The following is a 57,671-nucleotide window of genomic DNA, read 5'->3' as shown; positions in this document are numbered from 1 at the left end:
GGTTACCCGGTGTATCCGCTTGTCCATAGCGTAAGTACCAGCCTGCACACCATGGCTCCTCTGCCGAAATGCATCGCGCTCTGGTATGCGGCTGCGAATATCATCTTTTAATATTTAAAATTATTCTCCGATATCGCGAATCGGCGATGCTTTGATGGAATGCACATGAACAGACTTTTTATAGGGAGCCCGGTCATGCGATAATGTGCAAAATTGTTACTTAAATGATATTATTACTCAATACGGCACTATTGGCAGAATCCTGTCATACCGATAGTAAAAGGTTGCCAATTCTCACGCACGACTGCGAATCCCCCTCCCCCTGCGGAACGGATGCAACGCCTCCGATCCTGACCCCGCGCACGGCGGCCGAGGCGGAGGCGCCAAACTCTTGAGACCTCCGCAGAACGCAGCCTTTGACCGTATCGCCCGCCGCTATCCGCATTCCCGACCACAATCCGCCTCCCTCTGCTGCCCGCGATCCCGCTGCCTGTCCACCTCCTTTACCAGCTCCACGAGAACGGCGAACAGGGCGGCTTCCAGCGGGTCGTCGAATGCGCAGAAACCTTCCCTTGAGTGCCGCTGCATCATCTCCACCAGCCTGACTGCATAGATCTGATCCTCTTTCCGCATCGCCCGCCGCACCCGCATCCACCGCTCCGCCGTCGTACTCACGCCCAGTTGCAGGGTCTCCCTCTGCATCGTCGACCTCCTCTTCCCGCACCACGGGTTCCTCCGAACCCCGGGGGAGTACCACGCATACGGGTGCAAGGAGAATAAAGAGACAGGCAGACGGGGTGAAAGTGGCGAGTATCCATCCCCGTCGCAGATACGACGCTCACGCCGGTGCCATAAGATTATACGGTGAACCCCCCACCTCTGTACCGGTATGGAAGATCGGGAGATCCTCTCGGTACTGAAGTACGTCGCGTCCATGAAGTGCGGATTCCGCCTCTCCGAGATCCGCCCGTACCTCTCCGAAGAGATCCCAACAGAAGCCCTCCACCGACGGATAGCCCCCCACCTCGCCGAGCTCCGCCTCACTTCGGAAAAGATCGGCGACGACTACTCGCTGGAGCGCATCGGGATCGCCGACACCCTGCGGCTCTCGGAAGAGGAGCACCGCCGCATCCGGGCAGCCCTGGGAGCCAGACGGTTTCCCGATGAGCTCCAGGATCGGATCCAGCAGTACATCGAGAAGAAGGTGGGGAAACCCCTTACGGATCCCGTGGTGCTGGAGCGGATCCGCCGGGCGATCGTGGCGCAGAAGTCGGAGTACTGGAAGGAGGACAAGGGGATCACCTACCGCAAGGGCTACAGCGTCTTCGGCTATCTGGTCTACCACGCCCCGGTCTACTACACGCAGTTCCAGCATATACTCCTCCAGATGGCCGAAGAAGGCCTGTTAAAAACCCGGATGCGAATCCTGGACGTCGGGACGGGGGCGGGCGTTGTGCCCCTCGCCATCGCAGGTTTCCTGAAAACCCTCGGCAGGGGAGAGGCGCACATATTCGCGATCGACAGATTCGAGGAGAATCTCGAAGCCTACCGCTACCTGGTGCCGGAGTTCGGGAAGGACGTCCCCGGGCTCCGCATCGAACCGCCGCAGCATGCGGACATGGTCACCCTCCAGGAGATACCCGGGCGCCCGGACATGCTGGTCTTCTCGATGGTGCTGAACGAGCTGAAGGCCTCACCCGAACAGCGTGCGGAGGTCGTGATGCGGTATTCGGAGAATCTGGCGCACGACGGCACGGTCGTGATCGTCGAACCGGCGGATCTGGTGAACGCCACGGAGATGCGAAGGATGGTTGCCGCTCTTCTGGATCGCGGGCTGTTCATGTACGCGCCCTGCACGTTCCTGTGGGGCACCCGCTGCCATCCCATCACCTGCTGGTCCTTCGCGGAGAAAGAGAGCATTCGCCCCACGCGGCTGATGCTCGCAGTCGCAGGAACCGACGAGCCCCACCGCTACATCAACACCGACATCAAGTACTCCTATGCCCTTCTCCGGAAGGATCGCCTTACGCGGGAGGTGTATCGCGCACCGCCCGACGCCAGATTTACCCGGCTCTCGAAGCTCTCGCAGCACCTGAGACGCCGCATCAGCGTGGTCGTCGCAGTCATGTCCTCCGACCTCGGAGATGCAGAGCACCACGTCTACAAGGTCTGCGACGGGACAGTCGGGAAATCCGTGTACGCAATCCTTCCGCGATACCACGAGACAGGGGAGAATGCCGCACTGCGGGAAAGCCGCTACGGGGAGATCGTCGAGATCCACAACGTGCTCGTCCGCTACAATCCCCGGCACGATGCCTACAACCTGCTCGTGGATCGGAATACAAGGGTGCTCTCGGCATCCGGGTGATGCCCTCCCGGTCGTGCCTGAACCGCAGAAGAGACCATATCCGGCGGAGGCGCAACCCCTCATACCGGAGGCGCCGATCGACACAGACTCCACGGCATCTGCTCGAACCCGCAAGGGCATCCCCCGGTCAGGGAGATTCCCGCCCGTACCGGATGTTCGCGAATGCGATGACCGCGCCGATGAGGGTTATGATGACCCCGATCAGCAGCACCACCGCATCCAGCTGGACAAGCAGGAGGATGCTCGAGAGGATGCCAAAGAGCGGGACCAGGGGGAAGGCACCGACGCTCAGCGGAACCCGGAAGGGGCGGATCATGAGGGGCCTTGTGAAGCGGAGCACGATTACAGCGCCGTTGATCGCGATGAACGCGACGAACAGCGTATAGTTGGTAAGATTTGCGATGAACCCGATATCCCCCGCAAAGACGAACAGGATGGTGAAGACCGCGATGACGAGGATTGCCACCCACGGAGTTCTGCGCACCGGGTGCACCCGTGCGAGCACCCGCGGCAGGGAGAACGACTCCGCCATGCCGTAGATGATCCGGGACGCGGCATACATCATGAGAAGAACAGTGTTTGCCGTCGCAAAGAGAGCAATCGCGGAGAGCAGCACGGATCCCAGATCCCCGACCGCCACCTGCGCCACCACCGAGAAGGGCGCCGCGGTGGCGGAGAGCATCTGCCAGCCGGTCACGCTCACGGCACTGATGGAGGCCGCGATGTAGAGAACGATGCTGGTGAGCAGGGCGAGCATCAGCCCGCGCGGAATGGTCTTCTCCGGCTCCCGCGCCTCCTCGGACATCTTGACGATCTCCTCGAAACCCAGGTAGGCGAAGAAGAGCAGTGCGGACGCCTGGAGAAGTCCGTCCACGCCGGACGGCATCTCGAAGTAGTCGACCCTCCCGAGATAGGGGATGCCGACAACGGCGATGAATATCAATCCCCCCGCCTCGATCAGCGTGAATACGACTGCCACGGACGCGGATTCGCGAACACCGATGCACAGCAGGAGGGATAGGGCAGCGATGAGAAGGATGGCGGAGGGGATTGGACTCACAGAGAAGAGATCGGCTACGTACCCGCCGAATCCGACCGCCACCGTGGCGGATGCGATCACGCCGGAGAGGATGATGAGCCATCCGACGATGAACGCGATCTTCCTGCCGAAACTCTGAGCCGTGTATTCGTACTCCGCGCTCGCCCGGGGGAACATGGAGGAGAGCTCGGCGTAACTCAGGCCCGTGAAGAGTGCGATGCCGGCGGAGATCAGGAAAGCAAGCCAGACGGCGTTTCCGGCCAGAGCCGCCCCCTCTCCCAAGAGCGCGTAGATGCCGGCTCCCAGGATGATGCCCGTCCCTGCAAATGTCACCTCGAAGAGTCCGAGTTCCCTCTTCAGCTCCGTGTCGCGGGGCATCGCACATCCACTCGATCTATTGCTGTCCCGATTGCTCCAGCATTTTCCAGTCTGCTTCCGGATTGAAAGGTCTTGCGTCGCGTCCGCTGCCGCCGTGAAGACCATCTTCGCCTACTCTGCCTGCAAGGCATCTACGTGCACCCATAAATACTGTTCCGGTTCTCCGGCATTTATGCGAATGCTCCTCGCGGTCGATTCCGGCAGGACCCTTCCGTACGATCCCCGGAGAGGAACGGTGGACGCCTCTTCAGCCGGAATGACATCAGAGCCGTAAGGGGGACGGATTCATACCGGGCAATCCGGCAGCGATGGACTCTCCCGAAGCGACGCTCAGGAGGGAGTCGCCACAGGGGAGAGAGAGCCCCGGCGGGTGTGTTCACTGCCGAAGCACCGATGCCCCAGGAGCGGGGTGCACAGCCCCGGTGCCCTGCGAGCAGAGGTGCGGTCGGATTGCGAATCCGCCGGTTCCGCTCTCGCGGGTGGACGGCGGCGTGGCACTGCAGAGGTTCGATCGCCGGGGGAGTTTCGGTAGCGGGGACGAACGGCAGAGGGCGGACGGCAGTGCCGCCCGATCGGAGGCGAGGTGAACGGCTCCAGGAGTCGGGGTGGACATACTTCATCGCCCTTCGATCGAACCGGGGTCGACATAAAAGATTTATCATAACATTCCCTATTCTCATGAGGAGGACGCAGAGAAGCGATCTCTATGGCTGTTGGAGGAATCGTAGAGCGGCAGGGCTGGTACGGGAGGATCACCCGCACATTCGTATTCGACAAGGGCGGCATCTTCGAGCGGTCGGGCGACTGGCACGGGGGCATTCTCCGAACGTTCGTCTACGAGGAGGACGGGGACACCATGACGGAACGCGAAGGGTTTGAGAAGGGCGGCGATGTTCTCCGCACGTTCCGGTTCGATCCGACGGGGATGGTGGAAACCGAAGGCCGCATCTACGGCAAGATCAAGAGAACGTATTCGTTTGAGGACGGCGGAAGAACGATTCTGGAACGCGATGGAGGCAGGTACGGCCGGGTCGTCCGGGTGTTCCAGTACGAGAAGAGGGGCATATCCGAGATCGAGGGCAGAGGGCATGGCGAACCCGTTCGGACGTTCGTGTTCGAGAAGGATGGCAAGGCAATGACCGAACGGGAGGGGGGGTGGTTTGGAGCCGCGAAGCGGACGTTCATCTTCGAAGGCGTCAATCCCGACATGCTTGAGAATCCCGAGATATTTCTGCAGTTCATGCTGCTGATCTCCTGACATGCGGTGTCCGGAGGACGGGTGTACGCCTCCATCCTCCCCGATCGCGATGGCCTCTCCCATGCCTTTTCATAGATCTTTCCACGGGGTTTTCGCCCTCCGGCAGGACACCCTCCGAGCGGATACCGTGATCGGCACGAAACAGTGCCCGGATGCAATGGGCAGGTTCCTGCCAGTGAACGTTTATCCCGCCCGGGAGACGCGGACGCAATCGCCACACCCCCACGTCAAGAATCCTTTACCGGGAATGCCGGTGACGTCCCGGAATGACTGCCGTTCGGTCCCCGTGCGATCTCGCCGGATGACAAACGCCGAGAGATCGAGCAGGCAGATAGTGACGAACCGCCAGTTTCGATAAGTAGAAAAACGACAATAAAAACGACGAATTCCCGTCTTCAAGGCATAGCAGCGAACCATGCTTCCCGAGGACTCGCGTACCTCAGTACAACATGGTACGTGGGCGGGCTTAACTGCTGGGTTCGGGATGAGTCCAGGTGTTTCCCCGCCGCTATGGCCGCTATGACCCCCGGAAGATTCTATCTCCCGGGGACGACCAGACGTCCATTCGGATGCCTGGCCGCAAGCCAAGGCCCGGATTTGAACCGGGGTGTAGTTGATCTGCAGTCAACCGCGTGGCCGCTCCGCCACCTTGGCAGCCGTGTCCTCCTATGATTGGGCTCCATGGATAATAAATATCCCTATCGTCCGCGAGGCGGTGTGCACTCTGAAATTCGTCTGGGTTCAGGGTATGGCATTCGGGCGTTAGTACCCGCGGACTGAACACGTCGTTGCCTTCGTGCGTACATCCCGGGCCTATCAAACCGGTCTTCTACCGATGCCCTCAACGGAGTCTCTTTTCAGGGCGGGTTTCAAGCTTAGATGCATTCAGCTTTTATCCCTTATCGCGTAGCTGCTCGGCGATGCCCTGTCGGACAACCGATCGACCAGAGGCGACGAAGGAAAGTTCCTCTCGTACTATTTCCTTCTTACCCTCAGACTCCGAACACTCCTAAAAGATAGTAACCGACCTGTCTCACGACGGTCTAAACCCAGCTCACGATCCCCTTTAATAGGCGAACAACCTCACCCTTGGCCGCTGCTGCACGGCCAGGATGGAAAGAACCGACATCGAGGTAGCAAGCCGCCGGGTCGATATGTGCTCTTGCCGGCGACGACTCTGTTATCCCCGGGGTAGCTTTTCTGTCGTCGATAGCCCTCACCAACAGGGCATATCGGTTCGTTAGATCCGACTTTCGTCTCGCGAACCTTTGCTGTGTGGATTCGCGTCAGGCCGACTTTTGCTCTTGACACTCTCCGGCGAGTTTCCGACTCACCTGAGTCGACCTTAGAGCACCCTTGATATTTTTTCGAGGGTGTGGCGCCCCACCCAAACTGCCCACCTATCAGTGTCCTCTCGTCGAGTTAGGGTTACAGCATAGCAAGGATGGTGTCTCATCGGTGGCTCCCCGCCCCCCGGAAGGAACGGTTCGACGCCTCCCATCTACTCTGCGCAAGCTACACCGTAACCCAATGACAGGCTGCAGTAAAGCTCCACGGGGTCTTCACTTCCCTTTAGGAGTCCCTGGTCTCTGCACCAGGACAAAAAGTTCAACGGATTCGTGTTAGGGACAGTAGAGCTCTCATTATTCCATTCATGCAAGTCGCCAATTAAGCGACAAGGTACTACGCTACCTTAAGAGGGTCATAGTTACCCCCGCCGTTTACGAGTCCTTCGTCCGATTGAGCTCGGTTTTCAGATACTCGCACTGGGCAGGAATCAGTGACTATACTAGTCCTTTCGGAGTTGCAGTCACCTATGTTGTTATTAGACAGTTAGAGCTCCCTTGTCACTGCGACCTGCCTGCTCTCCAGGCAGGCACCCCTTATTCCAAAGGTACAGGGCTAATTTGCCGAGTTCCCTTAACACGATTACTCCGACACGCCTTCGCCTTTTCAGCGAGGGGCACCTGTGTCAGTTCTCGGTACGGACGTCCAGCTCCTTTTTCACGGGCTCCAGGAATTTACCGGATTGCTCCATCACATATTCGCCCGTTTCTCACCATTACGGTACTCCACGGGCTTCGATGCTTGGACGGGGCGACGACCCCGCCCGGCATATCCCGAAGCGTCAGGGCTGTTACGCTTCAGCTGGACGGTACAGGAATATTAACCTGTTTCCCTTTCGCTGTGCTCGAGTTACGGCACAGCTTAGGACCGACTAACCCTTGGCCGACGAACGTTGCCGAGGAAACCTGGCCCCTGCGGCGGTTGGGATTCTCACCCAACTATGCTTCTACTGTTGCCAGAATTCTCATTCCCACACGGTCCACTGGAACTTACGCCCCAGCTTCCGCCCATGCAGGACGCCTCCCTACGCCATCACCTTGCGGTGGTCTGTGGTCTCTGTAGTAGGCTTGAGCCCCGTCCATTTTCAGTGCCCTAAACCTCGACTGGTAAGCTGTTACGCACTTTTTGAAGGATAGCTGCTTCTAAGCTCACCTCCCAGTTGTCTTTGGCTTAGGACGCCTTTCTTGTGTTTACACTGAGCCTACATTCGGGGACATTAACCACAGTCTGGGTTGTCTCCCTTACGGACTGCAAGCTTACCCCGTAGTCCGGACTGCCGGCCTTCTTCGACGATGGGGAGTTTGGAGTTTGACAGGGGGGTGAGGGATTTCTCCCCCAGCTCCCCCAATCAGTGCTCTACCTCACCATCTATCTCCAGCCAGGTCATGCTGCGGCATGTTTCGGGAGGAACCAGCTGTTTCCCAGTTCGATTAATCTTTCACTCCTATACGCAGGTCACGCGAGTGATTTGCATATCAACACCGTTTGCGGTCCTCCACGCAACTTTCGTTACGCTTCGACCTGCCCACGCATAGATCACTAGGTTCCGGGTCTTGCTCTGCTGACTCCGCGCACTTTTCGTACGCCGTCCCATGCCCGAAGGCTACGGACCTGTTGGTTTCCCTTCGGCTCCCCCTTGACAGGTTAACCTTGCCAACAGAACAAACTCTCTGGCCCGTTCTTCAAAACGTACGTTGCGACGTCGGCAACCGCGCTCGTACTGCCGCCTCGCGGCGGTTTCCTTCGCGCGGAAGATCCTTTCACGCCGCAACACGCGATCACCTGCCAATTTCAGGCTCTTTTGACATCCTTTTCAGGGATTCTTTTCAGCTTTCGCTCACGCTACTAGTGCGCTATCGGTTTCGAGGAGTATTTAGTTTTGGAAGTTGATGTCTCCCAGATTCCCGCGAGAATTCCAACCCGCGGTACTCAAGACACCGCCCGATCCTCTCCGCTTACGCGTACGGGACTATCACCCTCTCTGGTGCTCCGTTCCAGAAGACTTCTGCTTCGCGGAAGGGGATCGTTACGGCGGGCTTGCAACACCACATCTCCCTTTCGGGATTCGGTTTGAACTGTGTCGCTTTCGATCGCCTTTACTCACGACATCTCGGAAGTGATTTCTTCTCCTGCCCCTACTAAGATGTTTCAATTCGGGGCGTTCCCGATCCTGCACGGATCAACACCGAAGTGCTGGGATGTCCCATTGGGGAATCCCCGGATCAAAGGCTCCTTGCGCCTCCCCGGGGCATATCGCTGCTTGGCACGCCCTTCTTCGGCTCTCGAACCCAGCCATCCCCTGGCAGGCATACGTGCCACTACCGCTGAACCCATTTAACGTCCAGAGTGCACACCTATACACGGCGTCGTAAGGTCCATGACCTTCAGCCCTTCGCTGGAGATTTGCATCTCCAGGTGCATCGAACGCATTGCCCTATACCCTAGGGCATGCATTCCCATGAAGGTTTGCCCCTCCATGGGAAGTGGACTCAGGGGGATTTGAACCCCCGGCCTCGGCCTCGCAAAGGCCGCGCTCTTCCAGCTGAGCTATAAGCCCAATCCTCCTGCTGGCACCGGCAATTATACGTTCTATCTGACAACCGCTTCTTCCCTTGCTTCGTTAGGAGGTGATCCAGCCGCAGATTCCCCTACGGCTACCTTGTTACGACTTAACCCCCCTTGCGGAACCTGGATTCGACTGCGGCGAGTACCGCAGCCTCATCCAGACCCCACTCGGGTGGTTTGACGGGCGGTGTGTGCAAGGAGCAGGGACATATTCACCGCGCCATTTTGAGACGCGATTACTACGGATTCCAGCTTCATGTGGGCGAGTTGCAGCCCACAATCCGAACTACGGACAGGTTTAGGAGATTGCCTTCACCTCTCGGTGTCGATGCCCATTGTCCTGCCCATTGTAGCCCGCGTGTAGCCCGGGTAATTCGGGGCATGCTGACCTACCGTTGCCCATTCCTTCCTCCTCTTTAGCAGAGGCGGTCCCAACAGTGTCCCCATCATCCCGGAGGACATGCTGGCAACTGTTGGCGTGGGTCTCGCTCGTTGCCTGACTTAACAGGATGCTTCACAGTACGAACTGACGACGGCCATGCACCTCCTCTCAGCTGGTCAAGTAGAGTCTTCAGCCCGACCATCATCCCGCTGTCTTACCCGGTGAGCTTCCCGGCGTTGAGTCCAATTAAACCGCAGGCTCCACCCGTTGTGGTGCTCCCCCGCCAATTCCTTTAAGTTTCAGCCTTGCGACCGTACTTCCCAGGCGGCACGTTTCACGGTTTCCCTTCGGCACCTCGGTAACTCGTGGTCACCGAGACACCTAACGCGCATCGTTTACAGCTGGGACTACCCGGGTATCTAATCCGGTTTGCTCCCCCAGCTTTCGTCCCTCACTGTCGGAGCCGTTATGGTGAGGCGCCTTCGCCACCGGTGGTCCCCCGAGGATTACAGGATTTCACTCCTACCCCCGGAGTACCCCTCACCTCTCCCGGTCCCTAGGTTGCCAGTATCCCTTAGACGCCCAACGGTTGAGCCGTTGGATTTCCCAAGAGACTTAACAACCCAGCTACGAACGCTTTAAGCCCAGTAATAGTGGCCACCACTCGAGCCGCCGGTATTACCGCGGCGGCTGGCACCGGTCTTGCCCGGCCCTTTCTCCAGGTGCGTTTTGGACACCTGAACAGCCTGTATGTACAGGCACTCGGGGTTCCCTTATCACGGTTTCCCGCATTGTAAAGTTTTCGCGCCTGCTGCGCCCCGTAGGGCCTGGATTCATGTCTCAGAATCCATCTCCGGGCTCTTGCTCTCACAACCCGTACTGATTACTGGCTTGTTGGGCCGTTACCCCAACAACAACCTAATCAGCCGCAGACCCATCCTAAGGCGCCGGAGCTTTGGACTAGGGAGCATTCCAGCTTCCCTAGACTATGGAGTATTATCCCCAGTTTCCCGGGATTATCCTCCTCCTTAGGGCAGGTTGTCCACGTGTTACTGAGCAGTTCGCCGAGGGCTTTCCCCTCTCGACTTGCATGGCTTAGTCGAACCCCGATAGCAGTGACCTCTGGCAGGATCAACCAGAATTGAAGTAGGCACACTATCCATCTGTCAACTTGTGAAAGGAACTAGCGGTTGTCAAATAGATTTCCGCATTGCCAGTACCAACGTCAGAACCAACACCGGTCCCGCCGGGATCGTTGGTTCTCCATCTGAGCATAGGGAACATACATGTTGATCTTCATCATATATAACCTTTTGCATGTTCCCGTCACGGAAAAAATTTCCGTTGCGGCGAATATTTCCGGAACCCGAGTGTTCCATCGGATCTCCTCGGGTTCCGCATATGTCAGAACGACTCATTATTATGGGCTCGCCCTGCATATATAGTTTTGCAGAATGCACCGGAGACGGTGCATCGCCATCACGCCATCATGGAGACGCCCGGCGAACGGCAGATACGAAGGAATCTGCCGTTCGGAGAACATCCCGATTGTGCACATGATGCGCAAAGTGCCTATATTTTTCAGTCGGGACACCAGATAAGCATTGCTATCGGTCCGCGTCAACCCTTCGGATGGTCAGATCCGAGTAGAAGGCATCCTGGCAGAGCGCGAGTTTTCCCTCCAGGTTAAGGAAAAGAAGAGGGATGTATACGTCGGTGATGCTCCATCCGAGGTTCTCCGAGAGCCCCGAAAGAGTGAGATCCCCCTCGCGGCGAAAGAGTGTCTCGCAGGTCTGCATCACGCGCGCGGAAGACTCGCGGTAGTCTTCGCTGTGAGCGGTCGCAACGACATCCTCCGTCGTAACCAAGCTCTCTCTCGGGATCGCCCGGGCACGGTGTCTCCTCCGCTCCTCCTTCTCGGCGGTCTTCAGCAGCTTGATCAGTTCGTACAGCGTGACCGGTCGCTTGCGGTAGCTCTTCCGCGAGAGTCTCCGCCTGATCTCCTGCTCGAGCCTTTCGATCGGAGTATGGTAACCGCCGGGCTCGTACGAGAACTCCTCCACCTCCCCGCCGCACACCTCCTCGGCCTCGATGGGAGTATCCGGCTCCTCCGGGACATCCAGGTACTCCGACTTGAGGCGGAGCAGCGTGGCAGCAAAGAACAGCGTCCTTCCGGAGATCCGAAGATCCAACTGGCGGCGCCGCTCGAGTTCGGTGAGAAACCGATCCGTCACCTCGACGATATCGATATTCCAGGGATCGATCTCGCCGCGCTCGGCCATCCCGACCAGGATCTCAATCGGCTCCTCATCCATGCCTGATTCCTGTCACGAGCGTGCTCTTGTCCGGATTGAGGGTCACACCCACGATCCTCTCCGCGTGCTCGATCATGGGCTTGCGGAGAGAGACGACGACAGACTGGGCATGCGCCGAGAGCTCCTTGAGCATGCTCGCGATGCGTTCCACGTTGGAGCCGTCAAGGAACATGTCCACCTCGTCGAGCGCGTAGAAGGGGGCCGGCATGTACTTCTGGATGGAGAAGATGAATGCGAGGGTTGTCAGCGACTTCTCTCCGCCGGAGAGGGCCGACAGCAGATGGACCTTCTTGTCCCTCGGCTGGACGGCAAAGGTGAGCCCCCCGGCGAAGGGATCCTCCTCGTTCTCCAGGACCAGATGGCCGCTGCCGCTCGTGAGCCGCGCGAATATCTCGCGGAAGTTCGCGTCGATCGCGCGATATGCCGTCATGAAGGCATCGAACTTCAGCCGCTCGAACTTCTCGATGCGCTCCATGAGCATGGTCCTCTCGCGGGACAGCACCTCCTTCTTCTCCGAACGCTCGTCGATTCGGGCACTGATTCTGTCGTACTCCTCCACAGCGAGCATGTTGACCGCGCCGATGGCCTGGATCGCCTGCTCCGTCTTCCGGATGGCTTCGGTGATCTCGGCGAGGGAGAGGTCGGTGGCAACCTCCCCGCACTGCATCCTGAGCATCTCCGCCTCGGCCTCCGCCGTGCGCTCCCTCTCCCGCAGGGCGGCGATCTGGATGCGGGTTCGCTCCATGGCGGCATTCTGCTCTGCAATCTCCTGTTCGCATGCATGGATGGCATGCAGGGTCTCATCCCTGATCCGTCGGAGATCGTCCAGCTCGCGGGAGAACGATCTCTGCCGTTCCTCGAGATCCCGGATCCCGCTCCTGTGCGAAGCGATCTCAGCCGCTATGGCAGCGATCTCCCCCTCGATCGCGCGGTTTCTCTCCTGCAGCCGCTCACGGTCCGCGTTGAGCTCCTCCATCCTCTTCGCGAAGTACTGCCGCTCCCGCTGCATGTCGGCGATATCGGAATCCTTGTTGCGCAGGCGCCTCTCCATCTCCTCGATGCTCTTCTTAAGCTTCTCCAGCCTCTCCACGAGCTCGGGGAGATGGGTATCGTCCAGCTTCGCCTTCAGGGCGTCGATATCTGCGGTGAGCCGGGCGATCGCTGCGCCGATCCCTTCGAGAACCCCCTCGATCTCCGCGAGCCTCCCGGGACCCCCGCTGCGCTCGCTGTCCAGCGTCCGGATCGCCGTGCCGAGCTCCTCCTCCTCCCGTCTCAGGGCCGCGGCGATCCGCCGGTACTCCTCCTCGAGAATGCGGTGGCGCGCAATCTGCTCATCAACGGCGGTCCGTTTCGTCCTGCCATCCTCCACCTCCGCAGTCAGGCGGGAGATCGCCTGCTCGCACTCCAGGAGCTCCTGGCTGGATGCGGCGAGCGCCGCCCTCAGGCGGTTCATCTCCTCGTCCACGGCGACCCCGAACCCCCGGCGCTGTTTATAGTAGCCGCCGCTCATGGAACCGCTCCTCTCCAGGAGCTCCCCTTCCAGGGTAACCATCCGGTACTTCCCGATCCGCGCGCGGGCATGGTCCAGGGTGTCCATCACCACCGTGGCGCCGAACACCAGCCGGAACGCCGGATCGTATCTTTTATCATACTCCAGGAGGTTCACCGCATAGTCGATCGCGCCCCTCTCCTGCAGAGGAGGGAGCGGGACCGCCTTCAGCTTCGACAGGGGCAGGAACGTGACGCGCCCGAGCTTGCTCTCCTTCAGGAAGCGGATCGCCGATGCGGCAACCTCGTCATCATCGACGACCACGTTGGAGAGACGCCCACCGGCCGCGACGTCGAGCGCCAGGGCATACTCCGGAGGAGCGCGACCCAGCTGGGCGATGGTTCCGTGCACGCCCTCCATCCCCAGGACCGCCTCGATGGCTCGATTCTCCCCCTCGCCGCGGGCTTGCGCCTGGGCCTCCAGCCGCATCAGATCCTGCTCACGGGCCTTGATCTCCTTTCGTAGCCTCTCCTGGCTGGCCCTCTGGCCGAACAGGGCGCGCTCCGAAGCGGAGATGTCCCGCTCGATCCTCTCCTTCTGCGCCGCGCACTCTGCGAGAACCCGTACGGCCTCCTGGATCTGGCGCTCTTTCTCCTCGATCTCGGAGGCGATCTGGCGGAGCCGGGCGGTCAGACGCTCCGATTCGGAAGTTCTCAGTCGGCTCCGCTCGATCAGTGCATCCTGCTCGTGGAGGAGGTCCGCCCTCCTCGACTTCTGCTGCTCTATCTCCTCCATCCAGCGGAAGAGCTGATCCCGGGCGTCCTCCTGCTCTTTCGTGCTCCGGTCCATCTCCTCCGCGCACTTCTCCGCCTGAGCCCGCAGGGTGGCAAGCTCCATCGCCAGATTCGCGCGGTCGATGCCCAGGTTGCGGATCGCTTCGGTGCACTCCTTCACCCGCGCCTCCGCCCGTTTGCTGTCCAGGTAGGTTCGGTCCAGGGCTTCCTGGTTCCGCACCTTCTCCTCCGCGAGACGCGCGGTGGTCTGCTCGCCCAGCTTGATGGCGCTCTTCGCACCCTCCAGCCGTTCCAGCAGGGCCAGGTACTCCTGTCCGCTCTTCTCCTGAATCTGTTCGTCGATCTGCTGCAACCGCCCACGCTGATCTGCGAGCTCGCTCTCCTTTGTATCCCGCCAGCGCTCCGCCTCGCCGAGCGCCTTCGACTGCTCGGCGAGCAGAGCTCCGATGGTGCCGAGCTCCTGCGTCTTCTCGCGGAGCCGGGCGGCACCCCGGCAGCTCTCGTAATGACGCAGCTGGTCCTGCAGGGAGCGGTACTCGATCGCCCTCTCCCGCTCCCGTTCGAGATCTGCCAGCCTGTCCGTCAGTTCCCGCAGCAGCAGTTCCTCGCGCTCGATCCGCTCTCTCACCACCTCGAGCTCCGATATCGCCTGATCCCGTTTTGCGTCGAACTCTGCCACACCGGCGATCTCATCCAGAATCTTCCGCCTCTCGAGATCGCTCATCTCCATGATGCGGGTGATATCCCCCTGCATCACCACGTTGTAGCCTTCCGGCTTGATCCCGATCCGGGCGAGGAACTCCGTGACGTCCGACTGCTTGCAGAGCCGGTCGTTCAGGTAATGGTAGCTGTAGTAGCCGCTCGCCGTCCGCCTGATCCTGCGGCGAACCGAGCTGCCGTCCGAGAACTGGATCGCAACCTCCGCTGTGTTCCTCCCGCTGTTCAGGTTGATCAGGTCCGTCAGTTTCTCCGCCCGGAGACCGCGGGAGCTCGCCAGGCCCAGGCAGAAGAGCACGCTGTCGATGATATTGCTCTTGCCGGACCCATTGGGGCCCGATATTACGGTGAAGCCCTCGAAAAACGGAATTTTCGTCTTCTTACCGAAAGACTTGAAATTATCAATTTCAAGCTGGGTAATATGCAAAGACGTGAACTCCCTACTCGTTCTTTCCCTTTTCTTCTTCTATGGCGTAGATCAGATCGCCGCCCTTCTTTCTGTCGTCGCTGACGAGTCGCCCTTTGTTCTTCCCTTTCGCTCCCGGAGTCGCACCGAAGCGGGAGCTTGCGACGATAAGCCCTTCCCTCTGCTTACCTTCGGGTTTCAGGGTGCCGTCCATCTGGATGATCAGCGACTGTTCGCCCGCCGGAGCGGAGGTCTTCTCGGCGGATGCCGTCGGCATGGCCCTCTGACGAGCCGGAGGCGCGGCGGATCGCGGGATCGCAGTGCGCCGCTCCTCTTCCTTTGCGTGCAGCTTCATGACGATGGTCTTCAGATCCAAGAGCTCTTCTGTCAGACCCTTCATCAGTGCCTCCATCTCGCGGACCTTTCCCTCAAGATCGGATAGTCTCCCCTCTGCATCGCCCGGACCCTTGGACCCTTCCATTAGCATTTGTATCTCCCTCTCCCGTACCTCGAGTTCGTGTTTCAGGTAAGCAATCTGTGCATCTTTGGCTGCCATTCTACCCTTACGAATAATCATCATACTGGTAACCTATAAGATTTGTGATATCGCCCCATTTGTGCACTAATTATTACCGAACACAGCAGAATACCTGCAGCAATTTTTCGAAAATTTCATAATGAGGACCGAAATCCTGGAGGAGGGATCCCGGGGGGTCCCGTCCCTGCCCGTCTGTCGCCCGGAGGCGCCAAAAGAAACAATATTACCTTGCCGATGCATCTTTATATGTATGTCCTATCTTGCCGAAACGGATCCAGAGGTAGCAGATCTCCTCGAAAAGGAGCATTTGCGTCAACTCAACGGACTGGAACTCATCGCTTCGGAGAACATCACCAGCAGGGCGGTGCTCGAGGCGATGGGATCCATCATGACCAACAAATACGCTGAAGGCTACCCGGGCAAGAGATACTATGGGGGCTGCCAATACTACGATGTCGTGGAGAATCTTGCACGGGATCGCATGAAGAAGCTTTTCAACGCCGAACACGCCAATGTACAGCCCCATTCCGGCACGCAGGCGAATATGGCCATCTATTTTGCAGTCATGGAATGCGGCGTGGACCGGCTGATGAGCATGAGTCTCACGCAGGGGGGGCACCTCTCGCACGGCTCGCCGGTCAGTTTCTCCGGCAAGATGTACCACGTGACCCAGTACGGAGTGGATCTCGAGACAGAACGCCTCGACTACGGTATGGTGGAGGAGATCGCACGCAAGGTGAAACCGAAGGTGATCGTCTGCGGCGCCAGCGCCTATCCCCGGGAGATCGACTTCAAGGCGTTCGCGGAGATCGCGGAGGGCGTCGATGCCTACTGCATGGCGGATATCGCGCATATCGCCGGCCTGGTTGCTGCCGGCATCCACAACACCCCCGTCGGTGTCGTCGACTTCATCACCACGACCACCCACAAGACGCTCCGGGGCCCGAGGGGCGGCGCCATCCTCTGCGACCAGGAGTATGCCACGCTGGTCGATCGAGCCGTCTTCCCCGGGATGCAGGGAGGACCTCTCATGAACACCATCGCGGCAAAAGCGGTCTGCCTGAAGGAGGCTCTCCAGCCTTCGTTCAAGGAGTACAACCGCCAGATCGTGAAGAATGCCAGGGCAATGGCAGAGACTCTGATGGATGCCGGGCTCCGCCTCGTATCCGGCGGGACGGATAACCACCTGATTCTGATCGATCTCACCGAGTACGGGATCACCGGTCTGGAAGCGGAGACCGCTCTCGGCAGGGCAGGGATCACCGTGAACAAGAACACGATCCCCCGGGAGACCAAGAGCCCGTTCGTCACGAGCGGTCTCCGTGTCGGCACACCGGCCGTAACTTCGAGAGGGATGAAAGAGGGGGAGATGCGGCAGATAGGCGAGCTGATCGCCCGGGTCGTGAAACATATCCGGGATCCGAAGGTGATAGAGGAGACGCATGCCGAGGTGACCGACCTCTCCGCGAGGTTCCCCATATTCCCAGAGCTGGCATGATACTCGATGGAAAAGCAGTCTCGGAAAGAAGACTCGATCGGCTCTCTCGGGAGATCGAAGCATCCGGGATCCGCCCCCGCCTCGCCACGATCATCGTGGGCGACGATCCGGCGAGCCGACTCTACGTGCGGATGAAGCACCGCGCCTGCGAGCGGGTCGGAATCGGCTCGATCGGCGTGGAGCTTCCCGAAACCGCGGAGCCCGCCGATCTGTTCGCGAGCATCGACCGCCTGAACCGGGACCCGGATATCGACGGCATCCTGGTGCAGCTGCCGCTCCCTGCCAGAATCGACATGGAAGCGGTCCTCTCGAAGGTCGACCCGGAGAAGGACGTGGACGGGTTCCATCCCTGCAACCTGGGCGCCCTCTTCGCCGGCCACCCCACGTTCGCACCCGCGACTCCGCTCGGGATCATGACGCTCCTCTCCGAGTACGGCATCTCTCCTGCCGGGATGGATGCCGTCGTGATCGGGCGGAGCGTCGAGGTGGGAAGACCGCTTGCAGCTCTGCTGCTGAGTGCCGACGCGACGGTGACCGTCTGCCACAGCAGGACGCGGGATCTCCCCGCAAAGACCCGCGAGGCGGACCTCCTCGTCAGCGCCGCGGGGCGGGCGCGGTTCGTCACGGCGGATATGGTGCGGGAGGGGGCGGTGGTGGTCGATGTGGGGACCAACCATGTGAACGGGAAGCTCTGCGGTGATGTGGCGTTCGACGAGGTGCGCGAGAAGGTCTCCTGGATAACGCCCGTCCCGGGAGGGGTCGGTCCGATGACCATCTCCTCCCTGATGGAGAATACGGTTCGGGCGGCACGGTCGAGACGATGCATACCTGTACGATAAACCGTATCCGCATCGGCGGCGGCGAACCGGTACGTCTCATGGGTGTGATCAACTGCAGCCCCGAGTCCTTCTTCTCCGGATCCTACACGCCGATCGGCCGGGTGTACGAGCGGGCTGTGGATATGATATCCGGCGGGGCCGATATGGTCGATATCGGCGGCAGGAGCACCGCTCCGGGCGTCCCCCCGGTGAGCGTCCGGGAGGAGGGGGAGCGGATCGATGCCGCCCTCGCCGAGCTCGACGGGAGCGGAATAACCGTTTCGGTGGATACCATGCACCCGGAAGTGCTCGAGATCGCCCTCGCCCACGAGATCCATGCGGTGAACGACATCTGCGGACTCGCGAATCCATCCCTGGCCCGGCAGGTGGCGGACCACGGTCTCCCGGCCATCGCCATGGCCTCGCGGCAGCAGCCGGGGGATGCCGTCGGGCTCCAGGATACACTGGCGGCGCTCGCGCTGGTGCTGGATCGATGCGATGCATACGGCATCGACGAGGTCGTCCTCGATCCCGGGATCGGAAAGTGGACGCGTGAGCGGAGGAGCGAGGACGACTGGGAGCTCTGCCGCCACTTCTCTCTCTTCGAAGGCTACGGGCGCCCTCTCCTTGCGGCGATCTCCCGCAAAACGTTCATCGGGGAGCTGCTCCACAAAGGGCCGGAGAGGAGGCTGCACGGTTCCCTGGCGCTCACGGCGCTGCTCGTCGAACGGGGCGCCAGCATCGTGCGGAGCCACGACGTGGCGGAGACGGCGGATGCGCTGCGGATCGCCGAGAAGATGCGGGAGCGGGTATGACGGAATCGTTCACCGTGTTCGGGTTGAAGACCGGGATCATACGACCGGGGCAGGACCTGGCAGGCATCATCTCGGAGGCAGCCGTCCGCAGCGGTGCCCGCGGCATCCAGGAGGGCGATATCCTGGTCGTCGCGGAGTCGGCGGTGGCGACGGCAGAGAACCGTCTGGCGCGGCTCTCCGATGTCAGACCTTCGCCCCGTGCCCTCGAGCTGGGCGGAAGGTACCGCATGGATCCGCGCCTGGTCGAGGTGATCATCGCGGAGAGCGATGCGATCGTGGGCGGCATCGAGGGGTTTCTGCTCACCATGAAGGGGGGTACGCTGCTGCCGAACGCCGGAGTGGACGAGTCGAACGCTCCGGCGGAATACGTGGTGCTGCTTCCCGCCGATCCGGACGCCAGCGCCGAATCGCTCCGCAGACGGATCGAGGCGCGCTTCAACGTGCGGGCCGCGGTGATCGTCGCGGATTCCCGAACGCATGCGATGCGCCTCGGTTGCAGCGGGATCGCCATCGGCGTCGCCGGGATCCGGTCTGTCGTGGACGAGCGCGGTCGGCGGGATCTCTTCGGGCGCGAACTTCACGTGACGCAGCGGGCCGTGGCCGACTGCATCGCATCTGCTGCCGAGCTGGTCATGGGGGAGGCGGATGAGTGCATCCCGGCGGCGATCGTACGGAACGCCGGCCTGCCGATCGTCGAGGAGAAGGGTGTGGCCGCGATCGAGGCTTCGGGCTGCCTATTCATGGGGATTGCGCTGCACGCCGACCCGTCCGTTCTCGATGCGAAGCGAGAATCCTGAATCCTCCAGGAATCTCCTCGCCATTCCCCCGCCGTGGATGAGCACCTCCACCAGATCCTCCTCCTCGTCCACGTCGGTATGCAGCCGGAACGAGTCCACCACGTCGTACGTGGCGCCGGTGTCTTCTGCGATCTTGCGATGTTTCATGAAACTGGCACCGTAGAAGTCGGCACGGAACCGCTGCGGACGCCTGACGAAGATGGCATTCGTTCCCCCGCCCCGCCCGGGGACGAATGCGATATCGGCGGGAGAAGCGATCAGGCGCCGCACCGACTCCGCGGTGGCGAGCGGCAGATCGGACATGATGACCAGGAGCGGTGCGGTTGCCGTCTGGAACAGGCGGTTCAGGGCTTCGTTCAGGTCCCCGGGATCGACGATAACCGGCACCCCGGCATACCCCCGGAACGGGTGCGTGACCAGGAGCGTCGGTTCGCACCCCCCGTCCAGAACGGCCTGAATCACATCCTGCAGCATGGCCTCGGCAAACCTCTCCCGCTCCGAACGGTTCAGCACGGAGGAGAGTCGTGTTTTGGGATTCTGCGGTTTGAATGGGATGACTGCGTGCACCGGCATTCATGTACGGTATCACTCCCGTCCATAAAATGGCATCGGCGTGGATTTGTGTATCGGGCTGCAAGGTCCGGTTTTCTGGCAGCCCGGAGCACGATAGCGACCCGGGCGGGGATGGATACGGGGGAGAAGCAGGGAAGGGGCGCGGATGGAGCAGGAGAGGGCGGAGCAATCCCGCCGGGGATCCTGCACCGAAGGGGCACAGGGGGGCATCGGTGCTCGAAGTCCGCCCGCCGTCGGTCCCGACAGCGGGTGGAGACGATCGCGGTCCTGCCCCCAAACTCGAGGATGGTGCGCAGCGGGAGGATACCGTCCCGCATCCCTGCCCGATTCCCGTCGCCTCCGCATCGGCGTTAGCCTCGCCCCGGGGGGAAGATCCCGCTGTGCTCCCCGGCTCCCTGCTCATTCCGCCCGCGGTGCATCTCCGATCCGGTCGCCGTGCAGCTCACCCCCGCATCCGCTCTTCGGCAGGGGGAGCAGCGCGGTTCTCCAGGATGCCGCAGGAGAACCGGGCAGAACCGCTCCAGCGCATCCCGGAGTTGTAAAGTTTGAAGTGACGGCGGGACGAAAGGTACCTGTATGCAGGGGCGCACCATCACCTTCTCGCGCAACGTCTTCCTCCCCCTGACCACGGCGTGCAGGAACCGCTGCAGCTACTGCTGCTTCCGCACTCCGGTCCGGGAGGGCTGCATCCTCTCCCCCGAGGCCGTGGAGAGGACGCTCCGCCTGGGAGCGGAGACGGGCTGCACGGAGGCCCTGTTCACCTTCGGCGAGCGCCCCGAGCAGGAACCGGGATTTGCGGAACTGCTCTCCGCATCCTCGGGATATTCGAGCATCCTGGATTACTGCTTCGCGATGAGCGAACGCGCCCTCCAGCATGGGCTCCTTCCCCACACGAACGCCGGCATTCTCACGTCCGAGGAGATGGAGAGGCTCCGCGAGGTGAATGCGAGCATGGGTCTCATGCTGGAGACGACCGCCCGCGTTCCCGCCCACAGGCACTCCCCCGGGAAGGTCCCCGAGGTCCGCATCCAGATGCTCGAGGACGCCGGCAGGCTTCGCATACCCTTTACCACCGGGATCCTCGTGGGGATAGGCGAATCGGAGAGCGACAGGGAGGAGTCCCTTACCGTGATCCGGGATCTGCACAGACGGTACGGTCACATACAGGAGGTCATCGTCCAGAACTTCTGCGCCAAGGAGAACACGCCGATGGCAGCCGCCGCCTCACCCACCTCCGGAGAGATCTGCAGGGCGATAGCGCTGGCGCGGGAGATCCTTCCCCGCGACGTTGCCGTCCAGATCGCACCAAACCTCGTCGATGCGGCCCGGTTTATCCGATGCGGCGCGAACGATCTCGGCGGCATATCGCCCTGCACGATCGACTACGTAAATCCCGAGCATCCCTGGCCCCAGATCCCGGACCTGAAGATCCTCGCAGGGAGTGCGGCTCTGCAGGAGCGGCTCTGCATCTATCCGCAGTACATCGAGAAGGGCTGGTTCCACCCCCGAATCGAAGCGCTTATCAGAGCGCTGGCGCAACAGATTCAGGAGAGACGATGGTGAAGATGGGCAAACTGCTCCGTGCAGGCAAGGCGAAGTCGGTATACCGCTCCGACAGCGACGACCGGCTGATCATGGAGTTCCGCGACGATATCACGGCATTCGATGGCACAAAAAAGGATGTGCTCCCCCGCAAGGGGGAGCTCAACGCCGCCGTCTCTGCCTACGTGTTCGAGTACCTGGAGGCCCGGGGCATCCCGACGCATTATATCCGCATGCTGGACGAACGCCGGATGCTCGTGCGGAACCTGGAGATGATTCCCCTCGAGGTGATCGTCCGGAACATCGCTGCCGGTTCCCTGGTGAAGAGGTATCCGATCGCGGAAGGCACCCCCCTCGATCCGCCCGTGATCATCATCGACTACAAGGATGATTCCCGCCACGATCCGATGCTGAACGACGACCTGATCCTGGCGCTGAGGATCCTCGACAGGAGGGCGCTCGACCGGGTGCGGGAGCTCTCCCTGGAGATCAACCGCCTGCTGTCCGAGCACTTCAAAGATAAGGGATTGACCCTCGTCGATTTCAAGATGGAGTTCGGTCGGTGGAGGGGCGAGATCGTGCTGGGCGACGAGATCTCCATGGACTCGATGCGCCTCTGGGATACGGTGAGCGGGGAGTCCATGGACAAGGACGTGTACCGGTTCGGGAAGGGAGACGTGATCTCGGCCTATGCTGCGGTGGCAGGGAGAATCGTGCCCGGTACGAGCGGAGGAGGGAAATGAAGTACCATGTGGAGATCATGATAACGCTCCGGGAGGGAATTCTCGACCCCGAGGCGCGGGCGATCCAGCATGCCCTGAAGAGTCTGGGATTCGAAACGGAGAGTCTGCGAACGGCGCGTATCTTCTGCGTCACCCTGGAAGCGGCAGACAAGAGAGCGGCACGGGAGGAGGCGGCGCGGATGTGCGAGCGCCTTCTCGCCAATCCGGTGATTCACCGCTACGAGATTGAGGTCAGGGAATGAGGTTCGCAGTCCTGCAGTTCGGTGGCAGCAACTGCGATCTCGACACCTTCCACACCCTCCAGGATGTTTGCGGCGTAGACACCGACCTGATCTGGTACAAGGAGGGGCTTCAGCGCGCCTACGATGCTATCGTGGTCCCGGGGGGATTCTCCTACGGAGATTACCTGCGGGCCGGGGCCATCGCTGCACGGACGGCGATCATGGACGCGGTGGAGAGGCACGTACGTGAGGGGGGGCTCTTCCTGGGCATCTGCAACGGGGCCCAGATAGGGGCGGAACGAGGATTTGCCCCGGGCACGTTCGCGATTAACGCCTATCCCAAGTTCATCTGCAGGTGGGTTCACGTGCGGGTGGAGAATGCCACCTCACCGTTCACGTGCAGGTTCCGGGAGGGTGAAGTGGTGAGAATCCCCATCGCCCATAAAGAGGGTCGTTACGTGGCAGCGGAAGATGTCCTCGAGCGGCTCAATCGCCGGCGCCAGGTGGTGTTCCGCTTCTGCGATGCGGCAGGGAGGGTCACCCCCGAGAGCAACGTGAACGGATCGGCCGGAAACATCACCGGCGTCCTGAACGATCACGGCAACGTGCTCCTGATGATGCCGCACCCGGAGCGGTCGTCGGAGGAGATCCTCGGCTCTTCCGACGGGCGGCGGGTATTCGAATCGATGATCGCTTACCTTGAGGCTCCCGGGCGATCAGTTTTTAAAAGAGCATAGCGATTTACCATCGGAGTTCGGCGGTTGAGGAACGGCGCATGGCAGGCGAAGGCGAATCTGAACCGGAACTTGAGTTCGAGTCCAAGGTGGAGCAGAACATCTACGAGTGGGCAAAGGGCTACGCCCGGGAGAGAGGCTGGATTCTGAATCCCAACAAGAGGCAGCTGGCGGCAGTGATACGGGGACTCGCCCGGAACAAACTGAAATGGGGGGAGCAGTACTGCCCCTGCCGGATCCGCACGCGGGATCTGGAAAAGGACAAAGAGATCATCTGCCCGTGCGTGTACCACGGAGAGGAGATCGAGCAGGAGGAGCACTGCCACTGCCAGCTCTTCTTCAAGGTCGTGGATCGGAAGGATCCGCAATAGGGCCGATCCTCCGAGGCGGCAGAAAGAGGTGTCTCCTTCGGCGATCGGAATCGTGCCAGCGCGTTCCGTTCGCGGCAGCAGCCACCTGAGCGGTCGCAGGGATGGCGTGCGGCCTTCGCTGCCGCATCGAGGCGATGCAGTCATGAGGACTGTCAGAACAGCACGGGGGTTCCGATCCACGGACCTCCCTGCCGGCACAATGCGGCAGGCGGGGCAGCAGGGAGATCGCGGATCCGGGTATCGAGGCCATCCGAACCTCGAAGACCCGGATCCCTACGCCGTGGCTGCCCGGGGAAGGCGGGGTGCCGCCACCTCACCCGAATCCCCCTCATGCGATACCCTGAACGGAAAATGGGTCTGCACCATCACTGTGCCGAGACCCTCCCCTCTCGGACGAGTGCCCCCTGTCCCAGGATAAGGGCGGCGCGCCCCGGGCCATCGGTACCGGCCGCACATCACCCGCTCGTTACCGCACCCGCCGGAGGGTTAGAAGGTTCTCCCCCCCTGCCTGCACCACCCCCGCGTGCGCTAGGCGCTCGTCCGCTCTCCCGCGCGGATCGGTCCCCCTCCCTATCGAGGAGGCGGAATCGATTCAGGATCGCTCAGGCTTCCCTCAGACGGCTTCTCTTCCGCCTTCGTGTACCTGTCCCGCCACCGCATACGGGTGAAGCCGCGCGGCCGTGGGGTCTGCGCGGTTCTTCCATGCCCGCGCGGCCTCTGCGGACCGTAACGCGGAGGGGAGGTGGTGCCCCGGGCGCCGACGACCCTCCGCAGAATCCCACCCGATGCGTCCGCCCTATCGACGTCCCGCCGGGCGGTACGAGCCGGGGGGAATATGCATCTCGAAACGCGCCCCCTCTCCCGGTTCTCCGCACTCCCGTATCTGGATGTTCGTTATCGCGAGGATGTTGCGGATGAGGAAGAGCCCGAACCCGTGATCTCCCCCCTTACTCCGCCGGAAGATCTTCTCCTTCTCTCCTGCCGGCACGCCGATCCCGTCATCCTCGTACACAATCCGCATGCCGTCTTCGGATTCCCGGGCGTGCATGCGTATGGCCGTAACACGGCCGCCGTGCCTCAGGGAGTTGTCGATCAGATTGTAGAAGACCTTCTCGAGCATGGGATCTGCGAACACCTCGATCTCCGGCAGATCGATGGAGAGTGCGGTATCCCCGATATCGAGATCGTTCAGGGCGCTGTATACCGAGGGGCGGATGCGCTGCCACTGCGGCGACTGCACTCCGATGTTCTGGTACTCCCGGCTGAACTCGATCTGGCGGTGAATCGCGGCAGCCGCCTTTGCGATGCGGTTCAGGTACTCCCGCTGCTCGGGATCCGTCGCCAGATCCTGCGCCACCGGGAGGTATCCCAGGATGATGGTCAGCTGGTTCAGGATATCGTGGCGCGTGATGCTGTTCATCAGGCTGAGGTTGCGGTTAACCTGCTTGAGCGCCTGCTCCACCTGCTTGCGCTCCACCGCATACCGCATTGCCCTCGACAGGAGCGGACTCTCCGCCTCGCCCTTGAAGAGGTAGTCCTGGGCGCCTGCCTGGACGGCCTCGAGGCCGGTCTGCTCATCGTGGAGCGTGGTCAGGACGACGATGGGAACCTGCGGGAACTGCTCGACGACCGCCCGCACCGTATCCAGGCGCATGCTGTCGGGGAGCATGAGATCGAGGAGCACGACATCCACCGCACCCTCCTTCAGAATCGCGATCCCCTCCGAGAGCCGGTGGGCATGCTGCATTCGAAAGGGCGCACCCGGCATTTCTCCGAGGATCTCCCGGATGTACCGGGCGTAGCTGGGATCGTCCTCGATCAGGAGAACCCGGAGTTGCTTCCATCCCGCTGCAGTGTCAACCCTGCCTGCGATCTCCACGCGGCTCATGCTGCGGCTCCCGTCCACTGCACCCGACGGGAGTGCCGGAATTCCTCCTCCTCTCCCCGGCGGGCATCGGATGAGGTCTCTTTGGGCTGACATGATAAAAAAATCTTTCCACGCTCCGGCTGGGCATGCATCTTGTGAATTGGTACAATCGAGTCATGCACCGGGCTTCTTCAGGGACTTCCAGGGATAGGGGAGGACGATGAAGAGGAGGAGAGATGCGGCGATCGGGACTGCCAGCAGGGCAAGCGCGGTATCCAGTGCGACCAGATCGGCGAGGGAGCCGGTGACGGCAACCCCGATCCCGCCTCCGCCAACGGCAAGCCCCAGCGTGAGGCCCGAGGCGAGCCCGATGTTCCCCGGCAGGAGCTCCTGTCCCATCGCGACGGTCACGGCGAACGTGGACCAGAGGAGAAATCCGAATGTCAGCATGAAGACGACGGACACAATGCCATCCGTGGCGATGAAGAGCAGGAACGCGGGTATTGCCAGTGCGAGCCCGAGAACGGAGAACTCCTTTCGTCCGTAGCGATCCGAGAGGGTGCCTCCCAGGATCTGCCCCCCAACGCCGGCGACGAGCATCAGGGTGACCAGGGTATTCGCTGCGACGAGATCAAACCCCTGCAGGACGAGGTACGTCGGGAGGTAGGCGACCGCACCGAAGATCGCCCAGGCACGGAGACCTGCCGCGAAGAGGAGCGTGACGATCGGGACGGGGCGGATCGGTGCAGTCGGCGCATCGGGGATCGGGTGCAATGGAGCGGGCCGATCGGAGAGCGGGGCGGGCAGGATGTAGTGGAGCAGGATCGCCATCGCATAACCGGGCACGAGCAGGGCGAGGAGCCCCTGCAGTCCCATCGCCGCAACGACCACGCCGGCAAGAAGGGGGCCGATGGCGTAGCCGAGGTTTCCGCCCACGACGAAGTAGGACATCAGGCGCCCGCGGTTCACGTCGCTTGCCACGGTGCCCACGCTGGCAAGCGCCGAGGGGTGAAATGTCGCATGGCCGAGCGCCGCGAGCATGGCAAAGAGGGCTAGGACGGAGAACTCCGGGGCGATGCCGATCAGGGATATGAATGTGGCGGAGAGGATCAGGCTGTAGCCGATATGGATGCCCTTTCCGCGGCGATCGAAGAGCCAGCCGATGGGCGGCTGCGCCATCGAGGACGTGAGGTTGTAGGCCGTCACGAGGAGCCCGCCCATGAGGAAGGAGTATCCCTGATCCGCGATGAGCAGCGGGAGCACCGCCGGCAGCACGGGGGAGTAGAGATCGATGACGAGGTGTGCCGCGGACAATCCCATCACGCCCCGCATATCACGGTTCATCGTCGATTCGCCTCATAACGATGATCTCGACGGGGATCTCGATCCGCTCTCGGCGGTGATGGAGAAATGTGCGTTTCATGGGCAGGGAAGACCCGATGATCTCCGCGATCTCCGCCCTCCCCCGCACGTAGTCGGCGATGAACCGCCGTGAACCCGCATTGAAGATGCCGTACACCGCCTTCCCGAGGGCGAGCGCCCGGTCGATGAAGGGCCGATCCGCGTGCCGCCTCTGCGCCCCGAACGGCGGGTTCATCACCACCGTGTCGAATCTGCCGCAACGAGCCCGGTCCAGCGCTGCGACGTCGGACACATGGAACTCCACCTCCACCCCCAGGCGCCCGGCATTCCTTCGGGCAGCCTCGATCGCCCGCGGGTCGATGTCCACGCCCACCACCGCGTTCGCGGAGAGCAGGGCTGCACCGCAGGCGAGGATGCCCGTGCCGCATCCCAGGTCGAGGACGCGCTTTCCTTCGATGTCGCCGTTGATCCGGGCGTGATAGAGGAGGCGAGCGGCAAGGGGCGGCGGTGTTCCGTACTGCTCCAGCTCCGTGCGGGGATCGGCGATGGGCTCGATCGTCTCGAGGATCATCTCCAGGTGCTTCAGCTTCATGATGGGCGCATCCGCCGAAGGCCGGGCGGCACCGGCAGGCCAGTACAGGTTCGCCCCGCGAGCCCATTAACGTTCCATCACGCCCTCGAAAGGCTGGGGCATCCGAATCGCGTCTGCCACCACCCTGCAGGCGACCACGGCGCCCCACCCCCTGGAGAGAATCGGCCCCCTCCGGGCATCCATACGATAACTGCGCCACTCACTGCCGATCCCACCCCGCACCAGGTTGTCCGGGGGAGGGCAGGGGACTCTCACCCCTGCGTTCCGCGACACAGCGAACGGTTGCGGAGCGCCTCATCCTGAAAGGCGGCGGTTCCCTCCTCCTGCAGCCCGCCCCCTTGCGAACAGGAGCGGAAGGGTGTGCACCCCCGGGTGCGATCGGGGGGACTCTCGGCCCGCCGCCTGCAGAGCCCGGGCCGCCGCGATCGAGGGGGAAAGCCGGCCCGGAACAGCAGCACGATTCGAACCCCCCGATGCCGCCGGATCCATTCCGATCGCGGGATCTGCATCGCATTCTTCCCGTTTCGCGTCGCAGAACGGCGTCAGGGGTGGCGCATCCGCGGCCTGCGCGGCATCCCCCGCTTCCCGATCGGAACACCTGTCCGCACCACGCCACCCCGGCGCGTTCCGCAGAGTGCACGCGCGGGCGCCGCCGGGCCGCGGGCCGAGGAATCTCCGAAAATGCGGGTATGCGACAGGGATCCACCCTCCTCCGTCCGTTGAACGAGGGGGCGCGTCCGTGAGAGAGAGTACCGGGCGGATCCCGCAACCCATGCGTCCGGCGAACTCTCCGGTGATTCAGCGCGATGAAATCGGCCTGTTTGCAATTGTATTGGAGTAGAAATATTTTGATAATGTTATAATGATGGCCATCATATATACGGACATGTACAGGGATCTCCTCCGGCATGTTCCCGGCTTCGATCCGATCGCCGTCGCGGCGTTCCTTCCGGCCTTCGCGATCACCTACCTGACGGGGACCGCCTATCGCCTCGACATCAACCTGCTCCTGATCGGCGGGGCTTTGCTCTTCTTCGCCCTGATCTGCCTCTTCGGTACGGTTAAAAACTACCTGCGGGTCGGGAAATGGAAGACAGCCTTCAAGATCGTCTTTCATCCCCTGCTCGGGGGTGCGGACGTTCGGGAAGCCCTGGAGAAGGATGCGGAGCGCTTCTCCTGAACCCCTCCCTCTCCCGGTTCCAGCAGTATCGCACGCCAGCGGGAAGAGACAATATTCCCGCAGCACAGCCGTCTTTCCGGCTTGCATCAGCAGAACGCGTCTATCTCGTACTCGTCGAACGATCGGACTCCGCAGAGGATCTCGAACTCCTGCGGGCTCAGGACCGGCACCCCCCAGCGGATCTGGTCGTCGTAGGCGATGCGGGGGCAGGCGGTGTTCACGTAGGCGTCGAACCCGAGGTTGAGCAGTTCGTCCGGCGTGACCTCCCCCATGGCCACGATCACCGCCTTATCCGATAGATCCGCGAGATGCCGGGCCAGTTCGGTCCGCTGCTGTCCGCTCTTCGTGGAGAGGATCACGCCGAAGCTCTCCGCCGACTTCGCCTTCTCCAGGACGGCGAACCGCTTCCGCAGGAGCCCGGAAGCATCCACGATCCGGGCCTCGCCGCTGTAGGGATCCAGGGCGACCACCCGCGCCCCCGTGGCCAGCTGGATACCCGTCGGGTGAAAGAGACCGGTTCCGACGAAGAGAATCTCGGTCGCGCCCGTCGCCCGCGCTGCCTCGAACGAACATCCCAGCACCTGCCCCGGCATCGGTGTGCGGTCCCCCCCCGGGGCGACCACGGCCTCGATCCCGCCCCGCGCGAGGACCGCTGCCATCGCCTCCAGAAGATGGATATGCTGGACTGTTGTCACCAGACCCACCCTTTCCTGGGAGAGCAGGGGTATCGCGGACTCGAGCACCGCCACGTCGAAATCGCAGGGGTAGACCTCGTAGATCACGCCTTCTTCGCCTTTCCCGAGGGGCGCGTGGCCGAAGTGGACCAGGACATCTGCCAGCCCTGCCGCGCCTTCGGCCAGATCGCAGGCCCCGTAACAGGGATCACCGCTCACGATCACCTCGAAGCCCGCCAGCTTCAGGGCCCGGGCGATCGGGAATGCCTTCCGTTTCAGGCCGGCCGGGAACTGCAGCGCCACTCTCCGGGCCTTCCGTGCCTTCAGACGCGAGACGAGATCAGAAGTATCGATCAAGCACACGCACCCGATCCTTCAGGACCTCGATCGTCAGAAGAGATTTGTAGGGCCTCCCGATATCGGGTGCACCCCGCTGGAACACCACGCAGATGTCCTGGAGCTCGGCACCGGATCTCTCCACCGCCTGCACCAGTGCGCGGAGCGTCCCCCCTGTGCTGATCACGTCGTCCACGATCACCACGCGATCCCCCGCGCCGACCCCGTTCAGGTAGAGTTCCCCCTTCGAATATCCCGTGGTCTGGTGAACGGCGATCTCGCCCGGCAGCTCGTACTTTCGTTTGCGAACGATGGTGAAGGGAATATCCGTCATCATCGAAAGCGCGGTTCCCAGATGAATTCCCATCGCCTCGGCAACGACGATCAGGTTCACCCCCTCCAGATCGAGCGCTCGGATCATGCCGCAGGCGACATCGCGGAGGAGGGCGGCATCCACGCAGGGGACGCCATCCGTGATAGGATGGATGAAGTAGTTGTAGTCTCCCCGCAGGACCATCGGACACTGTTCGAGGGATTCTATTAGCCTCTCAAGCATACATCTCTCCGATATCTTTCAGGAACGCCTCGACGATGCCCCTGTGGACGTGGGGCATGCAGACGATCCGCAGATGCCCCCGCCGGGTCCAGGAGACCTTCCAGTCCTCTGGGACGCGGTTGCAGACGAACGTCGCCACGTTCACATCCGGCTTCACCACGGCGGGAAGTCCGAACGTCTCCATCCCCTCGATGAGGCGGCGGGTGTTCTTCATGCAGCCTTCGACGATCGCCTGCATCCCTTCCACGCCCAGGTGGTCCAGTACGGCGAGCGCTCCGGCAACCGCCCCTCCGGGACGGGTTCCGGTGAGGGTATACTCCTGCTTCACCGAGAGGTAGGGGGTGCGGATGTTGAGCGTCTCGAGCATGGACGCGTCCCGCACCAGCAGGCATCCGGCGGGTATGGTGCTCATCCCCATCTTGTGGGGATCCACCGAGATGCTCGATACCCCGGGGAGCGCGAAATCGAACGGGATGGGCGGGGACAGGAACGGGAGCACGAGTCCGCCGAACGCGGCGTCCACGTGCAGATGTATCTCCTCGTCCTGTGCGATCTCCGAGAGCGCGCGGATCGGATCCACCATCCCGTATTCCGTGGAGCCGGCAACTCCGACCATGGCGACCGTGTTGACGTCGATCTTCTCCAGCACGGCGTCGGTATTCATGCAGAACTTCCTGGTGAGGGGCACGGTCCTCACCTCCATGCAGAGCATGTCGCACGCCTTCTCGAAGGAGAAATGCACCGACTCCGGAACGACCACGTTGGGGCGCGGCACGTTCTTCTGCTTCCTGGCGATGCGCAGCGCCTGGATGTTGGACTCGGTCCCGCCCGAGGTGGCATAGCCTCCGGCGTCCGGGTGGTGGAGGAGAGAGCCAAGCCTCTCCACCAGCAGCCGTTCGACCTCCGCGCTACCCCGGTAGAGACCCGGGTCGCCCAGGTTGGCGCCCATGAAGAGGTCGTGCGCCTTCACGGCGATCGGGTGCGGGCGGGTGCACATGGATGAGAGGATCCGCTCCAGCGGAGTATCCTCCCCCCTTCTGCATGCGAGAAAAGAGAGGATCTCCTCCTCCGAACAGCCTTTCTTATGCATTCCGTCTCGCACTGTCCAGGATGATGCGCCTCTCGGTTCGGGCGACCCGCTCCCGGATCTTCGGGATGGCATCGATGTTGGCGGATATGCTGGTGATGCCGTGCTCCACCAGCCACTGCGCCATCTCTGGATCCGAGCCGGCCTGCCCGCAGATGGAGCACTCCACCCCGTACTTGCGGCAGGTCTGGATGGCGTCGTGGATCAGGGTCAGCACGGCGGGATGCTTGGGGTTGTACATGTCCGCCACGTTCTCGTTGTTGCGGTCGATCGCGAGCGTATACTGGATCAGATCGTTCGTGCCAAAGGATGCGAAGTCGATGCCGGCCTTGATGAACTCCTCGATCAGGATGGCGCAGCTCGGAATCTCGACCATGATCCCGAGCGTCGCCGTATCCGTATCGACACCGAACTCACGCATGTACTCCCGTGCCCGCACGAACTCGTCGGGATGGCTCACCATGGGGAACATGATCCCCAGATTGGAGTAGCCCTCCTTCCAGAGGCGTTTGAACGCCTCCACCTGGAGGCGGAACTGGTCTTTGGTGCGGATATCCCGGCGGATCCCCCTCCAGCCGAGCATGGGATTGTGTTCATGGGGCTCGTCCTCCCCGCCCAGCATGTTCCGGAACTCGTCGGTCGGCGCATCCAGGGTGCGGACCCATACAGGCTTCCCCGCGAATGCGTCCAGCACGATCTTGATACCTTTGTAAAGCTCCCCGATGAACTCCTCCTCCTTCTTGTGCCGGATATACCAGCTCGGTGTTTTGTTCAGACCCAGGATGAGGTGCTCGATCCGGAGGAGCCCGACGCCATCCGCGCCGGTGGCAGCAGCCCTCTTCGCCGCTTCGGGGAGAGATACGTTCACCTTGACGAGCGTTGCCGTGATGATCGGCGCGGACGCGACAGCGGTTTGCACCTCTGCAGGCTTCTCCCGGGCGCTCTCCAGCAGCCCCTCGTACACCAGGCCCTTCTCTCCATCCACCGTCACGATCTGGCCCGGAGCGAGGGCGGACGTCGCAGTTCGGGTGCCGACGACCGCCGGAGTCCCCAGCTCCCGCGAGACGATCGCCGCGTGACAGGTCATCCCCCCCTCATCCGTGACGATTGCCGCCACTTTCCGCATGGCAGGGACCATATCCGGGTTGGTCATGCGGGCAACCAGGATATCCCCCTCCTTCACCTTTCCCGAGTCCCGGGCATCCTGCACGATGACGACACTGCCGCTGCCGATTCCCGGAGACGCTCCCTGTCCCTCGACCAGGATCTTCCCCGATGAGGACTCCCGTCCCACCGTGACCGCAGTCTCGCCGCGGATAGTCGTGATCGGGCGGGACTGGAGGATGTAGATCGTATCCCCGACGATGCTCCACTCGACGTCCTGCGGCACTCCGTAGTGATCCTCGGCGATCTTGCCGTACATGGCGAGCCGTGCGATCTCGTCCTCTGAGAGCACCGGCACATTCCTGCGATCTGCGGGGACGTCCACGATCTTCGTCCCCTTCCTGCCATCCGGGACGATTTCGACCGTTTTATCTGCGATCAGCCGATCCACGACGCGCTGGGTCCTCTGGTCGAAGACGTACTTGTCCGGTGAGACCGTCCCGGAGACCACCGCCTCCCCCAGACCCCAGGACCCCTCGATGATGGTCAGGGGCTCTCCGGTGATGGGATGCGAGGTGAACATCACCCCGGACTTCTCCGAGTTCACCAGCTCCTGTACGACGACGGCGATGTTTACGCTCCGATCATCGAATCCCTGCCGGGCGCGGTAGTAGATGGCGCGCCCGCCGTAGAGGGAGGCCCAGCACTTCTGGACAGCCTTCAGGAGTTCCTCGTCCCCGACGACGTTCAGGTAGGTCTCCTGCTGGCCGGCGAAACTGGCGCCGGGGAGATCTTCCGCCGTAGCGCTCGACCGTACCGCCACCACGGCGTTCTTCCCGAGTTTCTTATACGCTTTCAGGATCTCCTGCTGCAGTTTCTGGGGAATCCCGACGCTGTGGATGAGATCCTTCGCCTCCTCCGAGGCCTTCTCGAGCGCGGCGCTGTCCTCCACATCGAGGTTGTCCAGCTCCAGAAAGAGCCGCTCTTCGATGCCTGTCTCGACCAGAAAGTTCCGGAAGGCGGACGCCGTGATCACGAACGCCTTCGGCACCGGAAGATCGATGGAGGCCATCTCCCCGAGGGATGCACCTTTGCCCCCTACCGCGGGGATATCTTCCTTTTTTATATCCTCGAGCCAGAGGATATCCGGAAAAGCCCTCATGTGAAAACCCTTTGCCATCCCATACGCTTTAATGATTTGTTCGTGAGAGCGATCGGGCGCGGCTCCGGCGGTCCAATCGTCCCATCCATCGAGCATTGCGCTATCTCGACGTATTCTATATCCCCAATGCTATATGAATGTCATGCTCCCGAAGCGCAGTTTGAGGGAAGAAACGGCGCTGGTCCCTGGAAGGGGCGCCTGTGCGGGCATCGGTCGCCGTCCGCGCCGCCACCGAAGGGCGGCAGAAGGGGCCATGCCATCCGGCGGATGGGGTCAGGGCGGGGCGTCTTGCCCCGATTCGGAGGGTTCCGGCAGTTCCGGCTGCGGTTTCCTGCCGCGTTGCGGCTGCCTGCAGCGCCCAGTGCGCCCGCTCCCGCGGATCGCCCTGCGGTGCCGGGCAGGCACTTCTCCCGTTCTCCCTGCGGCATCCCCATGGCAGCACTGCGAAGGGGGCTGTCAGACACGGATCGCGTGCTGCAGAGGTCGGGTGAGATCGGCGACCGGATCCACCGCGGAGAACTGCGGGCGAGGGACCGCACCGGAAGGGGTGGCCGGCATCTCTCTTCCGTTCGGGGTCGCGGAAGGCGGCACGGGATCTCCTCCGCGTGGCAGGGAAGCGTGTGCGGTTCTTGCGATCGGTTCCCTCCCGGATCATCGCAGACTAGATCTTCTGCGGCGCTCCATCAGAAACCGGCTTCCTCCGCGCCCGTGAGGGGCGATGCGGCAAATCCGGGCAGCGGGAGTACCGCAGGAGCCCTCACTGCGTCGGTGGGTCTGCATGAGTAAAAAGCCTGATTAGGTGAGGAGCAGAATGATTATGGGGTTTTGACTTTGAGGTACAAAGTTCTGGTCTGCGACCCGCTGGCTGATGAGGGGTTGGCGATCCTGCAGGAAGAGGCGGATGTAGACGTCAGGACCGATCAGACGGAGGAGCAGCTGGCGGAGATCGTAAAGGATTACGATGCCCTGGTTGTCAGGAGCGGCACCACGGTGACTGGTAGGATCATCGATGCCGGGACCCGCCTCCGGATCATCGGGCGGGCCGGGGCCGGGGTGGACAATATCGACGTGGAGGCCGCAACCCGCCGCGGCATCCCCGTGGTCAATGCACCGGAAGGGAACACGCTCGCCGCCACGGAGCATACGATGGCGATGATGCTGGCGCTCGCCAGGAACATTCCGCAGGCGAATGCCTCCCTGAAGCAGAGGCAATGGAAGCGCTCCAAGTTCATGGGGATCGAGCTGAACGAGAAGACGCTCGGCATCGTGGGGCTGGGAAGGATCGGGCGGGAGATCGCCCAGAGGGCGAACGCCATGCGGATGAAGGTGGTCGCCTACGACCCCTTTATCAGCGAGGAGCGTGCGGCCCAGCTCGGGGTGAAGCTGATGCCGCTCGACGAACTGATCCGCGTCTCCGACTTCATCACCGTGCATACCCCGCTGACCAAGGACACGCACCACCTCATCGATGCCGAGAAGATCGCCATGATGAAGGACGGCGTGCGGATCATCAACTGCGCCAGGGGCGGGATCATCGACGAGAAAGCGCTCTACGAGGCTGTGAAGAGCAACAAGGTCGCAGGAGCGGCGCTCGATGTCTTCGAGGACGAACCGCCCCTGAAGTCCCCCCTGCTGGATCTCCAGCAGGTGATCGTGACGCCGCACCTGGGCGCCAGCACCGTCGAGGCGCAGCAGAATGTTGCCGTCACCGTGGCGAAGGAGATCATCGCCGTCCTGCAGGGAGCGCCCGCGAAGTACGCCGTGAACGCCCCCATGGTCCCTCCCGAGCAGCAGGAGCGGATCGAGCCCTTCGCGCAGCTTGCAGAGAAGATGGGAAGATTCCTGATCCAGATCGTCGAGGGGAGACTGCAGTCCGTGGAGGTGGAGTTCGGCGGAGAACTCTCCCAGCCCTCGGTGAACACCCGGTATATCACGCGGCGCGCGCTGAAGGGGCTCATGGATCCCATCCTCCAGTCGCCCTCCAATATCATCAACGCCGAGTACATTGCCAAAGAACGCGGGATCGCCATCAAGGAGGCGGTCACGGAAGAGTCCCTCGGGTTCAAGAACCTGATCACCATCCGCGTGAAGACCGATGCGATGGAGGAGACGATGAGCGGTACGATCTTCATGAAAGGCCGCAGCCGGATCGTGGCGATCGGGGGGTATACGATGGACATGATTCCGGAAGGCTACGTCGTCGTCTCGCGCCACCTGGACCAGCCGGGCGTGATCGGCAGGGCGTCCACGATCCTGGGCGCAAACAAAATCAATATCGCCGGCATGCAGGTGGGGCGGATCAAGCCCGGCGAGGAGGCGATCATGGTCCTGAACGTGGATTCGCCGGTCCCGCCCGAGGTGATGGAACAGATCCGCAGCAAGGAGGGGATCTTCTCGGCGAAGTTTGCGAAGATCTGATCCAACCCCGCCCTGTCCTCACCCTTCTCGGGAGGATGGCAAAACCATTTTATGATCCAGTAACCTAATATTTAAGGCTGCAATCTCAGACGGGCTCGTGGTCTAGCCGGTTATGACGTCGCCTTGACATGGCGGAGGTCCTGAGTTCGAATCTCAGCGAGCCCATTCCGATCGGGAGACCGTCACGATTGATGAGTCTAGATGTACCGACCGCCTGATTCATAAGAAATTCTTGCGTCCCATCCGACAGCGTGAACGCATACCACTTCCGTTTCTGCGAATTCTGCGAATATTGTTCTCCTTTTAACAATGGATATCTTCTCCCTTCTACAGGTTCGCACACTTTCGGGAAATGTATCAATTGGTGCGGCTATCCGGCTATCCATCATTTCTGGGGCAGAGGGCCAACCCTCTGGTGCGATCCCGGCACACCTGTGCATGAGATTATTTGTGATCGAAGGAATCACGGATCGAGGGATCGAGAATTGATGTTACCGATTATTTATCCGTTCGCCGCTCTCATAGGCCATATCATACCATTGCTCTGCGGGTCGTAATACTGCGGACATCCCAACATTCTGCAGAGTCGAGCAGATGATCGATGGCCATGCTTTTTACTCGCATTTATCAGGCTGAAAATAGTTTTAGGGAGACCTCTATGTCCTTTACACCGTACATCCAGGGGGCTGTCCTCCACCGAAGTCTCCCAAGAATTGTACTTCTGTTCCATTATGCCCCATCGGGGTCGCACCCATCTCTCGTTGGGTTGGCAGTTGTGTTTCAGGGTCTCCCCCGTTATACCTTCCTCAATTGTTTGGCGCTCCCATCCCGTCGCACGTGCGAGGGGTGGTTGCCCGGGACAAAACGATACGCACCTTGATACAGCACAAGTCATCATCTTCCGCCCAGATGAGGGATGCCAAGATAGCCATGCGTGCGGGTTCATGGACTGTTTATCCTCCGGAGAATCGGAGGGAACTTCGCATGCCTCTTCGAGTCGTAGCATAGCGCGCTCCCTATCGGTCTGGTGCTCGAAGATGCTCCATACACCCCTCTAGAAGAAGGGTTGAGGTCGCGCCGGAGTGTACTTTTTAGGATCTCCTCCCCCACTACGTACAGGCACGGTGCATAAAAGACACGCGAACAATCGAGATGGTTGGAGATAACGGATCACGCCGGCTTTCCGCGGCGAACCGGAGTGCACGCCGAAGGCACGGTAACAGCCCCGGGTTTTCCCACATACGTGCCCGGCAGAAACCTGAAATGACCGGCTCGTTTCCACATTGATATGAGCCCGCTGCCGAATTCTGGAGTGATTGCGAGATCTATCCGATTCAACCATCCCCCTGGAGACAAAACGATTCCCATGAAAGCTGCCGTTCTCTTCTCGGGAGGTATGGACTCCACCACGCTCCTCTACGAGGTGATCCACATGGGGCTCCGCCCCGTGGCCATCACCTTCACGTACGGTCAGAAATCCATCAAAGAACTCGAGTTCGCCAAGGCGCTCGTTCGGAAACTGGAGATCCAGCATATCGTCATCCACTTCCCCGCGCTCGGGGAGATGGCGCGGGGGTGCGCCCTCACCGATCCCGAGATACCCATCCCGGAGGGGATCCCGGAGGACGATCTCGGGCGGTCGGTGATCGTTCCCAACCGGAACATGATCTTCATCTCCGTCGCGGCCTCCTACTGCCTCGCCTGGGGCGTGCGGACTCTCTTCACCGCTGTAAACAGGGAGGACGCCGCCCTCTCCCCGGACTGCAGCCCGGCCGTCATCGATGCCATGAAGAAGGCCCTGGAGGCCTGCGACCACTATCCCATCACGCTGCGGGCACCCTACCTGCAGCAGGACAAACTCGACATCCTGCGGATCGGGCAGACTCTCGGCGTCGACTACTCGCTCACGTGGTCCTGCTACTCGGGAGAAGATCGGCCGTGCGGGCGGTGCGCGTCTTGCCTCGCACGGCGGAGCGCGTTCGAGCGGGCCGGTATGAAAGATCCCCTCGAGTGCGCGCAGAATAGGGCTCCGTCGAGATAGTCATCGAGAAGATACCGACGGATTTCCGGTATGCTCCGGGAAGGGGCGAGATTCCCCCACGCTCTCGTGCGATAGCGATGGTTCCGAATTCCCGGAATCGTACAGGCCTATCGCACGAGTCCTTTCTCACCGAGGGGGCGGGCGGGCCTGATAAAGGCCGCGGGGAGACTAGGATCCAGCCATCGATGGGACAGGTGCAACACGCCGGAAGGCTTCTATGAGAACCCGCGGGTTTCCTCCTGTATGCTTGAACGCACCCTTGGTCGCTTCGACAGAGCGCATAACAGAGCGATTTTCTAGACCCGTCTGCAGTGCGGGATGAACTGCACCGTAGTGCCCCAGCACGGCATGGGATTGCAAGAATGCGGATAGAAGAAGGGAGGAGGTGCCGTGCGGGACCCTATCGTCCCGCCTCGCCGATCCTCGCGTCCACGGCCAGCCGCAGGGGTTCGGAGGTCTGCGAGAGCAGAACCATCTTCGCCACCGCCTCCCTCAACTGGGCGTTGAGCTGCTCGATCTGCTCGGCGGTCAGGAACTGTCGGATGTCCGGATCCTTCATCCGCTCCTCGGCAACCTGCGCCGTGTAGAAGAAGCGGTCCGCGACGGCAGCCGCATCCTGCGGAGTGAATACGTGGCGGGCGGGGCCCTGCACCATCGCCTCCAGATCCTGCAGCTGCGCCTCGATATCGTTGATCACCCCTATGATGGCGCCGTAGGCCGACTCCATGCCTGCAACGAGGACGGGCTTCGCCGCATACGTGCCGCCGGGCAGCGGCCTCTCCGGCAGGGGCGGCAGCTCCTCCTCCCGCTCAGGCCTGCGGCTCCACCAGACGGCCAGCAGGAGCGCGAGCAGGGCCAGCAGGAAGGCCATCAGGTAGGGGAACCAGTCGAATCCCGGAGCGGGGGTTCCCGACGGCGCCGGTTCGGCGGGTCCACCGGCCACCGGCGGCAGCGGCACCTGCTCGAAGAGCCCGACGACGCCCAGCTCTCCGACCTCGGCGGTCACCACACGTCCGGCGGTGTCGATATCCGCAGGCATGTCTGCCCACACTCCTGCTGCACCGTCCCACCGGCGGAGGACGAGGGATCTGCCCTCGAGGACGGCCCACTCCTCCGGTGTAAACTCCATGCGGAGCGTGGCCGGAGGCTGGAACGTGGCGTCCAGCGGGGCCAGATCGTAGGCGAAGCCCGTGGCGGCATACCCGGGTCCGCTCCCGGATGGGAGGGCCTGCAGGGGTTTGATGACCGCATACGGGAGCGGGCTGGCACCGGCGGCCAGGGCCAGCGTCCCTCTGCCGACGATCAGCTCGCCGATGCCATCCACGGCGCAGATGGTGATCTCCCGGGGAACGATGCCTTCCGCCGATGGTGAGAGCGTTCCGTTCTCGATGAAGTCGCACCGATGGCCGCCGGAGCCGAATGCCCGAGAGCCGTAGTAGGGCCCCGGCCGGGGCTTCGGTGTGGGTTCGGGCGTGGGCGGCACGACCTTCTGCTCCCTGTCTCCGAAGAACACCTGCACGATCTCCGCCGCCTCCACGCTGACGTTCACGGTATTCGGCGTGGTGCTGACGTAGTTCGCCGGATCGGTCTCGATCACGCCGTACATCCCGGGCGCCAGTCCCATGAACGCCGTGTGCCCGAACTCGCCGGTGGACTGCTGTGAGACTGTGCCGCTGGCGTTCTCCAGATGGATCTGAATCCCGCTGATGCCGGGCTCGTTATCGTTCCATAGCCCGTTCGCGTCGCGATCGTCGAAGACCGTTGCCCAGATCGCCGCGGCCTGCGGGGGTTCGGGCTCGACGTACAGGTCTCCGAAGTATACCTGCCGCACATCGTCTGCTGCCACGGTGACCGTCAGGATGTTCGGCGTGATGCTCACGTAACCCTCGGGATCGGTCTCCATCAGGGTGTACGTATCCGGAGCAAGGTCGAGGAACGGGCACTGGCCCAGGGCATTGGTGGTGCACTGGAGCGTGACGCTCCCGTTGGTGGCGTTCACCCTCACGCCGCCGATGCCCGGCTCGCCATCGTCCCAGATAGTGTTGTTATTCAGGTCATCAAAGACGGTTGCGAGAATCGTCGCCGTGTCCGGGGGTTCCGGTCCAACGTAGCGGTCGCCGAAGTAGACCGCGACGCTGCCCTCATAGATGATCGCAGTCTGGATATTCGGCGTGGTGCTCGCGTAGCCGGGGAGATCGGTCTCGATCACCACATACGATCCCGACCCCAGGTCGTCGAATGTGAACTGGCCGTACTCGTCCGTCGTGGTCTGCCTCCCCGACCATTCGGTCCGGGAGATGCTAACGGTCACACCGCCGATCCCGGGCTCGTCATCGTTCCAGTCGGCGCTGCCGTCCAGGTCGTGGAAGACGGTACCGCCGATACTGTTTGACGGCAGAAGCCGATCGCCGAACCTTACCTCGAGCGTCTCCCCTGCACGCACCGACACATGGCGGATGTTCGCCGTCGTGCTCGCATAGCCGGCGGGGTCCGTCTCGACGACCGTGTATGCTCCGGGCGCGAGACCCCGGAACGCAGTCCTCCCTTCGGCGTCGGTGTATGCCGTCGTCACAGGACCGCTCGAGTCGTACAGACGGACCGTGACTCCCGGTATGCCCGGTTCAGCCGCTTCGTCCCATGCCGTGTTGCCGTTCTCATCTTCGAACACCAGAACCTCCACAACGCCGGATTCGTCGTGCTCGGTGATGCCTGTATAGTACGCAATATCGCTCGCGGTTGCTGGCGGAAGAGTATCGTAGGTTGCCGCGACCGTCACGTTGTTGTAGTTCAGGCCCAGATTCGGTTCACCGAACCCGAAGAGCGAGAAGTTGCAGGCATCGATCGTTTTCGGGACCTCACCGTAGAACATCTCCTCATCGCTCATATTCACCGCTATCCCGTTCTGCACGTCGGTCCAGGTGAGGTTTGCAGGTTCGTTGTAGAAGTTCCAGACGAGCACCACCCAGACCGGCGTCGGTATCGACGTGTACACGGTGGGACCGGGGGGAGCATTCGCATCGAAGAGGCCAGGAGAACCGTTTTCCACTCCACAAACCAGCTTCTTCACTCCGAAGGGGTTTTCCACGCCGAGATACGCGGCGCTGTCCTCGTCGAATGTGTGCCAGTAGCCGTACGAGGCATCCACAAAGACCTGGTTTGTCTGGAGCGAAGAACGCGAAGATATGTAATCCCCAATGGTATACTCTGCCAAGGCCTGTGCGGTGTCATCGATGGTGCAGGTATACTCCCCTCCGACATCGAGCGATGCCGGCAGGCCGGGGCACTCGTCGCTCAGGTTGCGAGGCGTTTCGTCGTTATTGATGTCATACCAGGTGAGGTCCACGGGCACCGTGCCGGTGTTCTTCACCCGAATCTCCCACCTGAACGGCGTCCCGCTCTGGAGGACGGGGATCTGCACGCTCGAATTGGCGGCATCCACCTCGCCCTCGTATCTCACCCAGGATCCGGACTGGTTCACCAGGACGTTCTTCTCCACGTCGATGCCGAGGTCCTCCCCACCTTCGAGGGTGTCGAGGAATAACGTGCCTTCTGACCGGGCGCCTGCTTCCAGAGCTGCCACCCGCACGGTGTCGTTGCCGATCTTATCACCCGATCCACCTGGGATGGCGTTCGTGGAGCGGTATCCCTGCGGGTTGGTCTCGGTGACGGTGATCACGGCGCCGGGAGGCCCGTAGAGCTGGAAGCAGCCGTCCGAACCCGTCGTCTGCGACATGCCGGATGAGAGGGCGACGGTCGCACCCGCAAGCCCCGCCTCGCCGTCGTCCTTCCGCCCGTTGCCGTTGGTGTCGTTCACGACCTGGCCCGTGATCGTGACGATGCTCGCCTGCAGGGCATCGCCAAAGCAGACGGGGTACTTCTCCCCAAGGGCTCCGATATGCACATCGACGGTATTCGGCGTGGTGGAGATGTATCCCGCCGGATCCTCCTCTGCTACGGTGACGCTCCCTATTCGATCAATCGCGAAGGAGTACTGCCCATACACGCCCGTCTTCGTCTCCCGTCCGTCCGAGAGAGAGATGACGACGTCAGGAATGCCTGTTTCATCCAGATCCATCACGCCGTTGAGATTCCCGTCGTCAAAGACGATCCCGATAACGGAACTGAAGGAGGTGGCACACGTATCCCCAAAACCGATGTAATGGCTCTGTCCGAGCGCACTTACGTTCACATGGATGGTATCCGGTGTCGTGGAGCGATATCCTGTCGGATTCTCCTCTTCAACGATATATATCCCGGTATCCTGGACGGCGAAGGCGAAGGTTCCGCCGGGACCGGTGGTCCGCGGATCTTGTCCATTCAGCGTCACCGTCGCTCCGGCCAGTCCCGACTCTCCGGGATCCTGAACGCCGTTGCCGTTGGCATCGTCAAAGACCGTTCCGCAGATGAGAGCGACGCCAGCAGCTGCCGCATCCCCGAAGAGGTTCCCGCCATACTCCGTCCCTGGAGCAGCGATGGTGATATTCAGGTTGTCGTTATCCCATTTCAACGCCCCGGCACCGGGGATTGCATTGGTCGATACATACCCCGCGGGATTCGTCTCGGTTACGGTCATCTCGCCGGATGCGGATACGTACAGCGTGAAGAGGCCGTCAGATTCCGTCGTGCTGGCATCACCGCCTCCCGATACGACGGCACCGGCAAGGCCGGGCTCTCCGTCGTCGATCCCGTTCAGGTTCGTGTCGTTGAAGACCTTGCCCGTGATCTTTGCACCGGAAAAGTCCCCGAAGTCGACGGGGCTCGGTCCGGATGTCCCGACGACGAGGTTCACGCTCACGGTATCCGGCGTTGTGCTGACGTAGCCGGGGGGATTGGCCTCATGGACGGCGTACGTCCCATTCGCGCAGGTGCGAAGCGTGTACCGCCCGTACCCGTCGGTCAGGGCACTCGCCACCTCACTGCTATCGGTGAGGTTCACCACAACGCTGGAGAGCCCGCTTTCGCCCAGGTCCCGCTCGCCGTCGTGATCGGCATCCTCAAAGACCGTACCGAAGACCACGGCATAGTTCGAATCAGCAGTCGCGTATCCGAAGTCGATCACCTGCCCTTCGGCCGACGTAGTGCTGAAGGTGCTGCCGGGCGTGGTCCGGAAGTATCCGGCGGGGAGGGATGCCGAGACCTCGAAGGCTTCGCCGGGGAGAAGGTTGACGAACACATACCGCCCGTCGGCGTCCGTTGTCTGCACCGATGATCCGCTGGCGTTCCGGTAGGTCACCTCGACTCCCGGGATGCCCTCCTCGCCGTCGTCCAGGATGCCGTCCCCATCGGTATCGTCGAACGCCGTCCCCTGGACGAGCGCAGTTCCCGGCATCCAGCCGTAGTAGTGGCTGGCATCCTGATCGGTGATGGCGCCGCAGACGCCATCGGCGTGCGCCGTGACGGTACCGGTGTTCTCATAGTATCCTGCCGTAGCGGTGCCGCTGGCGGTGCAGTGCATCGTCTCGCCGGGCGCAAGGCAGGTTTGTGGGCAACTCACGGTGATCGAGCGGTCGTCGGTTACCGATATATCCTTCAGGACCGTATTGCCGGTATTGGTCACCGTGTAGTTCCATCGGATGGATTCGCCGACGGGGACGATCAGGCCATCGCCGAACTGCCCGCCCCATTCCGTCGCCTTCTCGATCTCCACGGCGGTCAGCCCTGCCACCCTCTCGATCACTTGAATTTGCGCCGTCGCAGAGTTGTCCGAGGTATTGAGGTCCCAGGCATCGGACATGACTGTCACCGCATTCGTTCGGGTTCCGACGGTATCGAATGCGGTGACCAATCTGAAAATGGTGCTACTATTAGGCTCCAGGGAGGGGAGGCTCCAGACGGTGCCGGAGGTGAACTCCGGCGTGGCGTCAAGAAGGGTATAGTTCGTGAGAAGTGCGATGTCATCCTCCACGCTGATGTTGGTCGCCGTATCGGAACCGCTGTTCGTTACGAGAATCGTCCACTCGACGGGGTCCCCTTCGTACACGGTCGAGACGTTGGCAGACTTGGTGACGATCAGGTCAGCGATGGACGGCTCCGGACTGTATGTGCCGAAGTAGTGGGCGGGATCCTCGGCATAGACCCATATATTCCCGTGACTGCCCGATGCATTGACAACGTTCTTGTGCGGGCCTTTAACCGCCGTCCCGTTCGCGAAACAGACCATGTCTTCGCCGGGCCCGAACTTCCAGAGCTTCGACTCCGGGCACGTGATGTTCAGATCAGCATCTGTATCCACCACCGTAACATTCTGGAGGAGGAACTCGCCGGTGTTGTTTACCAGAAAACGCCACTGGACCGGGGACCCCGGCTGTACCACAGGTCCCCAGGGATCATCCGCATCGTAGAACGTGCTCCCCCCGTCCACCGAGACCTGTTTCTCGACATCGATGGCCGGTCCGCTGTGTACGCCCCTGTAGTAGCTGGTGCAGGAGTCGGTGACTGTACCGGCAGCGATCTCCGTGAGAGAGATGAGGATGTAGTTCTTCTGCTCAGCGGAGACCGTAGCCATCACCGTCCCGACATTCTTGTACTGACCGAGCTTCGCAGAACCGCTCTTATTGCAGGTGAACGACGCGCCCGGGGAGAGGCTCTCGACAACGCAGATCTCCCCTTCCCTGTCATCGACCACCCGGATGCCAGTCAGGGTGACATTCCCGGTGTTGGTCACGGTGTAGGTCCAGTTGACGGGCGATCCTACAGGGATAAGCGGCCCCGGCCCCTGCTCTGACAGATTACCATTTGTGTATTTCACGATCGCGATACTGGCATCCAAACCCGACACATCCAGGGCGCCCGCCACCAGCGGCGCCACTAGGCACGTCGTCAGAAGGATACCTGCCGCGATCAGGGCGAGCAGCGACCGTCCACTGCTGCCCTTGACCGATCCAGTCGCATCAGCATCCATCGTACACCTCAACCCATGTTTCACCCATTGCTCTCACCGACCTTCCCGGTGCAGAAACCGACATCTGTAGAAAGGATCGGTGGGATAGAGAAGTATTTTAATGTGATTTTATTACGCAATTGTGCTTAAATATGTTTCTAAATTATTTCAATATATAAACCAACTGTAATAGGAATCCGAAGGAAATTTGTTCACGGTTTCGGTATCTTGATAAATTTCTGCATGATATAAAAAACTTGTTTTTTGATCCCGGGCTTGGTATCCCGCTCGCTCTCGAAAAGAAAGTAATTGCATTGGAGGTTCTGCAGCCATATATCCCTCTTCCTATTCCCGTGCATGCAGCGGCGGGCTGGCACCGGCGTCGATCTCCCCATCCGTGGCGGTGCGGAAGGGCATCCCGGGGACCCCGATCCTCTGCTCCGCCCGAAGGCGGCAGGGCGTGGCAGCGGAATTGGGCCGGCGTATTCCCTACGCGATGAAATCCCGCAGCGTGGTCTGGCGCTGCCGCGTGATCCCTTTCAGGATGTGACCCGCATCCATGAACCGTTCGAGAGGCAGGGAGAACTCCTTCGATATGTGCCGGAGCGCAGACTCCGCGTCCTCGAACTCGATCCCCGGCCGGAGCATCGCATGCCGCACGTTCTCGCGCACGTTGAAGACGCCGAGGGGAACGTATCCCTTGCGCGCTTCCCGGAGGACGATCGCACCGCCCTGCCTCCTCTCTCGGGCCAGCGCCTCCAGGATCGCCATCCTGCACGAGTAGTAGCAGCCCCCTACAGACGAGTAGGCAGTCTTCGGCAGGTGCCCCTCGTGATCGGCGAAGACCAGCTCCTCCCTCCCCAGGATGTGGTGGAAGGCCTCGATCCACTCGTACTGCCAGCCCGTGGGCATCAGGAGCACGGCATAGTGGTTGTTGAGGCTGTCAAAGGTGTGCACCCGCCAGGTGTCCAGGACGCTGCAGGTGCGGATCTCCTCCCGGTAGGCATCCGCGATGGCGGTGTCGCACGCAGTGATGGACCAGCGGGTGGGAACGAGCCTCCGATCCCGTCCAACCCCCATCGCCCCCACCGAAAATGCCTTCTGGATCGCCGAGAAGGGAATCCCCTCGCGGTGCAGGGCGACGATGGCATCCGCCGCGCGGAGATCCGTATCGTAGTAGACCCTCTCGAGATCCCCATCCCAGCCCACGCAGTCGATATCCAGACGCTCGATCGCAGCGCTGGCGCCGTACGGAGTGTGCTCCTCGCTGAAGGTCGCTCTGCCGGGCGCACGCAAGAACTCCACCTCGCTCTCGATCGATGCACTTGAGAGCGAGATCTCCTGCAGCTTCCCGACGAAGGGGTTGCGGAGGTCCGAGACGTCCACGGGGCGTTTCCCGCGGACGAGATCCAGGCGGAACCCGATGATCTCCTCCTGGGTCTTCCTGCGCGGGATCCAGGCTTCGGGAGTGTCGAGGATACGGGTATCGCCGCGGAAGGGGGCGATCATCGGACCGGCGAACACCTTCGGATAGTTCCAGCTGCCGATGAAGACGGAGGGGGGAGAGCTCCCCTCCAGCTGTCTCCCCACGTCCACCGACCGCATCAGGTGCGAATGCGATGTCAGCCTCTTCAGGTAGGCCCCCTTGGAGATCGGCATCCGGAAGAGTGTTCAACGCTCCTGCATAAAGGAATAGGGGATGCGGAGGGAAAGTGACCGCGATCCGAAGTGAGGGCAGAGCCCCGTCACTGCGGACGCTGCCACCTCCGCGGTGCCAAGCGCTTAAGTTCGGATACCGCCAAACCGGTATCGAGAATCGGTTTCGGGGCGGAGGAGCGGAATCGGTGGAAGGTTGCCAGCGGTATCGGAATGAGCTGCAGAGCCTGAAAGCGCGGGCGTCTGCCGAGATCGAGCAGGAGAGGGAGTTCCAGCGGGAGCTGCTCAGGGGAGAGCGGACCGCGCCTCATACCGTGGCGATGGTTGTAGCCAGCCTCCTCATCAACGCGATCCTCTATTTTCTGGAGCCGTCGGGCATCTACATGCTCCACTGGATTGCCGCAAGCTTCTACCTGGTGGTGATCTATCCGTTCCTGCTCCTCGTGCCGTCCGCGGAGAACGGTACTCCCGCCCGTGCAAAGGGGATGCGGGAGGAGATCATGGAGTTCCTCGACCGCGCATGGAGCACCGGGGTGCGGGAGCACAAACGGGCGCTCGGGCATATATTCTGGAATACCTTCTTCGTCAACTCCAGATCCCTCGCGATCGGCCTGTCTGTCATATTCGTTCTCGACGTACTCTTCGCCATCAGCCTGGGATTCCAGCGGAACGTTCTCTCACCCTTCGATGCCTGCTGGGTGATCTATCAGTCGATCGCGATCATCGTCTTTTATGCCGGAATCGTCGTGCTGAAACCCTACAAGATCGATTTCTTCCATTCGCTGCGGAGCATGAACCGCAGGATTCGCAGCGCCGTCAAGAAGACCTGGCAGGTCGTCATCGTGATCGCCGCCCTCTCTGCCCTCCTCGGGACCCTGGTGATCACCGCGATGCTGCTGCCGGGCCTCACCCTCGGTTTTGTCACCGCACCGCACTACCTGGGCAACGAGAGCATCCTGCCGATTGCCGCCATTTTCGCCACCCAGTTCATCCTGTTGCGGTTCCTGCAGGGCATCCACAGCCGCATGATGCTCCTCTCCTGGAGCCGGCGAAAGGAGAGCATCCTGCAGCAGCTCGTGATCTCGCCCCCGGAGATCCAGGAGGCGGACCTCCCGTCCGAAGCGTATGCAGACGATTACTCAAGACGGCATCTCAACTATCTCGCCGTGAAGACGTACACGCGGGGGCGCCATACCCTCTTCGGATACCTTCCGGTCTTTCTTATCGTACCCGATCTCCCCTTCCTCCTGGACCGCGAGACGATTGAGATCCTGCAGGACAACATCGGGCTCCACTCACCTCTGTGAGAAGATGTCCGCTTCGGCCGAGGAGCCACCCATAAATATATAAGGCGCGCTCCGTCATCGGAGATTGCCATGCGAAGCACCACCCCTGTTCTTCTCGCGGGCGCACTATCCCTGGCAATGCTCGTCGCCGTGGTGGCTTCGGGATGCCTCCAGATCGCCACCGGCGATGCGGTGCGGGTGGATGCCGTCCGACTTCCCGAAGGGTTCCATATCGATGTTTATGCAGACAACGTCCCTGGAGCCCGCTCGATGACCCTGGGCTCGAACGGGACCCTGTTCATTGGCACCCGTTCCATCGGGCGGGTCTATGCGATTCCCGACCGCGATCGCGACAACCGGGCGGATTCCGTCATCGTGCTGGCGGAAGGCCTGCACATGCCGAACGGCGTGGCGTTCCGGAACGGATCCCTGTACGTCGCCGAAGTGAGCAGGATCCTGCGCTTCGACGGGATCGAGGATCGGCTTGAATCGCCACCGGATGCGGCCGTTGTCACGACCGATCTGCCCGATCGGGAGAGCCACGGCTGGAAGTTCCTCGCGTTCGGTCCGGACGGCATGCTGTACGTGCCGGTTGGCATGCCCTGCAACGTCTGCGATCCCGAGGACGAACGGTTCGGGACGATCCTGCGGATGAACCCCGACGGCACGGGTATGGAGATTTTCGCCCGGGGGATCCGGAACTCCGTCGGGTTCGACTGGCAGCCGGATACGGGCGTTCTCTGGTTCACGGACAACGGAAGGGACTGGCTCGGCGAGAACGTCCCCCCCGACGAGCTGAACCGTGCGCCGGAGGCGGGGCTGCACTTCGGATTCCCCTACTGCCACGGGAGGAACATCTCCGATCCGGATTTCGGCCAGAGCCGCTCCTGCGCGGAGTTCACGCCTCCGGCCCAGGAACTGGGACCGCATGTGGCCGCGCTCGGCATGCGGTTCTACACGGGCAGCATGTTCCCGGAGGAGTACAGGGGGCAGATCTTCATCGCCGAGCACGGTTCCTGGAACCGGATCGTGCCGATTGGTTATCGGATCAGCCTGGTGCGCCTGGAGAACGGCGCACCCGTGAGCTACGAGGGCTTCGCGGAGGGCTGGCTCCAGAACTCCGCCGCCTGGGGGCGGCCAGTGGACGTGCTCGTCATGCCGGATGGAGCCCTGCTGGTATCGGACGATCATGCGGGGGCTGTCTATCGGATCCGGTACGGAGACTAGACGGCATCGGTCGGGCTGCTCCCCTGCCGGGAACCGGCAGGGGCGATGCCGCCGGGATGCGGCGCTCTGCCTGCACGATAGAATAAGAGGGGGAGGCGCACGGAAGGTAAGGAGGATCGGAAGATGAAACCCCAGGTGAAGAGGGGCGGATGATCGGTTCGAGATGATGCATACATCCGTGGTACGGGGGCGCTCGCGGTCCTTTACTCAGGCTCCCGCGGAGAACCGCAGAGGGTGGCGACACGGAGGACTGTCGGGTCGCCGCCCAGGGACGCATCCGACACGCCTGCCTGTGGATCGGCAGTCCCGGCCGGAGCTCCTGCAGTAGCAGCCGCGTGCGGGATCATCGCGGGGGCTATCGAACTTCCTTCCCGCCAGGGCAGGAGACTCCGAGGGCGCGACCGGGATCGCGGCGAGGAGGTTCGGAAAAGTTCCGGGACTGCAGCGAATGTCGAACCATCCACGAACCGGTTTGGACAGGAATAGTTCCCCTGCCCATGCGCTCCAATCCACTCCCCGGACCGCCTCCGGGTACAGAAACCATATTGGGATCCGGGACCGAACAGTCTCAGTGCAGCGGATGATCGACCATCCCCATTTCCTGCCGATGTCCCGGAGGGAGGCCGAATCGCTCGGGATTGACCGGTTCGACGTCATCCTGGTCAGCGGGGACGCCTACGTGGACCACCCCTCCTTTGGCGCCGCCATCATCGGGAGAGTGCTCTGGGATGCCGGCTACACCACAGGCGTGATCGCCCAGCCGGACTGGCGGAGCGATGCGGATTTCACGGGACTGGGGAGACCCCGCCTCTTCTTCAGCGTCAGCTCCGGCGCCGTGGACTCCATGGTGAACCACTACACTGCCCGCCTCAGGCGGCGGAGCGGGGACGCTTACTCCCCCGGAGGAGCGCTGAAGCGCCCCGACAGGGCCGTGATCGTATACGCGAACAGGCTGCGCGCACTCTTCCCCGGAACCCCGATCGTCCTCGGCGGCATCGAAGCCAGCCTGCGCAGGTTCGCCCACTACGACTACTGGTCGGACAGCGTTCGCCAGTCAATCCTGGCAGACGCCCCGGGAGACCTCCTCGTCTTCGGAATGGGAGAGCGGCAGGTAACCGCCATCGCGGCGCGGCTCGCGAACGGAGAGGGCATCCAGGAGATCAGGGACGTACCGGGGACGGTCATGAAGCTGGATCTGGCCCGCTGGCGCTCAATGCCCCATGAAGGCTTCGTCGTGCTCCCCTCCTATACCGAGGTGGCAGGGGACAGGAAAGCCTTTGCCCGGGCATTCGCCCTCCACGCACGGGAGCAGGACCCATTCCGCGGACGGCCCGTTGCCCAGGTGCAGCGGAAGATCGTCGTCGTCCAGAATCCGCCCGCGAAGCCGCTCTCGACGGCGGAACTCGACCGTATATACGAACTTCCCTACCGCCGGCTCGCCCATCCGTCGTACCGGGAGCCCGTTCCGGCGCTCGAGACCGTGCAGTTCTCCGTCACCAGCCACCGGGGGTGTTTCGGATGCTGCTCGTTCTGCGCGATCGCCCACCACCAGGGAAGGATCATCCAGAGCCGCAGCATCGAGTCAATCGTCCGCGAGGTGGAGAGGATGACGGGGATGCCAGAGTTCCGCGGCACCGTCCAGGATGTCGGCGGGCCCACCGCCAACATGTTCGGCGCCCGCTGCAGGCGGTGGTGCGGGGAAGGCGCCTGCCGGGAGAGGACGTGCGGTGCGGAGTGCCCGTCCCTCCAGCTCGACCATGCCCGCCAGATCGAACTGCTCCGCCGCCTTCGGCAGATTCCGGGCGTGAGACATGTCTTCATCGGCTCGGGGATCCGCCACGATCTGGTGCTCGCGGACCAGGCGCCGTACCTTGCGGAGATCTGCCGATACCACGTCTCCGGCCACCTCAAGGTCGCCCCGGAGCACATCTCACCCGCGGTCACGAGACTGATGCACAAGCCCGGAATAGAGGTATTCGAGGAGTTCCGGAGGCGTTTCCAGGAAGAGAGCGAAAAGATCGGCAGGGAACAGTATATTCTACCCTATTTCCTCTCCGGTCACCCCGGGTGCCGCATATCCGACATGGTGGACTTGGCGGAATATATCCGGGATCGCCGCCTCTATACGGAGCAGGTGCAGGACTTCACCCCCACCCCGATGACGGCGTCCACCTGCATGTACTGCACGGGCATCGACCCGTTCAGCGGGGAGCCCGTGCACGTCCCGCGGGGGAGAGAGAAGCGCATCCAGCGTGCGCTCCTCCAGTACCGGGATCGGAGAAACCGTAGCCTCGTCATGGAAGGGCTCCGACAAGCAGGAAGGAGCGACCTGATCGGGAGTGCGTGGACATGCCTCGTCCCGGGAGACGGGGGCTGTGGATCACCCCGGAAGAGCGGGGAGGAGAGTCATTCATGATTGCAGGGGGCCGCACTGCAGCAGCGGGGAGCGCATGCCGAATGCACCCGTTCTCCGGGCTCACCGCCTCCGATGGTCCCTGTCTCCGGACACGGCGAACGCTTCGGCGAAGAGCGGGCACCTTCATGAAGATAGAGGGATCCGTGACGGGTTATGGTGAACGCTGCCGAAGCTAACGGAGATCCGATCGTAGATTCGGTCATGGTCGCCCATGGTCCGGAAGTATTCGACCGGGGGGACGCGGCATGGCTGCAGGAGAGAGTCCGTCCCCGCCGCATCCTGGTGGCCGGTGTTATGGGACGCACGGCCGCCGAGGAGTCGGGGCTCCCTGTCGAATTCTGCGATGCACCCCCGTCGTACGTGATCCGGAGGCTCGAAGATAGATGGTTTCTGGCAAATCGCGGAAAAACGCCCGAATCCGGGAGGATCTTCGGCGAGATCGTCGCATCAAGGCTGCCCCATGGGATGGCCCAGGTAGAGTTCTCGGATGGCAGGATCTACCTCTGGGACGGGGGCGATCGCGAGCTCGCGCGGGAGCTTGGCCGCGCCACGGGGTTTCCCGTGCAGCGGCTGAAGAGCACGAGGCGATCGGCAGGCGGGGAACGGGAGATTCGCGGCTGTATCCCCGGGGAAGCGGTCTTCGTGAACGGAATCGTCATCGGTACCGCCACCGGCGATACGGTCGTCCTGCGTACGGTCGACGGGCATATCCGGGCCGTCTCCGGCCTGGACCCGAAATCGCACGGCATCGAGAAGCTCGAGAGGGGGGGAGCGGTCGATCTCGACACCGCATGGTGCAAGAGCGGTGCCATCCGTTCATGCCCTCCCCGCGGTCGCGAACATCCGCCGATATGCGGGAGAGTTCTCGTCATCGACCACTGCGGTCATGCGCTCTACCAGGGGTTGAGCCCGGGGATCTGCGGCATCCTGTCCATCGGCGACGACACCACGGCGGTATGCGGTCACATCTGCGCTCACCTCGGTCTTCCCGTCTTCGGGGTCGTGGATGGAGACGGGGATCGGATCGTGAAGGAGGGCTACGCTCCGGGTTCGGTGGTGGTCCGGGTGCTGCAGGGGCGGGACGACGAGGTCGGGCGCGACCTCTCCCGCGTGGTCGGGCAGGGCGAGGCGACGTGGGAGGAGTGGGTGAGGCGGATGCTCGCCCATCTGGGGGATACGGTTCAGGTCGTCCTCAGTCCCTAGCCGGGCCAGTAGAAGGGTGCTGCAGACGCGTACCGCGCCCGGAGAGGGATGGGCTCGGAAATCCGCCCTCAGCTGCTCCCTCCCCCATCTGCCGGATCGTGAACGCCGTACAGCCGTTCAATTCCCGAAACAACAGTTTAGAAAACCCTATATGTGCTTTTAACAGAGCAGAACAATTCGATATGTTTTTGTATATAAAAATAAATTTAACACTATGCGCAGGCATGCTCTGGCCCTCTCCCTCCTTCCTCTCGTGGTTCGGCTGGGATCCGCTCTCACCCAGGAGGAGAATACCGCTGGCAGCCTCCAGGTGCAGGACTACTTCATCATCTTCTTGGCAGCCATCATATACGTGAATCTCTTTCTGGTCCTGCTCTACAAGATATTCAAGACGACAGGGGAGAGGAGGAGCAAGTTCATCGTCGTCAACCTGTTCGGAATGGCTTTTGCCTTTCTCCTGATCTCCCTCGGCTACATCCAGATCATCTTCTCCGGTCTTGTCATTGCCTCCATCGTGACCGGGATGCCCATGTTTGCGTGGACATCGTACCTCACGGTGTACTACTTCGGCTCGATCACCATGGGAGTTGTGGTTCTCGGGGCTTTAGGATTCCTCTCCCTGCTGGTCGGACTCTACATCCTCGTGATGCTCCGGGGAAATCCTCTCTCCGTCCGCCAGGGCATGCCGGACCACAGCGGGAACGCTCCCTCGGTGCTCGTTGGAGGGGAGGACGAACCGATCAACCCGAACGTAACCTTCCGGGTGGTGTCCCGCGACACGGGGGAGCCGGGCATCGACGTGAAGCTGATTCTCCAGGAGCGGGAGGGTTCCCGCATCTACGAGAAGTACACCGATTTCAACGGAGAGGTCACGTTCCAGAACATCGCCGGATTCGCCTCCGACTACTACGCCCACGTGGAAGGGGACGAGAGCCGGGCAAAATTCAGGGTGTATCGAAGTCGAATCTCCTCTGACTCCGATCGCTGATCGTATCCAGGGTATCGATCTCATCCACGCTCTTGTCGTCGCGCAGGCGGATGAACCGCGGGAACCGCAGGGCATACCCGCTCTCGTAGTTCGGGCTTCTCTGAATCTCCGCGTAACCCACCTCGAACACCACGCTCGGCTCGAATGTGACCTCTTTTCCGGACTGGGCGATGACGGAGTCCTTCAGAATCCCGTACATCTCCGCGAGCATCTCGTCCGAGAAACCGGTCGCCACCTTCCCCACGGAAAGCAGTTCTCCGTTGTCCAGGCAGGCGAGAAGGAAAGAGCCAAAGACCCCGGCCCTCCGTCCTTCCCCCCACTCCGCGCCAATGACGGCGAGATCGAGCGTATCCACTCCCGGTTTCACCTTGATCCAGTGCTTTCCCCGGACGCCGGGCAGATATCGCGACGCCGGATCCTTTATCATGATACCCTCGTGCCCGGCAGCGAGGGCCTCGCCGTAGATCCCCTCGAGTTCGGCGATGTCGCCGCTCCGGTACTGGGGAGCGACGTGAGACGACATCGCCCCCTCGAGCAGTCGCCTCCGCTCGAGCAACGGGAGATCGATCAGGGTCTCCCCGTCGAGGTAGAGGATGTCGAACACGTAGGGCACCAGTTCGATCCGCTCCACGAAGGTGTCGACCTCGTACTTCCGCCGGAATCTCCGCAGCACGAACTGGAACGGCATCGGTCTTCCGTTCTTGTAGGCGATGATCTCCCCATCGAGGATCACCTCGCGGGGGGCCGCATCCTTCAGGATGCGGATGACGTCGGGAAGGGCGTTCGTGACGTCCTCCAGTTTCCTGGAGTAGATTCTGACAGCGTCCCCCCGTTTGTGCAGCTGAAACCGCGTGCCGTCGTACTTGTACTCGGCGGCGACCATTCCGTGCTCCGCCACCATCTGCTCGATGGTCCCCTGCTGAGCGAGCATCATACGGACGGGGCGGAAGATCTCGATGTGCACGTCCTCCAGCGCAGCGGCCCCCTCCCTGGCCCGGAGGGCCACCTCCCCGAGGTCGTTCAGCGCCTGGAAGGCGTGCTCCACGAGCCCCGCATCCACGCCGAACGCCTTTGCTATGGCATCCCGCACGTTCCCCTCGCCGATGCCGATCCGCAGCTCCCCCATCATGAGCCGGGCCAGATATCGCCCCTCGAGCGGTTCGGTGCTGGAGAAGAGCCGGCGGATGGCCAGGAGCTTCTCCCGCTGCGACTTCTTTCCTTCCGCCCGGGCGATCCGTTCGAACTCCCGGTACACATCCTGAAGCGCTAGCTGATCCCGCCCGAAACTCATCTGGGATTTGTTCGACAGGAGTTGCTCCACGGCCAGCCCTACATCCCCGGTGCGGTTGACCGTTGCCACCACATCCGCCTTCTTCTTCCCGACGACGTAGCCGACCCCTTCATAGAGCAGGTTCGGACCGATCCCCAGGTTCAGGGAGCTCCAGTCGGGGAAGATCCTGCCCATCACGAAACGCACAAATATGGGGAGCTCCTGTGATTCGAGCCTCGGGAGCACCCCGGCGACCTCGTCGATCGTATCGAGCCGCCCGGGGATGGCCTCCAGGCGTTCGCAGAGGTGGGCGAAATCGGCAAAGAGCATGGTATTCCTGTATTCACCCCGGATGTCGATAAAGCATGTGGAATCCCTTCGAGATGAACAGGTCAGATCTCCACCCAGCGCATCCAGCAGTCGCAGCGATCCCCGCCGGGGATGGCGTAGAGATCACGGCTGTTGAAGCGCCCCAGACCCAGACCTTCGAGAGCGCTGTTCACCGCCTTCTCTGCTGTGTTGTTCACCTCGCTCAGGTGAGCGAGGACGATCGCCTGCATGTCTGCGCCGACTGCGCGAATGCATTCCCGGGCGTCTTGGTTGGAGAGGTGCCCCCGGGAGGAGCGGATCCGCCGCTTCAGCATCTCGGGGTAGGGGCCGTTCCTAAGCATATGGGGGCAGTGGTTGCTCTCCAGTACGAGCGCGTCGCTGTCCCGGATCCTCTCCAGGATCGAGGGGGATATCCTGCCCGTGTCGGTGCAGTAACTGAGTGTCGCCCCGCCCTCGGTGATGCGGTAGCCGCAGGGCTCGCGTGCGTCGTGGGACGTCGCGAAGGGTTCGACGGTAAAATCACCCACCGTAAACCGTTCGCCGATGCGGCATCCCCGGAGGTCGGGAACACCCGATGCGCATCGGTCCTGGAGGAACCACTCCAGCGTGCCTTGGGTTCCGAAGATGGGTACGTCGAACCTGCGGGAGAGAGCGGCGCTGCCCCGTATGTGGTCGGCATGCTCGTGCGTCAGAAGAATCCCCTGCAGAACTGACGGGTCCCCGCCCGCGAGCGCAAGCCTCCGCATCGTCTCGCGCAACGCGAGTCCGGCGTCCAGGATAAGAGCGTCGTTCGCTCCCCGGATGTAGATGCAGTTGGCTTTGCTCCCGCTGGCGAGGACGGCGAACCTCATTCCCACATATATTGGCCTTCTCTCCCATATAACACCGGATCATCCCGGCATTCGGCTCCCCTGCAATCCCCGGAGGGGGGCAAATACCGGGGAACGTCCGATGCATTCTCGCGGGGAAGCCCCGCGGTGGGGGGTGAGCCCGCGTGGACGCCGTACACGAATCGGGAGTCTTCTGCAGGATCCCGAGATCGGCCTCTATCTGCGGAGAGAGCCTGATTGCACCCCGGGCACCGGGGCAACCGGGAGCGGAGACGGGCGGGCAGAGTCCGATCGACGGGGAACGGCATGCAATGGGTCCCCGGACGGGAAATCACGGTCGAACTCGGCCACAATATCCAGAACAACGTATCCGTCGTACGAGGGGGCGCGCCTCACCACAGCCGCGTGCGATCCCACGGAGAATGAGAGGCTGGCTGCCCGGGATGGCTCGACCCCGCCAGTCCCATTGCGCGATTCCCCTTCCCCTCCACGGGGAGGATCCTGGCCCCGGTGGACGACACGGAACAGGGGAGCCATGGGCGCAGAGCTGTCCACGGAGCCGGACCGTCGTGGAAGGACGACGGGATACAACGCTGCCACCCCGGATGCCAGCAGGCAGCACTATCCGCCCGACTCTGTCTCGCTCTTCAGGGCAACCAGAATCGGAGCGATGGTGCCGGTATCAAGGCACCGTCTCGCGAGCTGTGTCAGTCTCCGCACGTGGTGAATATGGGATATCTGGAAACTCACCAGGAGGCCGAAGCAGAAGCAGGTGATGCTGATGAAGAGATAGTTGATCGGATCGACCATAAGTCACCTCTGCCAGCGCTACGACTCCCTCTCCAGCTCCGCGATGAGAGGCACCAGAGAGTCTTCCTTCGAACAGTCTTCCGCCACGGCGATGAACCTCCTGCGGTAATAGGCATCCGTTGCCAGGTTGCCCAGCAGAAACCCGATGATGAAGGTGAGGATTCCGATCCCGATATACACGAAGGGATCGCTCATCTCTACAGAGGCATACATGGTAGTTTTCCATTTATAGGTTTTTAGCATAAACTTTGCTATTTTATTCGATTTGAATTAATCATCATAGTGCAGATTTCAAGGTAAATAACGGGAAATACAAACGTCAACGGCACCAGGCAGGCTCTTTTGAGGGAGTGCATCCTCGGGAGGCTCCCGAACACCCGGGCGATGAGGTCGGCACCACGGGCCATCACCATGATCCCGCAGGTGCCGCCGTCAGATAGTCGAACGGGATTCGATTTTTAAGGGAGGGGGAGAAACGGTATATACGGCGTCCCCGGGAGTGCAGCAATGCAGACGGAGAACTGGAGCGATATCCTCAAGACGGCGCTCGGCACGCTCGGGAGCCGTGACGTGCGCATCGATATGCCGAGGGTGAGGCACTACGTGAACACCTACCTGGTGCGATCCCTCGACGGCCATTCGCTGCAGTTCAGCATGCCCATCACGGTGCGGAGAGATCTGCTCTCCG

At 61.9% G+C, this 57,671-nt stretch carries 39 protein-coding genes, 3 tRNA genes and 3 rRNA genes (1 of these 45 cut by a window edge); 21 read left to right on the top strand and 24 right to left on the bottom strand.

What is annotated here, in order from left to right:
- Nucleotides 1-435 precede the first annotated feature (435 nt).
- Nucleotides 436-702, bottom strand: coding sequence for a hypothetical protein (locus tag QMC96_01335; protein ID MDI6875396.1), 267 nt, complete (start codon nt 700-702; stop codon nt 436-438).
- A gap of 187 nt (nt 703-889) precedes the next feature.
- Between QMC96_01335 and QMC96_01330 the strand changes: the two genes are divergently transcribed.
- A complete protein-coding gene (locus QMC96_01330; protein ID MDI6875395.1) occupies nt 890-2,368 on the top strand; it encodes a class I SAM-dependent methyltransferase in 1,479 nt (492 codons plus the stop codon).
- A 127-nt stretch (nt 2,369-2,495) separates the two neighbouring features.
- On the opposite strand, the gene QMC96_01325 is transcribed toward QMC96_01330, so the two are convergent.
- Nucleotides 2,496-3,785, bottom strand: a complete 1,290-nt coding sequence (locus QMC96_01325) for an amino acid permease (GenBank protein MDI6875394.1) — start codon at nt 3,783-3,785, stop codon at nt 2,496-2,498.
- A 706-nt stretch (nt 3,786-4,491) separates the two neighbouring features.
- Here QMC96_01325 and QMC96_01320 point away from each other — a divergent pair.
- Nucleotides 4,492-5,043 (top strand): hypothetical protein, encoded by a 552-nt coding sequence (locus QMC96_01320; protein ID MDI6875393.1) that lies wholly within the window; start codon nt 4,492-4,494, stop codon nt 5,041-5,043.
- A 400-nt stretch (nt 5,044-5,443) separates the two neighbouring features.
- On the opposite strand, the gene rrf is transcribed toward QMC96_01320, so the two are convergent.
- The 8 genes from rrf to QMC96_01280 form a co-directional block, all read right to left on the bottom strand.
- Nucleotides 5,444-5,565: ribosomal RNA gene (rrf, locus tag QMC96_01315) — 5S ribosomal RNA — on the bottom strand.
- Between the two features lie 60 nt (nt 5,566-5,625).
- Nucleotides 5,626-5,697: transfer RNA gene (locus tag QMC96_01310), tRNA-Cys, on the bottom strand.
- 89 nt (nt 5,698-5,786) lie between these two features.
- Nucleotides 5,787-8,714: ribosomal RNA gene (locus tag QMC96_01305) — 23S ribosomal RNA — on the bottom strand.
- A 160-nt stretch (nt 8,715-8,874) separates the two neighbouring features.
- Nucleotides 8,875-8,947 (bottom strand) — tRNA-Ala (locus QMC96_01300).
- 65 nt (nt 8,948-9,012) lie between these two features.
- Nucleotides 9,013-10,479, bottom strand: a 16S ribosomal RNA gene (locus QMC96_01295).
- The 16S, 23S and 5S rRNA genes sit together here with 2 tRNA genes alongside, the layout of an rRNA operon.
- 465 nt (nt 10,480-10,944) lie before the next feature.
- On the bottom strand, nt 10,945-11,652 hold the full coding sequence (locus QMC96_01290; GenBank protein ID MDI6875392.1) for a segregation/condensation protein A: 708 nt from the start codon (nt 11,650-11,652) through the stop codon (nt 10,945-10,947).
- Nucleotides 11,645-15,079: a chromosome segregation protein SMC gene (gene smc, locus QMC96_01285; protein ID MDI6875391.1), complete on the bottom strand. Its 3,435-nt coding sequence runs from the start codon at nt 15,077-15,079 to the stop codon at nt 11,645-11,647. Before smc ends, QMC96_01290 begins: the two co-directional genes overlap by 8 nt.
- 13 nt (nt 15,080-15,092) lie before the next feature.
- Entirely contained in the window at nt 15,093-15,539 is a 447-nt protein-coding gene (locus tag QMC96_01280; protein ID MDI6875390.1) for a hypothetical protein, read from the bottom strand.
- Between the two features lie 307 nt (nt 15,540-15,846).
- Between QMC96_01280 and glyA the strand changes: the two genes are divergently transcribed.
- From glyA to cofE, 4 genes are read left to right on the top strand one after another with little or no spacing between them, the layout of a single operon-like run.
- Entirely contained in the window at nt 15,847-17,094 is a 1,248-nt protein-coding gene (glyA, locus tag QMC96_01275) for a serine hydroxymethyltransferase (GenBank protein ID MDI6875389.1), read from the top strand.
- Nucleotides 17,091-17,933 (top strand): bifunctional methylenetetrahydrofolate dehydrogenase/methenyltetrahydrofolate cyclohydrolase FolD, encoded by an 843-nt coding sequence (folD, locus tag QMC96_01270; protein MDI6875388.1) that lies wholly within the window; start codon nt 17,091-17,093, stop codon nt 17,931-17,933. Before glyA ends, folD begins: the two co-directional genes overlap by 4 nt.
- Nucleotides 17,915-18,727 carry a dihydropteroate synthase gene (gene folP / locus QMC96_01265; protein ID MDI6875387.1) on the top strand — a complete coding sequence of 271 codons (813 nt, stop codon included), beginning with the start codon at nt 17,915-17,917 and terminating at the stop codon, nt 18,725-18,727. Before folD ends, folP begins: the two co-directional genes overlap by 19 nt.
- Nucleotides 18,724-19,524, top strand: a complete 801-nt coding sequence (gene cofE / locus QMC96_01260; protein MDI6875386.1) for a coenzyme F420-0:L-glutamate ligase — start codon at nt 18,724-18,726, stop codon at nt 19,522-19,524. Before folP ends, cofE begins: the two co-directional genes overlap by 4 nt.
- Here cofE and cofC read toward each other — a convergent pair.
- Nucleotides 19,462-20,097, bottom strand: a complete 636-nt coding sequence (gene cofC, locus QMC96_01255; GenBank protein MDI6875385.1) for a 2-phospho-L-lactate guanylyltransferase — start codon at nt 20,095-20,097, stop codon at nt 19,462-19,464. The two genes, cofE and cofC, sit on opposite strands and share 63 nt — an antisense overlap.
- Before the next feature lie 576 nt (nt 20,098-20,673).
- Between cofC and cofG the strand changes: the two genes are divergently transcribed.
- From cofG to QMC96_01230, 5 genes are read left to right on the top strand one after another with little or no spacing between them, the layout of a single operon-like run.
- Nucleotides 20,674-21,660: a 7,8-didemethyl-8-hydroxy-5-deazariboflavin synthase subunit CofG gene (cofG, locus tag QMC96_01250; GenBank protein ID MDI6875384.1), complete on the top strand. Its 987-nt coding sequence runs from the start codon at nt 20,674-20,676 to the stop codon at nt 21,658-21,660.
- Nucleotides 21,657-22,382, top strand: a complete 726-nt coding sequence (locus QMC96_01245) for a phosphoribosylaminoimidazolesuccinocarboxamide synthase (protein MDI6875383.1) — start codon at nt 21,657-21,659, stop codon at nt 22,380-22,382. The genes cofG and QMC96_01245 overlap by 4 nt, the downstream gene beginning before the upstream one ends.
- Nucleotides 22,379-22,624 carry a phosphoribosylformylglycinamidine synthase subunit PurS gene (gene purS, locus QMC96_01240; GenBank protein MDI6875382.1) on the top strand — a complete coding sequence of 82 codons (246 nt, stop codon included), beginning with the start codon at nt 22,379-22,381 and terminating at the stop codon, nt 22,622-22,624. Before QMC96_01245 ends, purS begins: the two co-directional genes overlap by 4 nt.
- Complete coding sequence (gene purQ / locus QMC96_01235) at nt 22,621-23,340, top strand: phosphoribosylformylglycinamidine synthase I (GenBank protein MDI6875381.1); 720 nt, start codon at nt 22,621-22,623, stop codon at nt 23,338-23,340. The genes purS and purQ overlap by 4 nt, the downstream gene beginning before the upstream one ends.
- 38 nt (nt 23,341-23,378) lie before the next feature.
- Nucleotides 23,379-23,708, top strand: a complete 330-nt coding sequence (locus QMC96_01230; protein MDI6875380.1) for a ferredoxin-thioredoxin reductase catalytic domain-containing protein — start codon at nt 23,379-23,381, stop codon at nt 23,706-23,708.
- Between the two features lie 796 nt (nt 23,709-24,504).
- On the opposite strand, the gene QMC96_01225 is transcribed toward QMC96_01230, so the two are convergent.
- The 3 genes from QMC96_01225 to QMC96_01215 all read right to left on the bottom strand — a co-directional run bounded on the left by QMC96_01225 (nt 24,505) and on the right by QMC96_01215 (nt 27,529).
- Entirely contained in the window at nt 24,505-25,596 is a 1,092-nt protein-coding gene (locus QMC96_01225) for a hybrid sensor histidine kinase/response regulator (GenBank protein MDI6875379.1), read from the bottom strand.
- Between the two features lie 153 nt (nt 25,597-25,749).
- Entirely contained in the window at nt 25,750-26,919 is a 1,170-nt protein-coding gene (locus QMC96_01220; GenBank protein MDI6875378.1) for an MFS transporter, read from the bottom strand.
- Nucleotides 26,909-27,529, bottom strand: coding sequence for an METTL5 family protein (locus QMC96_01215; protein MDI6875377.1), 621 nt, complete (start codon nt 27,527-27,529; stop codon nt 26,909-26,911). The genes QMC96_01220 and QMC96_01215 overlap by 11 nt, the downstream gene beginning before the upstream one ends.
- Nucleotides 27,530-28,391: 862 nt before the next feature.
- Between QMC96_01215 and QMC96_01210 the strand changes: the two genes are divergently transcribed.
- Nucleotides 28,392-28,709: a hypothetical protein gene (locus QMC96_01210; GenBank protein MDI6875376.1), complete on the top strand. Its 318-nt coding sequence runs from the start codon at nt 28,392-28,394 to the stop codon at nt 28,707-28,709.
- 86 nt (nt 28,710-28,795) lie between these two features.
- Here the strand turns inward: QMC96_01210 and dph2 are convergent, their stop codons facing one another.
- Genes dph2 through ppsA form a run of 4 tightly spaced genes read right to left on the bottom strand, consistent with a single transcriptional unit; the run spans nt 28,796 to nt 33,628 of the window.
- Entirely contained in the window at nt 28,796-29,746 is a 951-nt protein-coding gene (gene dph2 / locus QMC96_01205; GenBank protein MDI6875375.1) for a diphthamide biosynthesis enzyme Dph2, read from the bottom strand.
- Complete coding sequence (hpt, locus tag QMC96_01200) at nt 29,724-30,275, bottom strand: hypoxanthine/guanine phosphoribosyltransferase (GenBank protein MDI6875374.1); 552 nt, start codon at nt 30,273-30,275, stop codon at nt 29,724-29,726. Before hpt ends, dph2 begins: the two co-directional genes overlap by 23 nt.
- On the bottom strand, nt 30,268-31,365 hold the full coding sequence (gene mfnA, locus QMC96_01195; protein ID MDI6875373.1) for a tyrosine decarboxylase MfnA: 1,098 nt from the start codon (nt 31,363-31,365) through the stop codon (nt 30,268-30,270). The genes hpt and mfnA overlap by 8 nt, the downstream gene beginning before the upstream one ends.
- Nucleotides 31,358-33,628, bottom strand: coding sequence for a phosphoenolpyruvate synthase (ppsA, locus tag QMC96_01190; protein MDI6875372.1), 2,271 nt, complete (start codon nt 33,626-33,628; stop codon nt 31,358-31,360). The genes mfnA and ppsA overlap by 8 nt, the downstream gene beginning before the upstream one ends.
- An 831-nt stretch (nt 33,629-34,459) precedes the next feature.
- Here ppsA and serA point away from each other — a divergent pair.
- The 3 genes from serA to queC all read left to right on the top strand — a co-directional run bounded on the left by serA (nt 34,460) and on the right by queC (nt 38,087).
- The gene (gene serA / locus QMC96_01185; protein ID MDI6875371.1) at nt 34,460-36,046 is read left to right on the top strand and encodes a phosphoglycerate dehydrogenase; all 1,587 of its coding nucleotides are present in this window, start codon (nt 34,460-34,462) and stop codon (nt 36,044-36,046) included.
- Nucleotides 36,047-36,137: 91 nt separating this feature from the next.
- Nucleotides 36,138-36,211 (top strand) — tRNA-Val (locus QMC96_01180).
- 1,201 nt (nt 36,212-37,412) lie between these two features.
- Complete coding sequence (gene queC / locus QMC96_01175) at nt 37,413-38,087, top strand: 7-cyano-7-deazaguanine synthase QueC (protein MDI6875370.1); 675 nt, start codon at nt 37,413-37,415, stop codon at nt 38,085-38,087.
- A gap of 400 nt (nt 38,088-38,487) precedes the next feature.
- On the opposite strand, the gene QMC96_01170 is transcribed toward queC, so the two are convergent.
- Together QMC96_01170 and QMC96_01165 are read right to left on the bottom strand one after the other, a co-directional pair.
- Nucleotides 38,488-44,988: an SdrD B-like domain-containing protein gene (locus QMC96_01170; protein MDI6875369.1), complete on the bottom strand. Its 6,501-nt coding sequence runs from the start codon at nt 44,986-44,988 to the stop codon at nt 38,488-38,490.
- A gap of 468 nt (nt 44,989-45,456) precedes the next feature.
- Nucleotides 45,457-46,626, bottom strand: a complete 1,170-nt coding sequence (locus QMC96_01165) for a hypothetical protein (protein ID MDI6875368.1) — start codon at nt 46,624-46,626, stop codon at nt 45,457-45,459.
- Between the two features lie 185 nt (nt 46,627-46,811).
- Here QMC96_01165 and QMC96_01160 point away from each other — a divergent pair, with 185 nt between their 5' ends.
- The 5 genes from QMC96_01160 to QMC96_01140 all read left to right on the top strand — a co-directional run bounded on the left by QMC96_01160 (nt 46,812) and on the right by QMC96_01140 (nt 53,743).
- Nucleotides 46,812-47,930 (top strand): hypothetical protein, encoded by a 1,119-nt coding sequence (locus QMC96_01160; GenBank protein MDI6875367.1) that lies wholly within the window; start codon nt 46,812-46,814, stop codon nt 47,928-47,930.
- Nucleotides 47,931-47,999: 69 nt separating this feature from the next.
- Entirely contained in the window at nt 48,000-49,136 is a 1,137-nt protein-coding gene (locus tag QMC96_01155) for a sorbosone dehydrogenase family protein (protein ID MDI6875366.1), read from the top strand.
- A 580-nt stretch (nt 49,137-49,716) separates the two neighbouring features.
- Complete coding sequence (locus QMC96_01150; protein MDI6875365.1) at nt 49,717-51,552, top strand: YgiQ family radical SAM protein; 1,836 nt, start codon at nt 49,717-49,719, stop codon at nt 51,550-51,552.
- A 153-nt stretch (nt 51,553-51,705) separates the two neighbouring features.
- Nucleotides 51,706-52,755: a DUF2117 domain-containing protein gene (locus QMC96_01145; GenBank protein ID MDI6875364.1), complete on the top strand. Its 1,050-nt coding sequence runs from the start codon at nt 51,706-51,708 to the stop codon at nt 52,753-52,755.
- A 214-nt stretch (nt 52,756-52,969) separates the two neighbouring features.
- Nucleotides 52,970-53,743: a hypothetical protein gene (locus QMC96_01140; GenBank protein MDI6875363.1), complete on the top strand. Its 774-nt coding sequence runs from the start codon at nt 52,970-52,972 to the stop codon at nt 53,741-53,743.
- Here the strand turns inward: QMC96_01140 and QMC96_01135 are convergent.
- From QMC96_01135 to QMC96_01120, 4 genes are all read right to left on the bottom strand, one after another.
- A complete protein-coding gene (locus QMC96_01135) occupies nt 53,700-55,343 on the bottom strand; it encodes an ATP-dependent DNA ligase (protein ID MDI6875362.1) in 1,644 nt (547 codons plus the stop codon). The two genes, QMC96_01140 and QMC96_01135, sit on opposite strands and share 44 nt — an antisense overlap.
- 62 nt (nt 55,344-55,405) lie before the next feature.
- Nucleotides 55,406-56,194 carry an MBL fold metallo-hydrolase gene (locus QMC96_01130; protein MDI6875361.1) on the bottom strand — a complete coding sequence of 263 codons (789 nt, stop codon included), beginning with the start codon at nt 56,192-56,194 and terminating at the stop codon, nt 55,406-55,408.
- A 600-nt stretch (nt 56,195-56,794) separates the two neighbouring features.
- Entirely contained in the window at nt 56,795-56,983 is a 189-nt protein-coding gene (locus QMC96_01125; GenBank protein MDI6875360.1) for a hypothetical protein, read from the bottom strand.
- Between the two features lie 18 nt (nt 56,984-57,001).
- Nucleotides 57,002-57,196 carry a hypothetical protein gene (locus QMC96_01120; GenBank protein MDI6875359.1) on the bottom strand — a complete coding sequence of 65 codons (195 nt, stop codon included), beginning with the start codon at nt 57,194-57,196 and terminating at the stop codon, nt 57,002-57,004.
- A gap of 294 nt (nt 57,197-57,490) precedes the next feature.
- Here QMC96_01120 and QMC96_01115 point away from each other — a divergent pair, with 294 nt between their 5' ends.
- Nucleotides 57,491-57,671 carry the 5' portion of an ABC-ATPase domain-containing protein gene (locus tag QMC96_01115; GenBank protein ID MDI6875358.1) on the top strand. The gene runs 1,313 nt beyond the window's last position, so only the first 181 of its 1,494 coding nucleotides appear in the window; it begins with the start codon at nt 57,491-57,493; its stop codon lies off the right edge, out of view.

This window comes from Methanomicrobiales archaeon (genome assembly GCA_030019205.1).
In the GTDB taxonomy this organism is placed as follows: domain Archaea; phylum Halobacteriota; class Methanomicrobia; order Methanomicrobiales; family JACTUA01; genus JASEFH01.
Note: the sequence above shows the minus strand (reverse complement) of the source record. Positions and strands in the feature narration are given on the sequence as shown.

Coding starts and splice junctions, on each gene's coding strand:
- cofC (MDI6875385.1), bottom strand. CDS start 20,097: ATGCCGGTGCACGCAGTCATCCCATTCAAACCGCAGAATCCCAAAACA.
- ppsA (MDI6875372.1), bottom strand. CDS start 33,628: ATGAGGGCTTTTCCGGATATCCTCTGGCTCGAGGATATAAAAAAGGAA.
- QMC96_01320 (MDI6875393.1), top strand. CDS start 4,492: ATGGCTGTTGGAGGAATCGTAGAGCGGCAGGGCTGGTACGGGAGGATC.
- QMC96_01230 (MDI6875380.1), top strand. CDS start 23,379: ATGGCAGGCGAAGGCGAATCTGAACCGGAACTTGAGTTCGAGTCCAAG.
- QMC96_01225 (MDI6875379.1), bottom strand. CDS start 25,596: ATGAGCCGCGTGGAGATCGCAGGCAGGGTTGACACTGCAGCGGGATGG.
- QMC96_01170 (MDI6875369.1), bottom strand. CDS start 44,988: ATGGATGCTGATGCGACTGGATCGGTCAAGGGCAGCAGTGGACGGTCG.
- QMC96_01280 (MDI6875390.1), bottom strand. CDS start 15,539: ATGGAAGGGTCCAAGGGTCCGGGCGATGCAGAGGGGAGACTATCCGAT.
- QMC96_01120 (MDI6875359.1), bottom strand. CDS start 57,196: ATGTATGCCTCTGTAGAGATGAGCGATCCCTTCGTGTATATCGGGATC.
- QMC96_01140 (MDI6875363.1), top strand. CDS start 52,970: ATGCGCAGGCATGCTCTGGCCCTCTCCCTCCTTCCTCTCGTGGTTCGG.
- QMC96_01125 (MDI6875360.1), bottom strand. CDS start 56,983: ATGGTCGATCCGATCAACTATCTCTTCATCAGCATCACCTGCTTCTGC.
- QMC96_01330 (MDI6875395.1), top strand. CDS start 890: ATGGAAGATCGGGAGATCCTCTCGGTACTGAAGTACGTCGCGTCCATG.
- QMC96_01150 (MDI6875365.1), top strand. CDS start 49,717: ATGATCGACCATCCCCATTTCCTGCCGATGTCCCGGAGGGAGGCCGAA.
- QMC96_01290 (MDI6875392.1), bottom strand. CDS start 11,652: ATGGATGAGGAGCCGATTGAGATCCTGGTCGGGATGGCCGAGCGCGGC.
- purQ (MDI6875381.1), top strand. CDS start 22,621: ATGAGGTTCGCAGTCCTGCAGTTCGGTGGCAGCAACTGCGATCTCGAC.
- folD (MDI6875388.1), top strand. CDS start 17,091: ATGATACTCGATGGAAAAGCAGTCTCGGAAAGAAGACTCGATCGGCTC.
- QMC96_01335 (MDI6875396.1), bottom strand. CDS start 702: ATGCAGAGGGAGACCCTGCAACTGGGCGTGAGTACGACGGCGGAGCGG.
- queC (MDI6875370.1), top strand. CDS start 37,413: ATGAAAGCTGCCGTTCTCTTCTCGGGAGGTATGGACTCCACCACGCTC.
- glyA (MDI6875389.1), top strand. CDS start 15,847: ATGTCCTATCTTGCCGAAACGGATCCAGAGGTAGCAGATCTCCTCGAA.
- QMC96_01325 (MDI6875394.1), bottom strand. CDS start 3,785: ATGCCCCGCGACACGGAGCTGAAGAGGGAACTCGGACTCTTCGAGGTG.
- QMC96_01130 (MDI6875361.1), bottom strand. CDS start 56,194: ATGAGGTTCGCCGTCCTCGCCAGCGGGAGCAAAGCCAACTGCATCTAC.
- QMC96_01145 (MDI6875364.1), top strand. CDS start 51,706: ATGGTGAACGCTGCCGAAGCTAACGGAGATCCGATCGTAGATTCGGTC.
- QMC96_01215 (MDI6875377.1), bottom strand. CDS start 27,529: ATGAAGCTGAAGCACCTGGAGATGATCCTCGAGACGATCGAGCCCATC.
- purS (MDI6875382.1), top strand. CDS start 22,379: ATGAAGTACCATGTGGAGATCATGATAACGCTCCGGGAGGGAATTCTC.
- cofE (MDI6875386.1), top strand. CDS start 18,724: ATGACGGAATCGTTCACCGTGTTCGGGTTGAAGACCGGGATCATACGA.
- QMC96_01165 (MDI6875368.1), bottom strand. CDS start 46,626: ATGCCGATCTCCAAGGGGGCCTACCTGAAGAGGCTGACATCGCATTCG.
- QMC96_01220 (MDI6875378.1), bottom strand. CDS start 26,919: ATGAACCGTGATATGCGGGGCGTGATGGGATTGTCCGCGGCACACCTC.
- hpt (MDI6875374.1), bottom strand. CDS start 30,275: ATGCTTGAGAGGCTAATAGAATCCCTCGAACAGTGTCCGATGGTCCTG.
- folP (MDI6875387.1), top strand. CDS start 17,915: ATGCATACCTGTACGATAAACCGTATCCGCATCGGCGGCGGCGAACCG.
- QMC96_01135 (MDI6875362.1), bottom strand. CDS start 55,343: ATGCTCTTTGCCGATTTCGCCCACCTCTGCGAACGCCTGGAGGCCATC.
- QMC96_01210 (MDI6875376.1), top strand. CDS start 28,392: ATGATGGCCATCATATATACGGACATGTACAGGGATCTCCTCCGGCAT.
- QMC96_01155 (MDI6875366.1), top strand. CDS start 48,000: ATGCGAAGCACCACCCCTGTTCTTCTCGCGGGCGCACTATCCCTGGCA.
- cofG (MDI6875384.1), top strand. CDS start 20,674: ATGCAGGGGCGCACCATCACCTTCTCGCGCAACGTCTTCCTCCCCCTG.
- mfnA (MDI6875373.1), bottom strand. CDS start 31,365: ATGCATAAGAAAGGCTGTTCGGAGGAGGAGATCCTCTCTTTTCTCGCA.